The organism is Loktanella sp. SALINAS62, assembly GCF_018263905.1.
Taxonomy (GTDB): Bacteria; Pseudomonadota; Alphaproteobacteria; order Rhodobacterales; family Rhodobacteraceae; genus Loktanella.
Window position 1 is genome coordinate 57,672 of record NZ_JAAFZU010000001.1, and the last position, 54,485, is coordinate 112,156.

52 protein-coding genes and 1 tRNA gene (1 of these 53 only partly in view) are annotated in these 54,485 nt (G+C 61.2%); 26 read left to right on the forward strand and 27 right to left on the reverse strand.

From position 1 onward, the window contains the following. Both putA and GZH79_RS00265 read left to right on the forward strand, forming a co-directional pair. Positions 1–1,565 carry the 3' portion of a bifunctional proline dehydrogenase/L-glutamate gamma-semialdehyde dehydrogenase PutA gene (gene putA, locus GZH79_RS00260; RefSeq protein ID WP_211641149.1) on the forward strand. It extends 1,894 nt beyond the left edge of the window, so only the last 1,565 of its 3,459 coding nucleotides appear in the window; the start codon falls outside the window, past its left edge; it ends in the stop codon at positions 1,563–1,565. Between the two features lie 58 nt (positions 1,566–1,623). Next, positions 1,624–2,355, forward strand: a complete 732-nt coding sequence (locus tag GZH79_RS00265) for a rhomboid family intramembrane serine protease (protein ID WP_211641150.1) — start codon at positions 1,624–1,626, stop codon at positions 2,353–2,355. Here GZH79_RS00265 and GZH79_RS00270 read toward each other — a convergent pair. After that, positions 2,352–3,140 (reverse strand): inositol monophosphatase family protein, encoded by a 789-nt coding sequence (locus GZH79_RS00270; RefSeq protein ID WP_211641151.1) that lies wholly within the window; start codon positions 3,138–3,140, stop codon positions 2,352–2,354. The two genes, GZH79_RS00265 and GZH79_RS00270, sit on opposite strands and share 4 nt — an antisense overlap. A gap of 110 nt (positions 3,141–3,250) precedes the next feature. Continuing rightward, positions 3,251–4,153, reverse strand: a complete 903-nt coding sequence (locus tag GZH79_RS00275) for a LysR family transcriptional regulator (protein ID WP_211641152.1) — start codon at positions 4,151–4,153, stop codon at positions 3,251–3,253. Between the two features lie 97 nt (positions 4,154–4,250). Here GZH79_RS00275 and metF point away from each other — a divergent pair, with 97 nt between their 5' ends. Next, complete coding sequence (gene metF / locus GZH79_RS00280) at positions 4,251–5,117, forward strand: methylenetetrahydrofolate reductase [NAD(P)H] (protein WP_211641153.1); 867 nt, start codon at positions 4,251–4,253, stop codon at positions 5,115–5,117. Between the two features lie 42 nt (positions 5,118–5,159). Then, positions 5,160–5,633: a PaaI family thioesterase gene (locus GZH79_RS00285; RefSeq protein WP_211641154.1), complete on the forward strand. Its 474-nt coding sequence runs from the start codon at positions 5,160–5,162 to the stop codon at positions 5,631–5,633. Here GZH79_RS00285 and GZH79_RS00290 read toward each other — a convergent pair. Both GZH79_RS00290 and GZH79_RS00295 read right to left on the reverse strand, forming a co-directional pair. Then, positions 5,617–6,630 (reverse strand): DUF2235 domain-containing protein, encoded by a 1,014-nt coding sequence (locus GZH79_RS00290; RefSeq protein WP_211641155.1) that lies wholly within the window; start codon positions 6,628–6,630, stop codon positions 5,617–5,619. The genes GZH79_RS00285 and GZH79_RS00290 overlap by 17 nt on opposite strands. After that, positions 6,617–8,917: a xanthine dehydrogenase family protein molybdopterin-binding subunit gene (locus GZH79_RS00295; RefSeq protein WP_211641156.1), complete on the reverse strand. Its 2,301-nt coding sequence runs from the start codon at positions 8,915–8,917 to the stop codon at positions 6,617–6,619. Before GZH79_RS00295 ends, GZH79_RS00290 begins: the two co-directional genes overlap by 14 nt. A gap of 134 nt (positions 8,918–9,051) precedes the next feature. On the opposite strand from GZH79_RS00295, the gene GZH79_RS00300 reads away from it, so the two are divergent. Genes GZH79_RS00300 through GZH79_RS00310 form a run of 3 tightly spaced genes read left to right on the forward strand, consistent with a single transcriptional unit; the run spans position 9,052 to position 13,492 of the window. After that, positions 9,052–12,144, forward strand: coding sequence for a valine--tRNA ligase (locus GZH79_RS00300; RefSeq protein ID WP_211641157.1), 3,093 nt, complete (start codon positions 9,052–9,054; stop codon positions 12,142–12,144). 3 nt (positions 12,145–12,147) lie between these two features. Further along, positions 12,148–13,260, forward strand: a complete 1,113-nt coding sequence (locus GZH79_RS00305; RefSeq protein ID WP_211641158.1) for a pyridoxal phosphate-dependent aminotransferase — start codon at positions 12,148–12,150, stop codon at positions 13,258–13,260. Positions 13,261–13,306: 46 nt separating this feature from the next. Continuing rightward, on the forward strand, positions 13,307–13,492 hold the full coding sequence (locus tag GZH79_RS00310; RefSeq protein ID WP_211641159.1) for a hypothetical protein: 186 nt from the start codon (positions 13,307–13,309) through the stop codon (positions 13,490–13,492). 2 nt (positions 13,493–13,494) lie between these two features. Here GZH79_RS00310 and GZH79_RS00315 read toward each other — a convergent pair whose 3' ends face one another. Next, the gene (locus GZH79_RS00315) at positions 13,495–14,670 is read right to left on the reverse strand and encodes an aminotransferase class V-fold PLP-dependent enzyme (RefSeq protein WP_211641160.1); all 1,176 of its coding nucleotides are present in this window, start codon (positions 14,668–14,670) and stop codon (positions 13,495–13,497) included. 155 nt (positions 14,671–14,825) lie between these two features. On the opposite strand from GZH79_RS00315, the gene GZH79_RS00320 reads away from it, so the two are divergent. After that, positions 14,826–16,589 carry an ABC transporter ATP-binding protein gene (locus tag GZH79_RS00320; protein ID WP_249218896.1) on the forward strand — a complete coding sequence of 588 codons (1,764 nt, stop codon included), beginning with the start codon at positions 14,826–14,828 and terminating at the stop codon, positions 16,587–16,589. Then, positions 16,582–17,328, forward strand: coding sequence for a folate-binding protein YgfZ (locus GZH79_RS00325; protein WP_211641161.1), 747 nt, complete (start codon positions 16,582–16,584; stop codon positions 17,326–17,328). The genes GZH79_RS00320 and GZH79_RS00325 overlap by 8 nt, the downstream gene beginning before the upstream one ends. A 17-nt stretch (positions 17,329–17,345) precedes the next feature. Here GZH79_RS00325 and efp read toward each other — a convergent pair whose 3' ends face one another. Next, positions 17,346–17,909, reverse strand: coding sequence for an elongation factor P (gene efp, locus GZH79_RS00330; protein ID WP_211641162.1), 564 nt, complete (start codon positions 17,907–17,909; stop codon positions 17,346–17,348). Between the two features lie 230 nt (positions 17,910–18,139). On the opposite strand from efp, the gene GZH79_RS00335 reads away from it, so the two are divergent. Then, positions 18,140–18,463, forward strand: coding sequence for a DUF6280 family protein (locus tag GZH79_RS00335; protein ID WP_211641163.1), 324 nt, complete (start codon positions 18,140–18,142; stop codon positions 18,461–18,463). A gap of 168 nt (positions 18,464–18,631) precedes the next feature. Continuing rightward, entirely contained in the window at positions 18,632–20,092 is a 1,461-nt protein-coding gene (locus GZH79_RS00340) for a cobyric acid synthase (protein ID WP_211641164.1), read from the forward strand. Here GZH79_RS00340 and GZH79_RS00345 read toward each other — a convergent pair. The 3 genes from GZH79_RS00345 to GZH79_RS00355 form a co-directional block, all read right to left on the reverse strand. Then, the gene (locus GZH79_RS00345) at positions 20,089–20,928 is read right to left on the reverse strand and encodes a hypothetical protein (RefSeq protein ID WP_211641584.1); all 840 of its coding nucleotides are present in this window, start codon (positions 20,926–20,928) and stop codon (positions 20,089–20,091) included. The genes GZH79_RS00340 and GZH79_RS00345 overlap by 4 nt on opposite strands. Positions 20,929–20,994: 66 nt before the next feature. After that, a complete protein-coding gene (locus GZH79_RS00350) occupies positions 20,995–22,356 on the reverse strand; it encodes a TolC family outer membrane protein (protein WP_249218897.1) in 1,362 nt (453 codons plus the stop codon). Continuing rightward, positions 22,353–23,006, reverse strand: a complete 654-nt coding sequence (locus GZH79_RS00355; protein ID WP_211641165.1) for a protein-L-isoaspartate O-methyltransferase — start codon at positions 23,004–23,006, stop codon at positions 22,353–22,355. The genes GZH79_RS00350 and GZH79_RS00355 overlap by 4 nt, the downstream gene beginning before the upstream one ends. A gap of 159 nt (positions 23,007–23,165) precedes the next feature. On the opposite strand from GZH79_RS00355, the gene GZH79_RS00360 reads away from it, so the two are divergent. Both GZH79_RS00360 and GZH79_RS00365 read left to right on the forward strand, forming a co-directional pair. Beyond that, positions 23,166–23,239, forward strand: a tRNA-Cys gene (locus GZH79_RS00360). Between the two features lie 53 nt (positions 23,240–23,292). Then, positions 23,293–24,405 (forward strand): N-6 DNA methylase, encoded by a 1,113-nt coding sequence (locus tag GZH79_RS00365; RefSeq protein ID WP_211641166.1) that lies wholly within the window; start codon positions 23,293–23,295, stop codon positions 24,403–24,405. Here GZH79_RS00365 and GZH79_RS00370 read toward each other — a convergent pair. Genes GZH79_RS00370 through GZH79_RS00390 form a run of 5 tightly spaced genes read right to left on the reverse strand, consistent with a single transcriptional unit; the run spans position 24,374 to position 28,507 of the window. Then, positions 24,374–24,862 carry a gluconokinase gene (locus tag GZH79_RS00370; protein ID WP_349291142.1) on the reverse strand — a complete coding sequence of 163 codons (489 nt, stop codon included), beginning with the start codon at positions 24,860–24,862 and terminating at the stop codon, positions 24,374–24,376. The two genes, GZH79_RS00365 and GZH79_RS00370, sit on opposite strands and share 32 nt — an antisense overlap. After that, positions 24,859–25,917 (reverse strand): molybdenum ABC transporter ATP-binding protein, encoded by a 1,059-nt coding sequence (modC, locus tag GZH79_RS00375; protein WP_211641167.1) that lies wholly within the window; start codon positions 25,915–25,917, stop codon positions 24,859–24,861. The genes GZH79_RS00370 and modC overlap by 4 nt, the downstream gene beginning before the upstream one ends. Next, the gene (gene modB / locus GZH79_RS00380) at positions 25,914–26,588 is read right to left on the reverse strand and encodes a molybdate ABC transporter permease subunit (RefSeq protein ID WP_211641550.1); all 675 of its coding nucleotides are present in this window, start codon (positions 26,586–26,588) and stop codon (positions 25,914–25,916) included. The genes modC and modB overlap by 4 nt, the downstream gene beginning before the upstream one ends. A gap of 17 nt (positions 26,589–26,605) precedes the next feature. Continuing rightward, positions 26,606–27,343 carry a molybdate ABC transporter substrate-binding protein gene (modA, locus tag GZH79_RS00385; RefSeq protein WP_211641168.1) on the reverse strand — a complete coding sequence of 246 codons (738 nt, stop codon included), beginning with the start codon at positions 27,341–27,343 and terminating at the stop codon, positions 26,606–26,608. A gap of 42 nt (positions 27,344–27,385) precedes the next feature. Beyond that, positions 27,386–28,507: an acetoin utilization protein AcuC gene (locus tag GZH79_RS00390; protein ID WP_211641169.1), complete on the reverse strand. Its 1,122-nt coding sequence runs from the start codon at positions 28,505–28,507 to the stop codon at positions 27,386–27,388. Positions 28,508–28,612: 105 nt separating this feature from the next. On the opposite strand from GZH79_RS00390, the gene GZH79_RS00395 reads away from it, so the two are divergent. The 5 genes from GZH79_RS00395 (at position 28,613) to ptsP (ending at position 34,331) form a co-directional block, all read left to right on the forward strand. Beyond that, entirely contained in the window at positions 28,613–28,999 is a 387-nt protein-coding gene (locus GZH79_RS00395; protein ID WP_211641170.1) for a DUF1178 family protein, read from the forward strand. A gap of 26 nt (positions 29,000–29,025) precedes the next feature. Then, positions 29,026–29,673 (forward strand): SDR family oxidoreductase, encoded by a 648-nt coding sequence (locus GZH79_RS00400; RefSeq protein WP_211641171.1) that lies wholly within the window; start codon positions 29,026–29,028, stop codon positions 29,671–29,673. 77 nt (positions 29,674–29,750) lie between these two features. After that, positions 29,751–30,989, forward strand: a complete 1,239-nt coding sequence (locus GZH79_RS00405) for an aspartate kinase (protein WP_211641172.1) — start codon at positions 29,751–29,753, stop codon at positions 30,987–30,989. Between the two features lie 137 nt (positions 30,990–31,126). Then, on the forward strand, positions 31,127–31,951 hold the full coding sequence (locus tag GZH79_RS00410; protein ID WP_211641173.1) for a class I SAM-dependent methyltransferase: 825 nt from the start codon (positions 31,127–31,129) through the stop codon (positions 31,949–31,951). A gap of 136 nt (positions 31,952–32,087) precedes the next feature. Further along, on the forward strand, positions 32,088–34,331 hold the full coding sequence (gene ptsP / locus GZH79_RS00415; RefSeq protein WP_211641551.1) for a phosphoenolpyruvate--protein phosphotransferase: 2,244 nt from the start codon (positions 32,088–32,090) through the stop codon (positions 34,329–34,331). Here ptsP and GZH79_RS00420 read toward each other — a convergent pair. Then, positions 34,328–35,116, reverse strand: coding sequence for an EcsC family protein (locus GZH79_RS00420; RefSeq protein WP_211641174.1), 789 nt, complete (start codon positions 35,114–35,116; stop codon positions 34,328–34,330). The two genes, ptsP and GZH79_RS00420, sit on opposite strands and share 4 nt — an antisense overlap. Positions 35,117–35,157: 41 nt before the next feature. Continuing rightward, on the reverse strand, positions 35,158–35,655 hold the full coding sequence (locus tag GZH79_RS00425) for an N-acetyltransferase (RefSeq protein ID WP_211641175.1): 498 nt from the start codon (positions 35,653–35,655) through the stop codon (positions 35,158–35,160). Between the two features lie 75 nt (positions 35,656–35,730). Here GZH79_RS00425 and GZH79_RS00430 point away from each other — a divergent pair, with 75 nt between their 5' ends. From GZH79_RS00430 to GZH79_RS00440, 3 genes are all read left to right on the forward strand, one after another. Beyond that, a complete protein-coding gene (locus GZH79_RS00430) occupies positions 35,731–36,336 on the forward strand; it encodes a flavin reductase family protein (RefSeq protein ID WP_211641176.1) in 606 nt (201 codons plus the stop codon). Between the two features lie 135 nt (positions 36,337–36,471). Next, complete coding sequence (locus GZH79_RS00435; protein ID WP_211641177.1) at positions 36,472–37,350, forward strand: S-methyl-5'-thioadenosine phosphorylase; 879 nt, start codon at positions 36,472–36,474, stop codon at positions 37,348–37,350. Continuing rightward, positions 37,347–37,877 (forward strand): adenine phosphoribosyltransferase, encoded by a 531-nt coding sequence (locus GZH79_RS00440; protein WP_211641178.1) that lies wholly within the window; start codon positions 37,347–37,349, stop codon positions 37,875–37,877. The genes GZH79_RS00435 and GZH79_RS00440 overlap by 4 nt, the downstream gene beginning before the upstream one ends. A 144-nt stretch (positions 37,878–38,021) precedes the next feature. Here the strand turns inward: GZH79_RS00440 and GZH79_RS00445 are convergent, their stop codons facing one another. The 10 genes from GZH79_RS00445 to coxB form a co-directional block, all read right to left on the reverse strand. Then, on the reverse strand, positions 38,022–39,437 hold the full coding sequence (locus GZH79_RS00445) for an FAD-binding oxidoreductase (RefSeq protein ID WP_211641179.1): 1,416 nt from the start codon (positions 39,435–39,437) through the stop codon (positions 38,022–38,024). Between the two features lie 31 nt (positions 39,438–39,468). Then, positions 39,469–40,050 (reverse strand): GNAT family protein, encoded by a 582-nt coding sequence (locus GZH79_RS00450; RefSeq protein ID WP_211641180.1) that lies wholly within the window; start codon positions 40,048–40,050, stop codon positions 39,469–39,471. Positions 40,051–40,052: 2 nt separating this feature from the next. Further along, positions 40,053–41,315: a pitrilysin family protein gene (locus GZH79_RS00455; RefSeq protein WP_211641181.1), complete on the reverse strand. Its 1,263-nt coding sequence runs from the start codon at positions 41,313–41,315 to the stop codon at positions 40,053–40,055. Continuing rightward, a complete protein-coding gene (thrC, locus tag GZH79_RS00460; protein WP_211641182.1) occupies positions 41,312–42,697 on the reverse strand; it encodes a threonine synthase in 1,386 nt (461 codons plus the stop codon). Before thrC ends, GZH79_RS00455 begins: the two co-directional genes overlap by 4 nt. 1 nt (position 42,698) lies before the next feature. Further along, positions 42,699–43,370: an SURF1 family protein gene (locus GZH79_RS00465; RefSeq protein ID WP_249218899.1), complete on the reverse strand. Its 672-nt coding sequence runs from the start codon at positions 43,368–43,370 to the stop codon at positions 42,699–42,701. Positions 43,371–43,478: 108 nt separating this feature from the next. Then, on the reverse strand, positions 43,479–44,285 hold the full coding sequence (locus tag GZH79_RS00470; RefSeq protein WP_211641183.1) for a cytochrome c oxidase subunit 3: 807 nt from the start codon (positions 44,283–44,285) through the stop codon (positions 43,479–43,481). Between the two features lie 24 nt (positions 44,286–44,309). Then, entirely contained in the window at positions 44,310–44,921 is a 612-nt protein-coding gene (locus GZH79_RS00475; RefSeq protein WP_249218900.1) for a cytochrome c oxidase assembly protein, read from the reverse strand. Further along, on the reverse strand, positions 44,921–45,136 hold the full coding sequence (locus tag GZH79_RS00480) for a hypothetical protein (RefSeq protein WP_211641184.1): 216 nt from the start codon (positions 45,134–45,136) through the stop codon (positions 44,921–44,923). Before GZH79_RS00480 ends, GZH79_RS00475 begins: the two co-directional genes overlap by 1 nt. Continuing rightward, positions 45,136–46,071 (reverse strand): heme o synthase, encoded by a 936-nt coding sequence (gene cyoE / locus GZH79_RS00485; protein WP_211641185.1) that lies wholly within the window; start codon positions 46,069–46,071, stop codon positions 45,136–45,138. Before cyoE ends, GZH79_RS00480 begins: the two co-directional genes overlap by 1 nt. A gap of 102 nt (positions 46,072–46,173) precedes the next feature. Beyond that, positions 46,174–47,004: a cytochrome c oxidase subunit II gene (gene coxB / locus GZH79_RS00490; protein WP_211641186.1), complete on the reverse strand. Its 831-nt coding sequence runs from the start codon at positions 47,002–47,004 to the stop codon at positions 46,174–46,176. 168 nt (positions 47,005–47,172) lie between these two features. On the opposite strand from coxB, the gene tldD reads away from it, so the two are divergent. The 5 genes from tldD to GZH79_RS00515 all read left to right on the forward strand — a co-directional run bounded on the left by tldD (position 47,173) and on the right by GZH79_RS00515 (position 53,984). Next, positions 47,173–48,591 (forward strand): metalloprotease TldD, encoded by a 1,419-nt coding sequence (gene tldD / locus GZH79_RS00495; RefSeq protein ID WP_211641187.1) that lies wholly within the window; start codon positions 47,173–47,175, stop codon positions 48,589–48,591. 77 nt (positions 48,592–48,668) lie between these two features. Continuing rightward, positions 48,669–49,814 carry a DNA-processing protein DprA gene (dprA, locus tag GZH79_RS00500; protein WP_349291143.1) on the forward strand — a complete coding sequence of 382 codons (1,146 nt, stop codon included), beginning with the start codon at positions 48,669–48,671 and terminating at the stop codon, positions 49,812–49,814. Positions 49,815–49,939: 125 nt separating this feature from the next. Then, the gene (topA, locus tag GZH79_RS00505; RefSeq protein ID WP_211641188.1) at positions 49,940–52,573 is read left to right on the forward strand and encodes a type I DNA topoisomerase; all 2,634 of its coding nucleotides are present in this window, start codon (positions 49,940–49,942) and stop codon (positions 52,571–52,573) included. Between the two features lie 80 nt (positions 52,574–52,653). After that, positions 52,654–53,358: a CoA transferase subunit A gene (locus tag GZH79_RS00510; protein ID WP_211641189.1), complete on the forward strand. Its 705-nt coding sequence runs from the start codon at positions 52,654–52,656 to the stop codon at positions 53,356–53,358. Next, complete coding sequence (locus tag GZH79_RS00515; protein WP_211641190.1) at positions 53,358–53,984, forward strand: 3-oxoacid CoA-transferase subunit B; 627 nt, start codon at positions 53,358–53,360, stop codon at positions 53,982–53,984. The genes GZH79_RS00510 and GZH79_RS00515 overlap by 1 nt, the downstream gene beginning before the upstream one ends. Here GZH79_RS00515 and GZH79_RS18905 read toward each other — a convergent pair. Next, positions 53,981–54,485 (reverse strand): lytic transglycosylase domain-containing protein (locus GZH79_RS18905; protein ID WP_249218901.1); only part of this gene is annotated, 505 nt, incomplete at its 5' end. The genes GZH79_RS00515 and GZH79_RS18905 overlap by 4 nt on opposite strands.

Consider the following 54,485-nt stretch of genomic DNA (forward strand, 5'->3'; position numbering starts at 1 on the left):
ACGCTGTTGCCGAACTGCGCGAAGCGGTGGATTTCCTGCGCTACTACGCCGCGCAGGCAACGCATCATAGCGATTCCACACCGCGCGGTGTGTGGACATGCATCAGCCCCTGGAACTTTCCCTTGGCGATTTTCACGGGTCAGATCGCGGCTGCGCTGGCCGCAGGCAATGCTGTGATTGCAAAACCTGCAGAACAATCGCCGATCATTGCAAAACTGGCCGTTGATCTGATGCACAAGGCAGGCGTGCCCACAAGCGCCCTGCAATTGCTGCCCGGCGGTGGTGATATCGGTGCGGCGGTCACGTCTGACCGGCGGATCAAGGGCGTTGCCTTTACCGGATCCACCGCCACCGCCCGCAAGATCGCGGCGGCAATGGCCGAACATTGCCTGCCCGGAACACCGCTGATCGCCGAAACCGGCGGTCTGAACGCGATGATCGCCGATTCGACCGCCCTGCCCGAACATGCGGTGCGCGATATCATCAACGGCGCGTTCCGGTCCGCCGGGCAACGCTGCTCTGCCCTGCGCTGCCTGTACGTTCAGGAAGACGTGGCTGACAAGCTGATCGAAATGCTCAAGGGCGCGATGAATGCCCTCACGCTGGGCGATCCGTGGGCGCTGTCAACCGACATTGGCCCGGTGATTGACCGTGCGGCCAAGGATGGCATCGATGCACATATCGCCAAGGCTGCGGCCGAAGGCCGTGTCCTGCATCAGTTGGCAATACCCGCCCAAGGCCATTTCGTGGCCCCCACGATCATTGCGTTGAACAGCATCGACGAGCTGGAACGCGAGGTATTCGGCCCCGTGCTTCATGTAGTGCGGTTCAAGGCGCGTGATCTGTCAAAGGTTGCAGATGCCATCAATGCGACAGGTTACGGTCTGACCTTCGGTCTGCACACGCGCATCGACGACCGGGTCGAAATGATGGTGAACAGCATACATTGCGGCAACATTTATGTAAACCGCGACCAGATCGGTGCAATCGTCGGTAGCCAGCCATTCGGAGGTGAGGGTCTGTCCGGCACCGGGCCAAAGGCAGGCGGTCCGCTGTATCTGCCCCGGTTCTACGTGCCGACCCCGCGCGCCGAAACCAGTGGTGGCTGGACCACACACGACAACGCCAACCGGTTGAACAAGGCGATCGCAAACGCGCCGGCGGGCCAATCGTCTGAACCGCGCGATATGCCCGGACCGACAGGTGAATCGAACCGCTGGTCGACACACCCGCGTGGCCCGGTCCTGTGCATGGGCCCCGGCCCCGATACCGCAAAAGCACAGGCGCGGACCGTCACGGAATTTGGCGGCCAGCCAGTGCTGGCCGACGGAGAAATCTCGCCCGAAACGTTGACGCTGTTGTCAGATCTGGCCTGCGTGCTGTGGTGGGGCGACGAAGACACGGGCCGTGCCTACGCTGCGGCCCTGGCGCAGCGCGATGGCCCGATCGTGGGACTGGTCACAGCGATGCCGGACAAGGCGCATGTGACCCACGAACGCCACGTTTGCATCGACACCACCGCCGCAGGCGGCAATGCCGCCCTGCTGGCCGAAGTGGCGGGCTAATAGACGCGGTCCGCTGTCCCGCACTTGACGCGGGACAGCGGAGCGTCACGTTGGTCGGATGTTCCCGATCCGTGACCACAACCCGTCGACCCGCACGCCATTCGTGACCTACGCCCTGCTGGGCGCGAACGTCACGATATGGGTCTGGTCTGTGATCGCCGCACAGAACGATGTTGCGCTGTCCCAGCTATACTATGATTTTGCCTTGATCCCGGCCCGTGTCACCGGCGGCGAAGGCTGGGGCGGATTCGTCACGTCGATGTTCCTGCATGGTGGGATCCTGCATCTGGCAGGAAACATGCTTTTTTTGTTCATCTTTGGCGACAACATGGAAGATCGGATGGGCCACCTGCCCTATGCGCTGTTTTATCTGGCCTGCGGCATCGCCGCCGGGTTCGCACAGGTCGCGTCGGAACCGTTTTCAGCCGTGCCGACCATCGGCGCATCGGGCGCGATTGCGGGTGTGATGGGTGGCTACCTGCTACTGTTCCCCAAGGCACGGGTCGATGTTTTTCTGTTTTTCATCGTATTTTTCCGCATCATTCCAATTCCCGCATGGATCACGCTGGCCCTGTGGTTTCTGGTGCAGCTTTGGGGTGGGTTCGGCAGCAACGAAGGTGTGGCCTATTGGGCGCACAACGGCGGGTTTATCGCGGGCGTGCTGCTGACGGTACCGCTGTGGATCACATTGGGCGGCCCGCGTTTCTGGCAAAAGACTCACGGCCACCCCGACAATCCGCCGGCACACTACCGGACGTCAACAATCCCGAAAGTGTCGCGCAGACGCTAGGCGTTGCGGATGACCTTGGCAAAATTGGCAAAGATATCGCTGTTTGACACGATCATGTCACCGCTGGTCAGCGGATCGCCATCGGGACGAATGGCTTCGGTGATTGCCCCGGCTTCCTTGCAGATCAACGCACCGGCCGCGATGTCCCAGATGTGCAGACGGCGTTCCCAAAATCCATCGAACCGCCCCGCTGCCACATAGGCAAGATCAAGCGAGGCCGCACCGAACCGCCGCACACCCGCGCAGGCGGGCAGGATGCGGGCCAGATCCTGCAGCGTTTCCGGCAGGTCGCCGCGCCCTGACCACGGCAGGCCCGTTGCGAACAAGGCATCCGACATGCGGTGCCGCGCGGACACGCGGATGCGCGATTCGTTGACGAAAGCACCGAACCCTTTTTCGGCATAGAACATCTCGTCTTTGACCGGGTCATAGATGACGCCGGACACGATCTGCCCCTTGTGTTCCAATGCGATGGACACCGCCCAATGCGGCAAGCCGTGCAGATAGTTCGTGGTGCCGTCCAGCGGATCGACGATCCAGCGCCGGGTCGGGTCCTCGCCTGCCTGCTCGCCGCCTTCTTCGCCCAGAAAGCCATAGGACGGACGGGCGTGCATCAGATCTTCGCGGATGGTCTGTTCGGCCTGACGGTCGGCCCGGCTGACGAAATCGCCCGGCCCCTTGGTCGACACCTGAAGCTGTTCGACTTCGGTAAAGTCCTTCAACAGGCCGCGCCCTGCCTTGCGGGCGGTTTTCATCATCACGTTTAGGTTCGCGCTACCGGCCATGTCTTGTCTCCGTCTGAAGTCACCGGCGGCGTATAGGCGCACGCGCAACTGCGCACAAGGTCGGCCCGTGTCACCAGCCCGCTATTCCTGCGGCAGGCGACAGGAAGCCATTACCCTTGCCGTCGCACCACCTCTGTCCGGGCCAGACGAATAACGTGGGACATGAAAGGCAAGTCGCCGTCCACCTTCCGTGTGGCGGCATACAACCGTTTTGTCAGTCCATTGGCCGTCAGCGGTCGCGTGATGTAATCGGCGTTGTAGCGCACCTGCCGCACTACCCAATCGGGCAGCACCGACACCCCGCGCCCGGACGCCACCAGCAGCAGGATCATTGCGGTCAATTCGACCTGCCTCACCGCCATCGGTTCGACCTTGGCAGGGGTCAGCAGAGCGCTGAATACGTCGAGCCGATGCCTGTCGACAGGATAGGTGATCAGTGTCTGGTCCGCGAAATCCGCCGCCGTGACAAATTGCTTTTGCGACAGCGGATGGTCTGCGGCCGCGACAAAGATCGGTTCGTAATCAAAAATGGGCGTGAACATCACGCCGTCCAATTCCACGGGGTCGGACGACACGACCAGATCCACCTCTTCGCGTTGCAGCGCGGGCAGCGCGTCGAACGCCAGACCGGGGCGGATATCCACGTCCACGTCGGGCCATGCTTTGCGGAACTGGTCCAGCACCGGCATCAGCCATTCGAAACAGGCGTGACATTCGATGGCGATGTGAAGCCGACCCGCCTTGCCGCTGATCAAGCCTTCGAATTCGGCTTCCAGTGCTGCGACTTGCGGCAAGATGCGTTCTGCAGCCGCCAGCAGTTTCATCCCCGCCGCAGACAATCGCAGCGGTTTGGTGCGGCGCACGAACAGTTCGACCCCGGCCTGATCCTCTATCCCTTTGATCTGGTGGGACAATGCAGATTGCGTGATCCCCAAAAGATCCGCCGCGCGGCCCAGACCACCGGTATCGTGGATCGCCTTGATCGTGCGTAGATGCCGGAATTCGATATGCATATGCCGTCGACCTCATAATCATGGTGAGGTTTATGAATTTGCCTCATATGCCGTAGCCGATCATATATGACAAGAACCCAAGATCAGGATATGCGCCATGACCCGCCCCGCCATCAGCTTTGAATTTTTCCCGCCCAAAAATCTGGAAGGATCTTTCAGGCTGTGGGACTGCATCAATACGCTCGCCCCGCTGGCACCGGAATTCGTATCCGTGACCTATGGCGCGGGCGGCACCACACGTAAACTGACCCACGAAGCAGTGACCGCCATCGACCGCACCACCGGCCTGCGCGTTGCCGCCCATCTGACCTGCGTTGACGCCACCCGCGCCGAAACACTGGCCATCGCAGACGAATACGCCGCAGCCGGGATCACCGATATCGTCGCGCTGCGTGGCGACGCCCCAAAAGGGCAGGACAAGTTTACCGTGCATCCTGACGGATTTGGATCGTCGGTAGAATTGATCGGCGCACTCGCCGACACCGGGAAATTCACGCTGCGCGTCGGCGCCTATCCTGAAAAGCACCCCGAAGCTGCCGATCAGGCCGCCGATATCGCGTTCCTGAAACGCAAGATCGACGCAGGTGCCAGTGCCGCGATCACGCAATTCTTCTTTGAAGCGGACACATTTTTTCGGTTCCGCGATGCCTGTGCCGCCGCCGGGATCGACGCGCCGATCATCCCCGGCATTCTGCCAGTCGAAAACTGGGCCGGCGCAGCGCGGTTCGCCAAGGCGACTGGCACCAGCATCCCGCCCGTGATCGCGCAAGCCTTTGAAAATGCGACCCGCGACGGCAACGCGGACCTGCTGGCCACAGCACTGGCAACGGAATTGTGCGATGAACTGGTGCAGGGTGGCGTCGATCATCTGCATTTCTACACGCTGAACAAACCGCAACTGACGCAGGACGTCTGCCGGGCATTGGGCATTGCGCCGCAGACCCGCTTGCAAAACGTGGCATAGGCAGGTCACCTTAGGGCGGACCTCACAACAGGACCGTCCGTGATGCTTGCCACTTCCTTTAACGAACTGCCCAGCCGGGACACGCTGTTGTCGCTGTCCGGGCTGGATTTCATGCGCGGCATTCTGGATGGCAGCCTGTCGGGTCCACCCATCGCCGGAATCATGGGTTACGCGCTGGAAACCGTCGAGGCCGGGCGTGTCGTGTTCACCGGCACCCCCGGTTTCGCGCATACCAACCCGATGGGCGGCGTTCACGGGGGCTGGTACGGCACACTGCTGGATTCCGCGATGGCCTGTGCTGTGATGACGACTCTGCCGCAGGGGTCGATCTATACGACGCTGGAATACAAGATCAACATCACCCGCGCCATTCCGCCCGGCACTGCGATCCGCGCCGAAGGCCGCGTGGATCACGCAGGGCGGTCAACCGGCGTGGCAACAGGCCGGATCGTGGATGTCGACGGCAGGCTTTATGCGACCGGATCAACCACCTGTCTGATCATGAAGATCGCCTGACGCTATCGTGCAAACGTTCTGACGGGTCCTGCAGGGGCTTGCGCGGAACGCGCCAGAGGAAAAATCGCGCGAATCCGTACCATTGACCCAGCGAAGGCGCATCTGGATCGCACGGAAACCGGTCGCGCCAACCGTCGGGCAGCGCCATGCCCAGCGCAGATAACCTGTCCAACATCCAGACCAGCGGGATATTCGCCAATGGGCGTACCTGCGTCACACCCAGGGTATGCCCGCCGACGTCCGCATGGGTGCCGCGAAACCAGACCTGTTCAACCGTGGTCACAGCACCCTGCGAATTCCACATCACAGGGTCATAGGCCCGGCGCCGTTCGTCCAAAGCCACGGCGTGCAGGCCGTGCGACACATGCGCGCCCAGCCTGTGATCGTGGAAATCGTGGCGGTTTTCGGAAAAGCGCCAGATCAGCGGCAGCCCCAGCGCCCGCACTGTATCCCAGACCCCGATCGCCGCAATCGGCGTGTCATCGTAACAAAAACGGCGGCGGAATTTCGCAACAGCCTGCAAGCTGCTGTGACGTTGATAATGACGGAACGCCTGCCTGACACCACGGGTTGTCGCATATTCGCGCCGCAGCAAACCGACACCACCGATCAGCCCCGCCAGCGACCGCACCGCAAAGGCACCGCGCGAATAGCCGATCAGAAAAATGCGGTCACCCGGTTTATACCGCGATGCCAGCACGCCATAGGCGCGGGTGATCTGTTCGTCGATCCCGTGCCCCGCCAGCACGGCAGCGGTATCGCGCCAGCCGCGCCATTGAATCCCCGCCTCGTAATAAACGGTCAGGTTGGCATCGCGCCCGACCTCGCGCAGCAACTTGTACGTCAGGCCGGCATTCGTTTCGTAGCCCTGCGCCAGCGACGACAGTGTCCCGTCAAGGATCACCACATGCGTCGCGGGCCCCGGTGTGCGCGCCGCATTGCTTTTGCGGCGCGGCAGAAACCGGAAAAGGCCGAATAACCGTTTAAGCGGCGTCACGCGACGCAGCGTCCTTTAGCCAACCCCAGACGCGCTGCGGGGTAAACGGCATTTCCACGTGGCGGACACCCTGATCCCACACCGCATCCAGCACCGCATTCGTCACAGCAGCAAGCGCACCGACGGTTCCGGCTTCTCCACAGCCTTTCATCCCCATCGGATTGTAAAGCGATGGCGTGGGCCGTGTGCTGAACCCGATCTGCGGCATCGTTTCCGCGCGCGGCATTGCGTAATCCATGAATGTCGCCGTCAGCAATTGCCCATCTTCGTCAAAAACGGTCCGTTCCATCAGCGCCTGTCCCAGACCCTGCGCGATGCCGCCGTGAATCTGTCCTTCGACCAGCATCGGATTGATCAGATTGCCAAAGTCATCGACGACCGTATAGCGATCCACCCGCGTGTCACCGGTTTCAGGATCAATCTCGACCTCTGCGACATGACACCCATTCGGAAAGCTGCGGCTATCCAGCGTGATCCGTTGGCTGTGGCGCAGCAGTTCATCCCGACCATCGGCACGGGCCATGTCCGCGACATCCAGCAATGTGGGCGACAGGTTGCTGCTCGCGATCCGGTAGCGTTCATCGTCGAACGTGACGGCGGCGGCGTCGACACCTTCACGGTCGGCAAGGTAGGCGCCAAAGGCGGGGATCATCGCGTCGACCGTCGCCAGCGTGGCGGTGTTCTGCACCGTCACGGACCGCGATCCACCCGTGCCACCCCCCTGCGGGATCAGGTCGCTGTCACCCTGCACAACCGTGATCTTATCCGCAGGAATACCCGTCTGGTCCGACAGAAACTGCGCAAAAACCGTTTCGTGCCCCTGCCCGTTCGACTGTGTCCCGACAAGGATATCGACACCCCCATCGTCACGGAACACCACAGCCGTCGTTTCCGACGGATCGCCAAGGATGCTTTCGATGTAATAACAGATCCCCTGCCCCCGCAGTTTGCCGGCCTGCGCACTGGCGGCCTTGCGGGCAGCGAAACCGTCGGTGTCGGCGGTCGTCCGCGCCTGCGTAAGCAAGGCCGCGAATTCACCGACGTCATAGGTCACGCCGGTGACGCTGGTATAGGGAAACTGATCGGTCCGGATGAAATTCGTCCGCCGCAATTCCCACGGATCGATACCCAGTCTGCGCGCGGCTTCGTCCATCGCGCGTTCCAGCACGAAAATCGCCTCTGGCCGTCCGGCCCCGCGATAAGCATCGACGGGCGTGGTGTTGGTAAACACGCCACGCGTTCGCATGAATGCAGTCTGCACGTCATAGGTGCCCATCATCACCTTGCTGAACAAATCGGTCTGGATCGCCTGTGCAAACTGGCTGTTGTAGGCGCCCATGTTGGCAATCGAATCCAGACGGTAAGCCACGATGCGGTGGTCCGCATCGAACGCCAGCGTCGCGGTTGTCACCAGATCGCGGCCCGCGTTGTCGGTGAGCATCGCTTCGGTCCGTTCCGACATCCAGCGCACCGGACGGTTCAGCGCGCGTGCGGCAAAGGCACAGGCAAGCGGTTCGGGATACCGCATGCCTTTCATCCCGAAGCCGCCACCGGTGTCGGGATTGGTCACACGGACCTGATCATCGGTCAGATCGAAATGCTTCTTGAAATCAGCCTTGGGTCCCCAGACGCCCTGACCGTTGATCGCCACGTGCAGCTTGCCGTCGGTCCAGACGGCATAGGTGCCACGCGGTTCCATCGCATTCACGATCACGCGGTTATCGGGGACCTCCACAGTCACGACATGCGCCGCAGTTGCGATCGCTGCTTCGACAGCGTCCGCATCCCCCAGACCGTAATCAAACGCCAGATTGTCAGGGGCCGTATCGTGCAGTGCCGCACCGCCCGCTGCCAGCGCCATATGCGCGGGCAATTCATCAATATCGACGATCACCGCTTCTGCCGCGTCGCGTGCTTGGTTCAGCGTATCGGCCAGCACGATGGCAATGGGTTCACCCACATGCCGCACGCGGTCCATTGCAAGGATCGGGCGCCGCGTCACAGCGCCTTTGGTGCCATCGCGGTTTTTCACCTGCACCCCGGCCATATCCATCACGACGCCCGCCGCCTGCATGTCCGCACCTGTCAGCACAGCCGCCACACCGGGCATGTCCAGCGCATCGGCCGTATCAATCGCGGTGATTGCACCATGTCCGACCTGCGACCGGACAAAGACGGCATGCAACGCATCGGCGGGGGCGATATCGTCGACATAACGCCCCTGTCCGGTCAAGAAACGGACGTCTTCGACCCGTTTGACGGGCTGGCTTTTTCCGAACTTTTCCATGCAACCTCCTGCTTGCGCACTGCGCGCAGACAGTCCGCGAAACCAACCCCGGTGTCCAGCCTGCGGCATTGCCCCTTTTCGCCGCCCCGCGCTTTGGGGTATCGGGGGACCGACACCAGACAAGGACGCGCACCATGGCTCTTTCCAAAACCTTTGATTTCGCCACACGAGAGGCGGACATCTACGATGTATGGGAAAAATCGGGGTGTTTCACCGCAGGCGCTGGCAATCGCCGGGATGAGACGTTCACGATCATGCTGCCACCGCCCAACGTGACCGGCGTGCTGCACGTGGGCCATGCGTTCAATCACACGCTGATGGACATTTTGACGCGGTGGAAACGGATGCAGGGCTACGACACGCTGTGGCAACCTGGACTGGACCATGCGGGCATCGCCACACAGCTTGTCGTGGAAAAGGACATGGCCGCCAAAGGCGAGACCCGCAAGCGTGCCGACATGGACCGGGCTGAATTTCTGGCCAAGGTCTGGGAGTGGAAGAAAACATCCGGCGGCACGATCGAGGATCAGGCCCGTCGTCTGGGCGACAGCATGGACTGGTCACGCTCTGCCTTTACCATGTCGGGCGCGCCCAATGCGCCTGCGGGGGAAAAGGACGGCAATTTCCACGATGCCGTGCTCAAGGTCTTTGTCGAGATGTACAACAAGCGTCTGATTTATCGCGGCAAACGTCTGGTGAACTGGGACCCGCATTTCGAAACCGCGATCTCGGACCTAGAGGTCGAGAACGCCGAAGTCGACGGCCACATGTGGCATTTCAAATACCCGCTGGCGGGCGGTGAAACCTATACCTACGTGGAAAAGGACGAAGACGGGAATGTGCTGTTCGAAGAGGTGCGCGATTACATCTCTATCGCGACCACGCGGCCCGAAACCATGCTGGGCGACGGTGCGGTCGCGGTGCATACCGACGATGCGCGCTATGCTCCCATCGTCGGCAAGCTGTGCGAAATCCCGGTCGGGCCAAAGGAATCCCGCCGCCTGATCCCGATCATCACCGACACCTATCCGGACATGGCGTTCGGGTCCGGTGCGGTGAAAATCACCGGCGCGCATGATTTCAACGACTACGAGGTCGCCAAACGCGGCGGCATCCCGATGTATTCCCTGATGGACACCAAGGGCCGGATGCGCGCCGACGGCAAACCCTATGCCGAAGAAGCCGCGACGGCACAGGCGATTGCGAACGGCGAACAGGAGTTCGACGAAGCGATGATCGCCGCGATGAACCTTGTGCCCGAAGCCTATCGCGGGCTGGACCGGTTCGAGGCGCGCAACCGCGTGGTCGCGGACATCACCGCCGAAGGTCTGGCCGTCATGGTCCCCGCGACCGATCCGCGTCTAGGTGAAACAGCCCAACTGACCGCACCCGAAGAAGGCGGAGAGGTCCGTCTGGACCAGTTGGCCCCGCTGGTGGAACCCAAAAAGATCATGCAGCCCTTTGGTGACCGGTCCAAGGTCGTGATCGAACCGATGCTGACAGACCAGTGGTTCGTCGACACCGCCCAAATCGTCGGCCCCGCGCTGGACGCGGTCAAGGATGGACGGACCCAGATCATTCCCGATTCCGGTCGCAAGGTTTACGACCACTGGCTGGAGAATATCGAACCGTGGTGCATCTCTCGCCAGTTGTGGTGGGGTCACCAGATCCCGGTTTGGTATGGGCCTGAGATCGTAGAGAAAGAAAGAACTGCCGGCGGATACGGTTTCGAGGAAGGCAAAAAATTCTTCTGCGCTTCGACAGAAGCCGAAGTGATCAAATTAGCAAAAGCGCATTACGGCGAAGGCTGCGAGATCCAATTCTTGCAAAGAGCTAGCAGCAAGCCGCAACGGCTGGATCATTCTATCACCCGCAGGACCGAGGCGGGTGAAACTACCGTGACGGTTGATCGGGTGTCTCTCGTTCGCGACCCCGACGTCCTCGATACATGGTTCTCGTCCGGCCTCTGGCCCTTCGGCACCCTTGGCTGGCCAGAAGATACTGCGGAACTGGATCGCTATTTTCCCGGCGACGTGCTGATCACCGGGCAGGACATCCTGTTTTTCTGGGTGGCCCGCATGATGATGATGTCGCTTGCCGTCATGGAAGAGGTGCCGTTCCACACCGTCTACCTGCACCAGCTTGTCCGCGACGCCAAGGGCGAGAAGATGTCCAAGACCAAGGGCAACGTCATCGACCCGCTGACCATGGTGGACGCTTACGGTGCCGACGCGCTGCGGATGTCGAACGCGGCGATGGCCGCCATCGGCGGTGTCCTGAAAATCTCTGAAGACCGGATCGCGGGCTATTCCAAGTTCGTCAACAAGCTGTGGAACGCCGCAAAGCTGGCCGAAATGAATGGCGCCTTTGACGCGCCCGCCACCCGGCCCGCGCCGCAGCAGACCGTCAACCGCTGGATCATGGCCGAAATCGGCCAACTGCGCCGCGACGTGGACGCAGCACTGACCGATTACCGGTTCAATGACGCGGCGAATGCGCTTTACGCCTTTATCTGGGGCCGGTTCTGCGACTGGTATCTGGAATTTTCCAAACCGCTGTTGATGGACGGCTCTGACGCGGACAAGGCGGAAACACAGGCGACACTGGGCTGGGCGCTGGATCAATGCCTGATCCTGCTGCACCCCGTGATGCCCTTTGTCACCGAAGAGTTGTGGCAGCAAAGCCGCCCGCGTGACCAGATGCTGGCCCTGACCCCTTGGCCGGAATACGACGATCTGGCCGATGACGCCGCCAGCGCGGAAATGAACTGGGTGATTTCCCTGATCGAAGGCATCCGGTCCGCCCGCGCGCAACTGAACGTGCCCGCCGGTCTGAAAATTCCGGTTTTGCAAATCGAGGCGGACGATGCTGCACAGACCGCTCAGGCCAACAATCTGGCGATGATCCAGCGGATGGCACGGGTCGACAGCATCGCAACAGCAGCGGAACCGCCCAAGGGATCGCTGACCGTCGCAACCCGTGGCGCGACATTCGCCCTGCCACTGGCGGGCCTGATCGACGTGGCCGCCGAAAAGGCGCGTCTGGGCAAGGCGCTGGTCAAACTGGAAAAGGAAATCAAGGGCTTGGCCGGTCGGGCCAACAACCCGAAATTCGCGGAATCCGCCCCGCCAGAGGTCGTGGCCGAAACCCGCGCAAATCTGGCCGAACGCGAGGCAGAGGCCACCCAACTGACCACCGCGCTGTCGCGGCTTGCGGAACTGGACTGACCGATGACCGATCCTCGCCTGACCCCGCTGGCACAAAGCCTGCCCGCCTCTGTCCCGTTCGTTGGGCCGGAACGGCTGGAACGCGCACGCGGTGCGCCATTCGACGCGCGTTTGGGCGCGAATGAACTGGTGTTCGGTCCATCGCCGCAGGTGGCGCAGGCGATCCGTGACATGGCAGGCGATGTCTGGATGTATCCCGATCCCGACATGCACGATCTACGGCTGGACCTGTCCGCGCATCACGGCGTCGCCCCCGAAAACGTCGCCATCGGTGAAGGCATCGACGGGCTGCTGGGCAACCTTGTGCGGCTGCTGATCGCGCCGGGCGATGCGGTCGTCACATCTGCCGGGGCGTATCCGACGTTCAACTACCACGTCACGGGATTTGGCGGCACGCTGCATACCGTGCCCTATGCCGGCGATTACGAAGACCACGAACGCCTGATCGCCAAAGCGGTCGAAGTCGGTGCGAAACTGATCTATCTGGCGAACCCCGACAATCCGATGGGCAGCCGCCACGACGCCAGCCTGATGCGGCGGATGGTGACCAACGTCCCCGACGGCTGCCTGCTGGTGCTGGACGAAGCCTATATCGAATTGGCGCCCCACGGCACCGCGCTGGCCGTCGCCCCCGACGATGCCCGCGTGATCCGGATGCGGACGTTTTCCAAAGCCTACGGTCTGGCCGGATTGCGGGTCGGCTATGCGCTGGGGCACCCCGACCTGATCGCCGCGTTTGACCGGGTGCGGAACCATTTCGGCGTTGGACGATTGGCACAGGTCGCCGCGCGTGCTGCGTTGGCCGATCAGGACTGGCTGACCCATGTGCAACGGCTGGTCGCCAACAGCCGCGACCGTCTGGCCACGATCGCGCTGGAAAACGGCCTGGTCCCTGTGGTGTCCGCCACCAATTTCGTGGCGATGGACTGCGGCGGCGACGGTGCACTGGCCAAGGCGGTGCTGGACGGGCTGGCACGGCGCGGAATCTTTGCCCGGATGCCCGGCGTTGCCCCGCTGAACCGCTGCATCCGCGTCAGTTGCGGCCCTGACGACCAGATGGATGCACTCGCAAAAGCGTTACCGCACGCCTTGGCAGAGGCGCGCAACGGGACTTGACCGATCCGCGCCTGCGCTCGCAAACTGCGACGGCAGGGGGATCGCCATGCGCGAACACAAGGTCGGACGGGCCGAAAACTACACCGACGCCTTTTTGGCGACGCTGGGCCTGATCCTGTTCATGGCGTTCTGGTGCATCGCGACCGTGTTCGGGGTCGTCTGGGTCATGGTGATCGCAACCGCACTGGACTGGCTGCGGTCCCGCCTGATCCGCCGCGACACGACCCCCTGACGCTAGCCCGCCGCCATCACGGCCGCCGCCGCGTCCAATGCGCCCGCCCCGTGCGGCGTGCCGGTTGCGATCAGTCCAGCCTGCAGGGTGCCGACAACGCCCATCATCATCTGCGCGTTGATATGGCCCATGTGACCGACCCGGAAATATGCGCTTTCGGGTTGACGTCCCAGACCGATGCCCAGCGTCAGCCCCGCCGTGTGTTCGCACCACCGGCGCAGCGCGTCGCCCTGCCCTTCGGCAATCCGGACAGAGGTGACGGCGTGGCTGCGATGGGCCGGATCAGCGACGTTCAGGCAAAGCGGCCCCTGCGTCGCCCAGACATCGCATGCTGCCCATAGCGCGCGCGCCAGAACCGCGTGGCGGGCATGGACCTGATCCAGACCTTCATCCTTGATCATATCCAGCGCGACACGCAGGCCATACAGGTGGTGCGTCGGCGCCGTGCCTGCGAAGTACTGATAGAACTGTGCCGGGCTGGCGCGTGGGCGCCAGTTCCAATAGCCCGACACGCGGGCAGGCTGGCGTGCATCGGCCCTGTCGTTGAACCAGACGAAACTGACGCCGGCGGGTGTCATCAACCCCTTTTGGCAGGCCGCGACCATGACGTCGACGCCCCATTCGTCCATCGCAAAATCATCACAGCCCAGCGACGCGATACAATCCACCATCAACAAAGCATCGTGTCCTGCGGAATCGAGTGCAGTCCGAAGTTTCGGCACATCGGATTTCACCCCGGTCGACGTGTCCACGTGGCAGACCAGCACCGCCTTGATCCGGCCATCGGTGTCGTCGCGCAGACGCTGTTCCAGCTTGTCGGCATCAATCGGGTCCGTCTGGCCGAAATCCATGACCTCGACCGCCAACCCAAGCGCACGGGCCATTTCACCCCAACCGTGACCAAACCGCCCCGTGGCGCAGACCAGGACCAGATCGTCCGGTGCGCAAACGTTGGCAAGCGCCGCTTCCCACGCAGCATGGCCATTGCCGATATAGATTGCGACATGACCTGCCGTGCGCGCCACGGCTTTCAGGTCGGGAACGATGCTGGCGGTCACATCATGCAGTTCGCCTTCGTAGATGTTGGGCGACGCGCGGTGCATGGCCCGCAAAACAGCATCAGGCATCACCGAGGGGCCGGGAATCGCAAGGTAGGACCGACCAAAAGACAGCGACATGACGAGAACCTTTTTGGGAATGAACGGACGGACCCTACGACCATCGTCAGCCGCGTCAACACCCCGTCGCCGCTTGCCTGCCTTTGGCCGACCGACTAGGTGTCGGATATGTTGCACACACAGGCCCAATACCCCATCCCATCGCAGGCCGCCGCATGAGCGATGCGCCGGACATCCGGCCCATGTTCCGCTGGCTGTGGTCGACATATCTGCACCGGCACCGCTGGATCCTTGCCGCCGCCGTTCTGCTGATGGCGACGGAAGGCGCGATGCTGGGCCTGCTGTCCTATCTGATCAAGCCGATGTTCGACGATGTATTTATCGCCGGTGAAAGCAGTGCGCTTTGGGTCGTCGGTTTCGGAATCATGTTCATTTTCCTTGTCCGCGCGGTGACCGGTGCGGGGCAGAAAATCTTGCTGATGCGGGCCAGCCAGCGGGCGGCGGCGGCGATGCGGATCGACCTGCTGGATCACCTGATGACGCTGGACAGCGCCTATCACCAGATCAACCCACCGGGGCAGTTGATCGAACGGGTGCAGTCGGACGTTACGGTCGTCAACAACAGCTGGGCATCGATCCTTGTGTCGATCGGTCGCGATACGGTCACGGTGCTGGTACTGTTCGGTGTGGCGCTGTCTGTCGATTGGCAATGGACGCTGGTCACATTGGTTGGCGTGCCATTTCTTGTCCTGCCCGCCCTGATGGCGCAACGCTATGTTCGTAAACGGTCCGTATTGGCACGCGATCTGGCGGGCAGCATGGCGACCCGGCTGGACGAGGTGTTTCACGGCATCAACCCGATCAAGCTGAACGCGCTGGAACGCTATCAATCAACCCGCTACCGCAAACTGACCGACAACCGCGCCAGAGCAGAGATCAAGGCCACCACCGGGCAAGCCACCGTGCCCGCGCTGGTCGATGTCGTGACCGGATTTGGGTTTCTCGCCGTGATGATTTACGGCGGCGGTGAAATCATCGCCGGAACCAAGACGGTGGGCGAATTCATGTCATTTTTCACCGCCATCGCGCTGGTGTTTGATCCGCTGCGCCGCATCGCCAATACCGCTGGCAAATGGCAGATCGCGGCGGCCAGCATCGACCGCCTGCGAAGTGTGTTCAACGAACGCCCGACCCTGCTGTCGCCTGCACAGCCCCGTCCCGCGCCGTCTGGTGCACCCGAAATCGTGTTCCGGGATGTCGACATGCGCTATGGGGAATTGCCCGTGCTGCGCGGCGCAAGCTTTACCGCCAAGGCCGGGCAGACAACCGCGCTGGTGGGCGCATCGGGTGCGGGTAAAAGCACTGTGTTCAATGTGCTGACCCGGCTTGTCGAACCTACGGACGGGGCAGTCATGATAGACGGCACGCGGGTCGCTGACATGGATCTGGGCGCGCTGCGGGCGCTGTTTTCGGTCGTCACCCAAGACGCCGCCCTGTTTGACGAGACGCTGCGCGAAAACGTCCTGTTGGGGCGCACCGACGTATCGGACGCGACGCTGGCAAATGTGCTGGACGCGGCCCACGTCACGGACTTTCTGCCGCAACTGTCGCAGGGGTTGGACAGCCCCGCCGGGCCACGCGGGTCGAACCTGTCGGGCGGGCAGCGGCAGCGGGTCGCCATTGCCCGCGCGATCCTGCGCGACACACCGATCCTGCTGCTGGACGAAGCAACCAGCGCGCTCGACACCAAGTCAGAGGCCGTGGTGCAATCGGCGCTGGAACGGTTAAGCGTCGGGCGCACCACGTTGGTTATCGCGCACCGCTTGTCGACCGTGCGCAATGCCGACAGCATCGTGGTGATGGACCATGGCCGTGTCGTTGATCAGGGTACGCATGACGTGCTTCTTGAACGCGGCGGCATCTATGCCGACCTATACAGGATGCAATTCAAATCAAAGGCGGCTGAACCCGATGAATGAACGCACCGTGCTTTCACTGACCGGCAAGGATCGGGTGGAATTCCTGCAAGGTCTTGTGACCAATGATGTCAGCCGGGCCACAGGCGGCATCGTCTATACCGCGCTGCTGACGCCACAAGGCAAATATCTGGCGGATTTCTTTGTGCTGGGCGAACCGGACCGCCTGTTGATCGATGTGGCGTCCAGCCATGCAGCGGGTCTGGGCCAGCGTCTGAACATGTACCGCCTGCGCGCCGATGTGCAGATCGAAACCACTGATCTGGTCGTGTCACGCGGGACCGGCGACGCACCCGACGGTGCCCTGCCCGATCCGCGCCATGCCGCGCTGGGTTGGCGGCATTATGGCGATACGAATATTTCGGATGCGACCGACTGGGACGCTGTCCGGGTCGCGCATCTGGTGCCCGCATCCGGGATAGAGCTGACGCCCGAAACCTATATCCTTGAAGCCGGGTTCGAACGCCTGCACGGTGTCGATTTCCGCAAGGGCTGTTTCGTCGGTCAGGAAATCGTCGCGCGGATGAAGCACAAGACGACACTGCGCAAAGGTCTGGTGCAGGTGGCGGTCGACGGACCGGCGCAATCCGGCGACGAAATTGTCAACGATGGCCGTCCTGCAGGTGTCTTGCATACGGTCGCGGGTGACATGGCGATTGCCTATCTGCGCTTTGACCGGACGGACAACATGACAGCCGGCGATGCGACATTGACCTTGGTGGGCCAGCCCCAGTCAGGCTGACCGGGGCCGTCATCGCATCAGGCGCGTTCGACGTATTCCATCAGTTCGGTGTTCACGACGATATCTTCATCAGTGCCCACGAACGGTGGAATCATGACACGGACGCCATTGTCCAAAATAGCGGGCTTGAAACTGTTGGCCGCTGTCTGGCCCTTGACCACAGGTTCGGTCTCGACAACTTTGCAGGTGACGCGCAGCGGTAGCGTCACGTTCAGCGCTTCTTCGCCGTAGTATTCGATCTTGACGACCATACCGTCCTGCAGGAACGGGCGACGATCCCCCAGAATATCGGCAGGCAGCGCGATCTGATCATAGGTTTCGCTGTCCATAAAGGTCAGCATATCGTCGGCTTCGAACAGGAATTGCTGATCCTTTTGTTCCAGCCGGACCTGTTCCACCTTGTCGGCGGACCGAAACCGTTCGTTCAGCTTGCGACCGTCGCGCAGGTTTTTCAGTTCGACCTGCGCGAATGCCCCGCCTTTGCCGGGCTTGACATGGTCGACCTTGACGGCCGCCCACAGACCGTTTTCATGATCCAGCACGTGGCCGGGGCGAATTTCGTTACCGTTGATTTTTGGCATGGGTCACTTCGTGTCAAAATTGCGTCAAATACTTGATGATTTCTTAAGGCGGTCTATATCTGGCTGGTCACTGCGCCGCAAGGCGACTAGATCTGCTTGTTCGGACCAGATAGCCATGCGTTTTGCGCATGGCAGTCATTCCAAAACAGGCACCCTCCTATGCCTGTTTTGCGGGCATAAGGGGCGCTACCGCAAATCGCGAAGACCGAAATAGGCGAGAAGGACCAAACATGAGAGATTTCGTTGACGGGACTGCATTCAACAACGAGCAGGGCAACCGCGCGCGCAAGTTGTTTGCTGCCGTCGTACTGGCTGCCTTGGACGATGCGATCGCCGATGACAAGAAATATGGCAATGGCCCCGAACAGATTGCACGCTGGGCCCGCTCTCGTGATGGCCGCGAAGTGTTGTCTTGTGCAGGGATCGACCCAAACGAGCGTGTTGTTGCTGGCCTGATGGATTTCGTCGGCAAGGGCATCCGCACGTCTGTCGCACTGTCGCGCGAAGAAAGCGAACGCCGTCACGCTGCCGAACAGGACGCCCGCGCGGCCTGATCAAACCTGACCATGCGAACTAATCAAAACGCGGCGCTTCGGCGCCGTTTTTTGTTGTCCGGACGTCCTAAACCCTGCGTTCAGAAAATTGCCGACAATGCGCCGCGACGTTGCGGCGATGGCTTCCCCTGACCGGGCGGTTTACCTAAGACAACTGCAGGGGGCGCCATGACAAAAGCGATCATGATACAGGGGGCCGGGTCGAACGTCGGCAAATCGCTGCTTGTGGCGGGCATCGCGCGCGCGGCCGTGCGGCGCGGGTTGTCGGTGGCACCGTTCAAGCCACAGAACATGTCCAATAATGCCGCGGTTACGGTCGATGGTGGCGAGATTGGTCGTGCGCAGGCGTTGCAGGCGCAGGCCTGCCGCCGCGACCCGATCGTCGATATGAACCCGGTGCTGCTGAAACCCGAAACCGACGTCGGCGCACAGGTCGTGGTGCAGGGCCAACGTCTGACGACGGTCAAGGCCCGCGATTACGCCGCACTGAAGCCAACCCTGCTGCCACACGTGCTAGACAGTTTTCACGCACTTGCCGCTACCTGCGACCTGATCGTCGTCGAAGGCGCAGGCAGCCCGGCAGAGGTCAATCTGCGACACGGCGACATCGCCAATATGGGTTTTGCCGAAGCAGCGAACGTGCCGGTCATTCTGGTCGGTGACATCGACCGGGGCGGCGTAATCGCACAACTGGTCGGCACCCATGTTGTTCTGACGCATGGCGACGCCGACAGGATCGTGGGCTTTGCCGTCAACAAATTCCGGGGCGATGTATCGTTGTTCGACGATGGGATGACCACGATCGCGGACCGCACCGGTTGGGCGTCACTTGGCGTTGTGCCATGGTTCGCGGACGCGTGGAAACTGCCAGCAGAGGACGTCATGGACATTGCCAGCCGCAAGGGGGGACACTTGCGTGTGGTCGTGCCGCGTCTGAACCGGATCGCAAACTTTGACGATCTCGACCCGCTGTCCGCCACACCGGATGTCAGCGTCGATATCATTCCCGAAGGCCGCCCCCTGCCACTGGACGCTGATTTGATCATCCTGCCCGGATCGAAATCGACCATCGCGGATCTGGATCATTTCCGCGCCCAAGGCTGGGATATCGATCTGGCTGCCCATATCCGCCGTGGCGGTCACGTGCTGGGTATTTGTGGTGGCTACCAGATGCTGGGCAAACGGGTCAGCGACCCTGACGGGCTGGAAGGGCCGCCGCGCGATGTGGCGGGTCTGGGCCATCTGGACGTCGAAACCGTTCTGCATCCACGCAAGCGGCTGGCGCTATCCCATGCCACCTATCTTCCGACCGGCGATTCGGTATCGGGCTATGAAATCCATCTGGGGTCAACGACCGGGCCGGATACCGACAGGGCATGGCTGACGCTGGATGGCCGCCCCGAAGGTGCCGCCAACCCCACCGGACAGGTGCGCGGTTGCTATCTGCATGGTTTGTTTGCAGCAGATAAGTTTCGCGGCGCCTATCTGGACGTGCTTGGAAAACCGGTGACCGCAGGCAGCTATGCGTCCGTTGTCGAAGACACTCTGGACCGTCTGGCCGACCATGTAGAACAGCATCTGGATATGGATGCGCTGCTGGCCCTGGCTGCCCCCGTGACCGCGCGCTAGTCCATTTCTGCGTTCGACAGCACCCGCTGAATTTCGCGCCGGACCAGTTTACGGACGTTGCGCGTGATCCGTTCGCCCAGATTGCCCTGCAATTCTTCGCGGACAATGGCGCGCACCATGTCTTGCAATTCGGCATGGCCGATGGTGCTGCCGCCATCCAGAAACAGATGCAATGCCGCTTCTGCTTCGTGGTCGACCTCGTCGTCGGGCGCATCCATCAGGTCGTCGTTGTAATCATGATCCGGCTCGGGCGTTTCGACCGGACGTGCACGATGATGGCGAAACAAAACGTGGGCGCTGTTGTCCCCGTCGCTGTCATCTGCGTCCTCATCCGCGCCACCGTAGATCCGCGCTGCTTCTGACAGGGTGGCAGGCCAGCCGTTCAGATTGTTTGGAACGGTCGGCCCATCGGATTCGGGTTCGATTTCAATGGCGTCTTCGACAGCGACATCGCCCCGGAACCCGGCGCTGGACCAGCTTTTATCCAGATCCGTGCCGGTGCCGTCGTCTTCCCATTCTTCCGCCTGACCGCTGACCGCGGCTTCCAGTTCGGCAATCGTCGCCAAAAGCGATGTCGCATGCCCGCGTGGCCCGTTGTCGGACACCGCATGTGCTGCATGCAACACATAGGGTGCGGGTCGGTCATCCACCGGGTCACGTGTTGGGCTGGAATCGCCGTTGTCGGTATCCACCCGCAGCGCCGGGGTCAGCACGAGCTTTTCGATCTTAGCGGTTGGTTTCGGTGCAGGCGCAGCGCCCATGTCATCCTCTGCGACAAGGCGCCGGATGGACGAAAGCACGTCCTCGATCTTGGCGTTTGTCATCGGATCCGACATTTGGTGTCCCTGCGAGTTGCGAAAACCTTAGACCGAAGCCTTTCACCAGACAACCGAACTATGCCGTCACTGCCCGATTGCGCGCAGCACCCGGTCCAGCGCACGGCCCTGTTCCGACAGCGCAGGCGGCGCATCCTGAACAAGGTTATAGTAGGCCGATGGATCATACTGCTGAACCGGCAGTCGCAGGTGATCTGCGGTCAGCAACCCCATCGCCGCTAGCACGGCATAGGATGCGTTCACCTCTGCCCGTTGGGCGGTGATGACATTCGCGCGCGCATCGAGCAGATCTTGTTCTGCGTTCAGCACGTCCAACGTTGTGCGCGCACCCAGTGTCGCCTCTTCACGTACACCATCAAATGCAAGCCGCGCAGCGCGGACTTGTTCGGCAGTCGATGACAACTGCGACCGCGCCACCTGATAGACGGCATAGGCGTTGGCGACGTCCTGACGGATCTGCAATGTCGTGATATGCAGACCGGCCCGCGACTGATCGCGTTGCGCCATCGCCTGCCGCACTACAGACGCAAGGGCGCCACCCTGATAGATCGGCCCGCCAAAGTTCAGCCCAAGACTGCGACCGACATTCTGATCCTGATCCATGCCGACGCGGCCTTCTAGCGTGGCTTGCGGACCATAGGACGCCTCTGCCCGTGCAATGCCCAATTCTGCGGCGGCAACGGAATATTGCGCCTGTAGAATGCTGGGATGGGTCCGCACGGCGACAGCCATTGCCTCGGCTTCGGATTTCGATACCGGCGCAGGTTGCGCATTTTGCAGCGTGCCGGGCACCCTGCCAACAGCCGCTTCGAATTCCGCAACAGCCTGTTCCAGATCGCCCCGCGCCGATACCAGCAGGGTGCGCGCCTCTGCCAGACGCGCATCGGCCAGCGCCACGTCGGTGCGCGTCACTTCACCGACTTCGAAACGATCGGTCGCGGCGCGCAATTCCTGCGTCAGCAGGCGCTGGTTGTTTTCACGCAGCGAAATAAAGGATTTGCTTGCGACAACGGCCATATAGGCCTGCACCGCGCGCAACAGCACCTGCTGTTCGACAGCCCGCAAGGATTGCCGTGTGCCAAGTACCAATTCACGCTGTGCCGCAATCGCCAGCCGGTTTGCGCCACCGTCATACAAGGTCAATTGACCGGTCAGTGACAAATTCCCGGTAAACCGATCTGCGCCAACGGCGCGCGGGCTTTGCGTGTTGACCGTTGCGGCCCAGTTGATCACCGGCAGCAGCCGCGCTGTCGCCTGCGCCACGTCTTCGTCAGCGGCACGCAGGACCGCGCGGTTCTGCGCCAGCAAACCGCTGTTGGCATAGGCGTCGGTCAGCGCCTGGCTAAGCGTATCGGCAGCAGCGACCTGTCCCATCAGCGACAGCGACGCAACAGCAAGACAGTGGCGGAACGTGCGCAGGAACATCATAGTGCAAACGCCATCGGCTTGCGGAAACCATCCAACACCGGCGCCCCCGCATTGAATGCGAAACGCCAACTGACACGGCCATGGGCCTTTATCCCGATTCGAACGGTGCCCAACGCACCCTCGGCAAAGATGGCGGCGATCCGCCCACCGTCTTTTAACTGGTCAAGAATGGCATCAGGCACGACTTCGACAGCGCCGTGGATCATGACCAGATCATAGGGCGCCGATTTCGCAGCGCCATCCTGCAGTGGGTTGGTCAACACAGCGGCATTGTCGATGCCCTGTTCCGTCAGGTTTGTCTGTGCTTCGTCGGCCATATCGGCATCCGATTCGACCGCAACCACAAAATCAGCAAGACGGGCGGCGACTGCGGTCGAATAGCCCAGCCCGCAACCAAGATCGAGAAGCACCTCGGACGGTTGAATATCCAGCGCGTCCAGCATCTTGGACAGTGTCCGGGGTTCCAGCATGACACGCCCTGCCGACAGCATCAGGTTTTCACCAACATAGGCTGCTTCGCGCTTTGTGCTGGGCACAAATGCCTCTCTGGGAATGGAAAGCATCGCATCGATGATCGGAAACTTTGTCACATCAGAAGGACGCACCTGCGTGTCGACCATCATGGTGCGGCGGGAAGAGAAGTCAGCCACGGTCTGAATACATCCGTTAGGGTTGTTTGCATGAATGATGCCACAGGTCCGGGCTGCGGGCAACGCATCTCTGGCAAGGCACCCGGCATGCCCTGTGCGTTTCCCCCGCCATTTTCGCCCGTTGACCCCGGCAGCGTTACGTCCTATGCGGTCGCTGTTGGCGAGTGGGCAGGTAGGTTATGCAGCGGATTGCAAATCCGTGTAGACCGGTTCGATTCCGGTACTCGCCTCCACACCCTGATGATCCGCTCTTTGATCCTGCCGCGTTGCATTGTAGGGCACGGGTATGAACCGTGAAATGTTTGAAATCTTTCTCTCTGCCCCTCCGGGGTTGGAACATGCGGTGCGTGCAGAAGCGCGGGCGGCGGGCTTTGCCGACGCTGTAACAGTGCCGGGCGGTGTAACCTTTCAGGGTGACTGGTCCGATGTCTGGCGTGCGAACCTTGACTTGCGAGGCACGGGGCGGGTTTTGGTGCGGGTCGGGTCATTCCTGGCGTTCCATCTGGCACAACTGGACAAACGTGCGCGCAAATTTCCATGGTCCACCTACCTGCGTCCCGATGTGCCGATCCGGGTCGAGGTCACGACCGACAAGCGATCCAAGATCTATCATGGCCGGGCTGCAACACAGCGGATTGAAACCGCCATCAAAGAAGAACTGGGCGCAACCATCGCCGCAGACGCACCCGTCACGCTGAAAGTGCGGATCGCTGACAACACAGTGACGTTCAGTATCGATACCAGCGGCGAAAGCCTGCACAAGCGTGGCCACAAGCAGGCGGTCGGCAAGGCCCCGATGCGCGAAACGCTGGCCGCGCTTTTTCTGGCCGAATGCGGATATAGCGGGACAGAATCCGTCTTGGACCCGATGTGCGGGTCAGGGACATTTGTGATCGAAGCCGCCGAAATCGCCACGGGCCTGCAACCGGGACGGTCCCGTGACTTTGCCTTCATGCATCTTGCGACCTTTGATCCCGGTTTATTCGCTGCGTTGCGGCGCCCGGTGGCAGCACAGTCCGACCTGATGTTTTTTGGATCGGACCGCGACACAGGCGCTGTCAACATGGCGACCATGAACGCCGAACGGGCGGGGGTATCCGCGTCGACCAGGTTCGTCCATCATGCCGTCAGCGATCTGCAGCGCCCCGTCGGGGCACCCGGACTGGTCATGGTGAACCCGCCCTATGGTGCGCGGATCGGTAACAAGAATCTGCTGTATCCGCTGTATGGCGCGTTAGGCAAAACCCTGCTGGACAGGTTCAGCGGTTGGCGCGTGGGTATCGTTACAAGCGAGCCGTCGCTGGCCAAGGCGACCGGCCTTCCGTTTACCCCGACACGCATAACGGTGCCGCACGGGGGGCTGCGGATCACGTTGCATCGAACCGACCCGTTGCCATGATCGCATCCACGATGGCCTGTGGCGATGCGTCGATATCGACCGTTACGGCGTCTTCGTCCGGGCCCGGTGGTTCCAGTGCTGCGAACTGACTGTCCAGCAATGTCGCAGGCATGAAATGGCCCGGGCGGTGTGTCACCCGGTCCAGAAGAACGCTGCGGTCACCCGACAGATGGACAAAAACGGCATTGGCCGCCGCTGCGCGGATCCGGTCACGATAGGCGCGTTTCAGCGACGAACAGGCGATGACCTTGTCGCCATCGGACAGCGCCGCGCCCACTGCATCCAGCCAAGGCGCACGATCGCTGTCCGTCAGCGGCGTTCCGCCTGCCATCTTGTCGATATTCGTCCGCGGATGCAGCGCGTCACCATCGACGAACGGAAGCCCCAGACGATCCGCCAGCATTGAACCGATCAGGCTTTTACCGCATCCCGATACACCCATTACAACGATTTTCACGTTCTGTCCTTTCGTGTGCCAACGTCGGTTGCCGCAATTGCCGTTGCCTTTAAAATGGCGTGGATCGGCTGTCCGACGGTCAGGTTCATCTGGCGGGTAGACCGCCGCGTGACCCGTGCCAGCAGCTTGTCCCCGCCACAGCTAAGGGATACCGCGACACCGGGGCCGACCCCTTCGACCAGGCTGTCGATCCGACACGACAGAATGTTCAGTGCACTGATTTCCTGCGGCGGCTGCAATGCAAGAATGACCTCTTGCGCGGGAACACGCAATCGCACTTCCGCGCCGATTGGGCCCAGCCGTCCCGGCAGCGTCAGCGATGCAGCCGACAAGGCGACTTCTGTCAGATCGTCAGCCGCGTCAAAGGACCGGACAGTGCCCGTCAGCACGGCCCCCGCATCGCGCACGCCGACTTGTGGCACGGTCGCAGGGTCCGACAAAACGGTTTCGACCGGACCCGCGCGGACCACGCGCCCTGCGTCCATGATCACCAGGGTGTGCGACAGGCGGGCGACCTCTGACATGTCGTGCGTCACATACAGGACCGGAACGCGCGCCGTGTCGCACAGCCGTTCCAGATAGCCCAGCACCTCTGCCTTGCGGGGCGCATCGAGGGCCGCAAGCGGTTCGTCCATCAGCAACAGACGCGGGTTGCTGGTCAGCGCCCGCCCCAGCGCCACCCGCGAGGTTTCGCCACCCGACAGATTGGCCGGGCGGCGATTCAGCAGATGTTCCAAGCCCAGCAAATCGATCACCGCGTCGCGGTCGTGATCGCCACCGAATGCAAGGTTCTGCGCAACCGTCATATGCGGAAACAGCCGCGCATCCTGAAAAACGTAGCCAATCCGGCGCTTGTGCACGGGGGTCCGGGTCAGATCATCACCATTTAACCGAACGTGCCCCGCATCCGGGCGCAGCAACCCGGCGACACAGTTGATCAGGCTGGTTTTGCCCGATCCGGACCGGCCAAAGATGGCTGTCACGCCCTCTGGCGCGGTAAACGACACATCCAGCGCGAAATCACCCAACTGCTTTTGCACGGCAATGTCGATCATTCGCGGATCCTGCGCTGCATACGGCGCGAAAGCGTTTCTGCCAGCGCCAGCGTGCCCAATGCCAAAGCGATGGACACCGCCACCAGTACCGCAACCGCCCCATCGCTACCCGGCACCTGTAACAGCGCGTAGATTGCGGTCGGGATGGTCTGCGTCTGCCCCGGAATCGCCGCGACAAAGGTGATGGTTGCGCCAAATTCACCAAGCGCCTTTGCAAACCCAAGCACAGCCCCCGCCAACACGGATGGCCCGATCAGTGGCAGCGTAACCTTTACAAACACCCGCACGCGGCCTGCACCCAACGTCGCGGCGGCATTTTCCAGCCCCGGATCGACCGCTTCGAATCCCAGCCGGATGGCACGTACAACCAGTGGGAATGCCATGATGGCAGCCGCCAGCGCGGCCCCCGTCCAGCGAAATGCCAGCGTGATGCCGAATGTGTCACGCAAATAGCCGCCGACTGGCCCCTGGGTGCCAAATACCACCAAAAGCAGATAGCCCGTCACGACGGGCGGCAGCACCAGTGGCAAATGCACCAGACCGTTCAGCAACCCCCGTCCCCAGAACTGCTTGCGCGCCAAAAGCCACGCAACCGCGATGGCCACAGGCAGGCTGCAAACGGTGGCAACTGCTGCGATCCGCAGGGACAGGGCGATTGCCGCCCAGGCCATGTCGTCAAGGCCGAATGTCACTGACGCGGCGCCGGTTTGAATCCAGCCGCGGCAAACGTCGTCAGCGATTCTGACGTGGTCAGCGCATCCAGCACGGCCTGCGCCGCCACAACATTACCATCCTTGACCACGGCGGCCTGATACAGGATCGGCGCGTGGGACTCGACGGGAAACCGGGCAACGATTTTCAGCGTCGGTTCGACCCGCGCATCGGTGGCATAAACCAGCCCAATCGGCACTTCGCCCCGCGCGACAAGCGCCAGCGCGGCGCGCGCGCTGTCGGTTTCCACCAATCGGTCAGACACGCTGTTCCACAGTCCAAGGCTTTCAAGCGCCTGCCGCCCGTAAATACCCGCAGGAACAGAGCCGGTCAGCCCGATCGCCAACCGGCCATCGACACCCAGCGCACGCGTCAGCGCGACAGGATCAAGCGTGATGTCTGGGGTTTCCTGCGGCCCAACCAGAACAATCTCGTTCGACAAAAGATCGGTGATGCTGTCGCTGACAATCACGTCCGCGTCGTCCATCGCCGTCACCCAGTCGGGATGGGCCATGATCACCAGGTCAGCCGGTGCGCCGTTCATCACCTGACGAGCAAGGGTACCACTGCCGCTGTAGGACACGATCAGTCCCGGTTGCGTCACGGCAAAAGCATCCAGCGGTTCTTTCAGACTGGCGGCGGCAAAGATTGTCACGTCCTGCGCGGCGGCAAGCGTCGGCAAAAGCGATAACAAAAGGGCAAGAAGGATTTTCATAAGCGGACTATCCTGCCAGTCACCGTCCGGCGCAACCCGACATTAGTGCCAAGCGATCAACCGCGCGGCCAGATGCGCCGCCCCGGTGCGTGTCTGTGCATGCACCGGACCGGGGCGCGGCACATCACGCAGCGTCGTGATCCAGTGGGCAGGCGGCACCTTGACACGGCGCTGCCCATCCCAGCGCAGCGCCGACAGCACGTTCTGCGCGGCGCCGGGCAATTCATCAGGGATGGGATGGCCGTTCAGGATTGCCCAGTTGCCCGACCACAACCGACCCACCGACCACGGGTTATAGCCGCCACCGCCCAGCACCATCAGCCGGGGTGCAAGCGGCATGATCGCTTGCAGGATCACCCAATGGGCATTGTTGGACAGGCTCAGGCGGGATTGGGGGTCTTCTTCGACCGCGTCGGCCCCACATTGCAGGACGACAGCATCGGGGCGAAAGGCCGCCAGCGCGGGCAGTATTACAGTGTCGCGCACCAACGCCATGTCGTCGTCATGGGCGCCGCGCGGCAGTGGCAGGTTAAACACATTCCCTGCGCCCGTTTCGTCCAGATGACCGGTGCGCGGCCATCGCCCGTCTTCGTGCGTCGAAATCAGCAGCGTGTCAGGATCGGCATGAAACGCATGATCCACACCGTCGCAATGGTGCGCGTCGATATCCACATAGGCGATGCGCCGCGCCCCGTTCCGACGCAACGACTGGATCGCCAGCACCGGGTCATTCAGATAGCAAAACCCCCCGGCCCGGTCGGGGAAACCATGATGCGTGCCCCCGGCAGGTGTATAGACGATGCCGCCATTGCGCAGCAGTTCCCCCGCCAGCATCACGGCCCCGGCAGAGGTCACGGGCCTGCGCCACATTTCTGGAAAAATCGGGTTGTTCGAAGTGCCCAGCGCATGCCGCGCCCGGACCGCATCGCTGACCGCCTGATCGCGCTCTGCCTGTTCCAGTGCGGTAACGTATTCGGGCGTGTGGAACGACATCAGCGCCGCTGGTTTCGCGCGCGGTGCGGTACGATACTGGCCCGGCGCCAGCCACCCCATGGCGCGCACCAGATCCATCACTGTGGACACGCGTGGCACCCGCAACGGATGAAACGGCCCATAGGACGACGTGCGATAGATCTCTGACCCGATGAACAGCGGCGATTGCATGTCGCAATACCTAACCGATATGGAACCGATCACCAGAGCGTGGACGCCATTTGCATGCGCGGCGTAATGACTTACTTGTCAGGGGTTAGAAAAGGGACCAGCCCGGTGATCCGCTACAATCTGATCTGCAACAAAGACCACAGCTTTGACAGCTGGTTTGCCAGCGCTGCTGCCTATGAAAGTCTATCGCAGGCTGGTCATCTGTCCTGCACGATCTGTGGGTCGGGCGAAATCCGCAAGGCGCTGATGGCACCAAAGGTCAAATCCGCACCAGTTGAACCGCACCCATTGGAAAAGCTGCGCAAGCACGTCGAAGGGACAGCCACCTACGTTGGCGGCTCTTTTGCAAAACAGGCGCGCGCGCAACACGACGGCACCGCCCCCGACCGCCCGATTTACGGCGAGGCGACCCGCGCAGAAGTGCGCGACCTGCTGCGTGACGACATTCCGGTCCTGCCGCTGCCCTTTCGCCCGAAATCGCAAACAAATTGATCTGCCCCTCCCTGAAAGGACACCCAATGACCGCTTTGATTACCGGTGCAAACCGCGGGGTCGGTCGCGCCCTGTTCGACGCGTTGCAGGCGCGTGGCGACACTGTGATCGGCACCCATCGCGGCCTGACGGGGGGTGACTGGATCGCGCTGGACGTGGCAGACCCCGCCAGCGTGCGGGCGATGGCGGACACCGTGGGCGATCGGCCGATTGACCTGTTGGTCTGCAATGCCGGCGTATTCGAAGACCGCGACATGGCGCTGGACGATGGTTATCCGGCCGACATGTGGGCGCGTGAATTTGCGGTCAACACGACCGGGGTCTTTCTGACCGTCCAGGCGCTGTTGCCCAACCTGCGCGCCGCTCGCGGCAAGGTCGCGATTGTTTCGTCTCAGCTGGGATCACAGACCATCGCAAGCGGCGGGTCCTACATCTATCGCGCATCCAAGGCGGCGGCGGTCAACATCGGGCGCAATCTGGCGGTGGATTTGCGTGACGACGGGATCGCGGTCGGCATCTATCATCCCGGCTGGGTTCAAACGGACATGGGCGGGGCAACTGCCGCGATCACGCCAACGACGTCCGCAGCGGGCTTGATCGACCGCTTTGCATCCCTGACGCTGGACAACAGCGGCACATTCGAAACCTACGACGGCCAAACACACCCGTTATGACGCTTCCTTTCCGTCTGCGCATTGCCCTTGCACACGCAGTCGATTAAAGCGCCTTTCGGAACGTCAAGGGGACCGACATGCCCACACTCGTGATGAAATTCGGCGGTACATCCGTCGCCAACCTCGACCGGATCGCCCGCGCGTCCAAGCGCGTCGCACTTGAGGTCGCAAATGGCTACAACGTGATCGTCGTGGTGTCCGCCATGTCGGGCAAAACGAACGAGCTTGTGGGGTGGGTCAACGAGACGTCGGAACTGTATGACGCGCGTGAATACGACGCCGTCGTCAGCAGCGGCGAAAACGTCACCGCAGGCTTGATGGCATTGCGGCTACAGGAAATGGATATTCCTGCCCGCAGCTGGCAGGGCTGGCAGGTGCCGGTCCAGACCACCAGCGCCCACGCCAACGCCCGGATCGAAGCGATCCCCACCGACAATATCAACGCAAAATTCGCCGCCGGGATGCGCGTGGCGGTCGTCGCAGGCTTTCAGGGGATCAGCCCCGATGGCCGGATCACCACACTGGGCCGTGGCGGATCGGACACCACTGCCGTCGCTTTTGCAGCCGCATTCGATGCGGACCGCTGCGATATCTATACCGACGTTGACGGCGTTTACACGACCGACCCGCGCATCGCATCCAAAGCCCGCAAACTGGACCGGATCGCGTTCGAAGAAATGTTGGAACTGGCATCTCTTGGGGCCAAGGTGCTGCAAACCCGGTCGGTCGAACTGGCGATGCGCTACCGCGTGAAACTCCGCGTTCTGTCCAGTTTCGAAGAACCATCAGACACAGCAGGCACGTTGGTCTGCGCCGAGGAGGATATCATGGAAAGCAATGTCGTGGCCGGTGTGGCCTATTCCCGCGACGAGGCAAAGATGACGCTGATTTCGGTCGCGGACCGTCCCGGCATCGCCGCCGCGATCTTTGGTCCCTTGGCGGACGCCGGGGTCAACGTCGACATGATCGTGCAGAACATCAGCGAAGAGGGGCGGACGGACATGACGTTCTCTTGTCCTGTCGATCAGGTGAAACGCGCGCAGGATGCGATGGAAAAGGCCAAGGCCGCTGGCACCATCAACTTTCACGATCTGGTCGCAGATGAAGGTGTCGCCAAGATCAGCATCGTCGGCATCGGGATGCGTTCCCATGCGGGTGTCGCCGCCAAGATGTTCGCCACGCTGCGCGACGAAGGCGTCAACATCAAGGTCATCACAACCTCCGAAATTAAGGTCAGCGTATTGATCGACCGCAAGTACATGGAACTGGCCGTGCAAGCCCTGCATGACGCGTTTGAGCTGGAAAAGGCGTCCTGAGCCAAACCTGTATGGGTCTGAAAACGCGCCGTGATCTGATGGTCACGGCGCGTTTTTCTTTGTCAGACGCGGCGATATCGGAAACCCTGCGACTGCAGGCGGGCCGTTGGGACAGGCGCATAAAGGGATGAAGTAACGTGGAAAATGATCAAACAGGAACGCCAAGCGCGCTGGCCGAGGCGGTCACGCGCGACGTGCTTGCGATACTGGACGGTCCGGCAGACAACCAACGGCTGGAACAAGCCCTGCGCCACCTGTCGAAATGGCGCGCAAGGCTGATTGAAAACACATTAACCGCGCGCGAGGGGCGCAAGGTGCTGTCGGGTCCGTTCAAGGGTCTGAACTATGACACGCGCGCGACCGAAGGGGCCGGTGCAGCACGGCTGATCGGCTGCTACGAAGCCTCGCTTGCGCCGGTATTCGAAACGATCGTCGCACGGGCCTATCCTGTTGTCATGGATGTCGGATGTGCCGAAGGTTATTACGCCGTGGGCCTTGCACGGCGTATGCCGGACACGCGGGTGGTCGCCTACGATACGGACCCCGCGGCACGGGCCGCCTGTGCGGATCTCGCCAAACGCAACGACGTCGCAGCACGGGTAGACGTCCACGGCACGGTGGCGCACGCCGATTTCGCCCGCTGCGCAGACGAAAAGACCCTGATCCTGTGCGATATCGAAGGGGCGGAAGCGGCGTTGTTGGACCCTGTCAGCGCGCCCGCGCTGGCACACGCCGACATTCTGGTCGAGGTGCATGACTGTTTTGCCCCCGGCCTGTCAGCGCAGATTGGGGCGCGGTTCGCCGCGACGCATGACGTGCAAAGCATCGGGCGCGCCATCGATATGTCCGGCCTGCCCGATTGGATGGAAAACCTGTCGGACCTTGACCGTTTGCTGACCGTCTGGGAATGGCGCATGGGTCCAACGCCATGGCTGTGGATGCAATCGCGTGACGTCAGATGAGCGGACTGCACAATCTTTGCCCGACGTCTGTGGCATTTGCCCAAACCACCGGTACAGGCCGGATGCGGCAGACCTTTGACCTTCCCCCGGGCCCATTCCATCGCCTATAGGTGGTAGGAATTTGTTTGGGGACGAAATGCCGGACCGGGTTGAATCAGAAAGCCGCAAGTTGCTTGAACGGCTCCGTCTTGCGCTCGCCGAAGGTGGCGAGGGGCAGGAACGGTTGGACAATATCGTCGAACTGATCGCGACATCCATGCAGACCGAAGTCTGCTCTATCTACCTGTTCCGCGATAATGAAACGCTGGAATTGTGCGCCACGCAGGGTCTGGCGATGGAATCCGTTCACAAGACACGGTTGCGACTGGGCGAAGGTCTGGTTGGCCGGGTCGCGCGCACCCGCCGCGTCATTAACGCCGCCGACGCGCCCAGCGCACGCGGTTTCCGTTACATGCCGGAAACAGGCGAAGAGCGTTATTCGTCTTTCTGCGGCGTACCGATCCAACGACTGGGCGACGCACTGGGGGTTCTGGTCGTCCAGTCCAAAGATGCACGCGAATTCACTGCAGACGAAGTTTACGCGCTGGAAGTCGTCGCCATGGTGCTGGCTGAAATGACGGAACTGGGCGCCTTCGTCGGTGAAGGTGCCGCATTATCCGCCCGGCACCAGAATCCCGTGCTGTTTCGTGGCACCGTGGCACAGGAAGGCGCCGCCGAAGGCAACGTATTCCTGCACGAAGCCCGTGTGGTCGTAACCAACCCGATTTCCGACGATCCCGATCTTGAATTGGTGCGCCTGCGCGACGCGGTCGAAGAATTGCGGTCGTCGGTCGACGCGCTGTTGTCGGGCAGCCGGCAGATGACGACGGACCAACTGGAAATATTCGAAGCCTACCGTATGTTTGCCAATTCGCGCAGTTGGATGCGCCGGATGGAAGCGGACATCGTCAACGGTCTGACCGCCGAAGCTGCGGTCGAAAAAGAACAATCCTTGGCCCGCACCCGGCTTAATCAGGCGGGCGACGCCTATATGCGCGAACGGCTGAACGATCTTGATGATCTGTCCAACCGACTGCTGCGCATCCTGACAGGTCAGGGCAAGGATACCGGCGTCGATATGCCGGACAATCCGATCCTGATTGCTCGTAACATCGGCCCCGGCGAATTGCTGGACTACGGCAAAAAACTGCGCGGTATCGTGCTGGAAGAAGGGTCCGTCGGCAGTCATGCGACCGTCGTGGCCCGTGCATGGGCCATCCCGCTGATCATCAACGCCAAGGGCATCACCACAGAGGCATTGAACGGTGACCCCATCCTTGTCGATGGCGATCATGGCATCGCGCATCTGCGCCCGGACGAAGCGGTGCACAGTGCGTTCCGCGACAAGCTTGCGATGCAGACACGGGCGCAGGAACGCTATGCCTCGATCCGGGATGAACCGGCGTTGACGAAATGTGGCACCGAACTCAGCCTATTTATGAACGCGGGGCTTCTGGCCGATTTGCCGTCGCTCGAAGGGTCGGGCGCAAAAGGTGTCGGGCTATTCCGGACCGAGTTGCAATTTCTGATCCGCACCCAAATGCCGAAACGACAGGAACTTTCGGCGCTTTATGCGCGTGTGATCAATGCGGCAGGCGGCAAGCCGGTGGCATTTCGCACGCTGGATATCGGGTCGGACAAGGTCCTGCCCTATATGAAGCCGAACGACGAACCAAACCCGGCGATGGGCTGGCGCGCGATCCGCGTCGGGCTGGACAAGCCGGGCATCCTGCGGATGCAACTGCAGGCATTGGTGCGGGCCGCAAACGGCGGGCCGCTGACGGTCATGTTCCCGTTCGTGACGCTGTTGTCCGAATATCGGGATGCCAAGGCCGAACTGGACAAGGTGCTGGCACGCGAAAAACGGCTGGGCAATCCACTGCCCACGCCACTGCACGTGGGCGCGATGCTGGAAACACCATCACTCGCGTTCGCCCCCGATGCCTTTTTCAAAGAGGTCGATTTCATTTCCGTCGGTGGCAACGATCTGAAGCAATTTTTCTACGCAGCAGATCGCGAAAACGAACGCGTCCGTAAACGGTATGACACGCTAAGCCACAGTTTCCTGACGTTCCTCAAGATGGTGATCAAACGCTGTGACGACGCAGGCACGCATCTGTCGTTCTGCGGAGAGGATGCTGGCCGTCCATTGGAAGCGGTCTGTTTTGCAGCCTGCGGATTCCGGTCCCTGTCGATGCGCCCGGCGTCCGTCGGTCCGGTCAAGCACCTGCTGCGCAAGGTTGACCTGAACGACGTCCGGGCCGTGATGGACGCCGCATGGGAACGCGGTGATCTGTCGGTGCGCGACGCGGTCAGCACCTATCTAAAATCCTGCGTCTAGGCGGTGCGGGCCGGAGGCCGCGCACCGCTCAGCGTAGCGTGAAACAGGTTCAGTACCGCGTCTTCGCCATTCTGCCGCGCCATCTGGCGCAGACCGAAATGCACATGCGCCATTTCCACGAAATACTGTGTAAACGCATAGTTGGTCCCTGCCCCAGCCGCTGCCCCGATAATCGGGACCGCCTGCATCGCCAGTTTTTGGGTCAGCACGGTCGCGAATCGTGGGGCAACCCGCGATAACAGGCTATGCACGGCCGCCCCCGTGATCCCAAGCCGTGCGCCGATGAATGCGGTATCGATGCTTTCGCCATCGGTACTGCCTGCGCCGAACACGGCTAGACAGTCCTTGCGGGTTTGCAGGCTGGTGGGGTCTTCGCCGTATTGGACAGCGACGCCCTGTACCGCACGAAAGATCATCGTTGTGGCGACGGGCAATTCTGCAAGCGCTGTCGGCAAGCCACCAAAGCCACCGATGGCGCCTGACACTGTCGCCATCGCCTTGTGCGCGGCATCCGATTGGATCGCCTGACCGGCGACCCCTTCACGGGACCGGGCTGCCAGATCGAAACTACGCTCCAGCGCTGCACGCACCGCCATGTCGATCTGACCCCGCGCACCCTTTGGCAGTAGTTTGAGCGTGTCATCGACCTGAGAGCCCACAAAATTGATTGCCCGCATCAGCAATCCGTTCGCGCGTTTCTGCCGCAGGGCCAGCGCGCGGATGCGGTCCTCTGCCTCTGTTGTCAGGGGTGCGATGTCGTCTTTGGGCGGTTGTGTTGCGGTCATGTCAGCCTCCGGCGGTCAGGGCAAAGATATGTCGCGCGTTGCTATTTGCAATCGGTGGCGGGGGTCACATCACCGGTGACGTCATCCCACCCCCCCTTACGTAGTGCGATGCCCAGCACGCGGTCGGGATTGGTTGGCGGCGGCATCACGACATCGGACAGGGGCTGAAAACCAAAGCGGCTGTAATACGGCGCGTCACCCACCAGCAACATGCGCGGATGTCCCGCCTTGGCCGCGATTTCCAGACACCGCCAGATCAGAAGCGCCGCAATTCCTTCGCCCTGGTGGGTCGGGTGGACCGCGACAGGACCAAGCAATAGCGCAGGCTGTGCCCCGACGCAGACCGGCCAGTTGCGGATCGCACCCGCCACCTGGCCGTATGCATCGCGCGCAACAAGGCACAGCCGCTGCACGGGATCGACACCCTCGCGCAGCCGATAGGATGACAGCGCCGTGCGACCGGGGGCGAAGCACAGATCATAAAGCGCCTCGACTTCCCAATAGTCGTCGGGCCGCTCATGTGCGGTGGTGATATCCATGCTGTTCGTCTTCTGCTCTGGCCATGCCTTGGGCATAGGGTAAACTTCCCCCGTCCCAGATGAAAGAGACCCACGATGTTCTATCGCCCGAAAGACGGTCACGACCTGCCGCACAATCCATTCAACGCCCTGATCACACCGCGCCCCATCGGCTGGATTTCGACACGCGGGTTGGACGGCCGGGATAATCTGGCGCCCTATTCATTTTTCAACGCGGTCGCCTATACGCCGCCGCAGGTGATGTTTGCGTCGATCGGGGCCAAACCCGACCGTGACGGCACCAAGGATTCGCTGGCCAATATCCGCGACACCGGCGTTTTCGCCTGCAACGTCGTGTCGTTTGCCCTGAAAGATCAGATGAACCACAGCTCCGGTGGATGGCGCGCTGATGTGGATGAATTCGAACTGACGGGCCTGGAAAAGGCGCAGTGCCGGACCATCGATTGCCCCTATGTCGCCGCAGCCCCGGCTGTGATGGAATGCGAATTGCGCCAGATCATCAAACTGGAAGGCCCGGCCAATTACGCCGTATTCGGAGAGGTGACGGGGATTCATATGGATGATGCCTGCATCCGGAACGGACAATTCGATGTCACGACATTTCAGCCCGTCAGCCGCCTTGGCTACCGTGATTTCTCAGTCGTGAAAGAGGTGTTCGAAATGGGCCGCCCCGGCGAATGATCCAGACGCGTGTAGCGCGCTGCAAATGTGCGCTGCACGCGACACGGGACGATCAATGTTGCCGCGACCCGGCTAAATGGTTGCACGCCACGGGCGCACTGTTCACAACGGGATCGGTATGACGCAGGGGATCGGATGCGTGGCAGGCTTGGCATTATCGGCGGATCGGGGCTTTACGATATTCCCGGTCTGACGGACGCGACATGGCAGGACGTCGCCAGCCCTTTTGGCGCGCCGTCTGATGCTGTTCTGACCGGTACGCTGAATGGTCAGCCGCTGGCGTTCCTGCCCCGTCACGGGCGCGGTCATGTGCATACGCCGACATCTGTGCCCTACCGCGCCAACATTGACGCGCTGAAACGGCTGGGCTGCACCCATGTCGTCAGCCTGTCGGCCTGCGGATCGTTTCGTGATGACATGCCGCCCGGTGATTTCGTGGTGGTGGATCAGTTCATCGACCGGACATTTGCGCGGGATAAATCATTTTTCGGCCCCGGCTGCGTTGCCCATGTCAGTGTCGCGCATCCGACCTGCGATGCATTGTCCGCCGCATGTGTGGCCGCCGCACAATCACTGGGCATCAGCGTGCACGACGGCGGCACCTATCTGGCCATGGAAGGCCCGCAGTTTTCGACCCGCGCCGAAAGCATCATGTATCGCGATGTCTGGGGCGCCGACGTCATTGGCATGACCAACATGCCAGAAGCGAAATTGGCCCGTGAAGCGGAACTGCATTATGCCTCTGTTGCGATGATCACCGATTTCGACAGCTGGCACCCCGATCATGGCGCGGTGGATGTGTCAGATGTCATCGCCACGTTGCAAGGCAACGGAACCAAGGCCCGCGATCTGGTGGTGGCGCTTGCCGCTGCGTTACCATCCGGTTGCGGCACTGGCTGCGACACCGCCCTGACCCACGCCATTATGACAGCCAAAGACAAGCGCGACCCTGATCTCGTCAAGAAACTCGATGCGGTCGCTGGCCGCGTGCTGACCCCAAAGGACCACCCATGAAAACCGTCGAAGATTACATCCGCACGATCCCCGATTTCCCGCACGCGGGGATCATGTTCCGCGACGTGACAACGCTGTTTGCCGATCCGCGCGGATTCCGCATCGCAATTGACCAATTGCTGCATCCCTACGCAGGCATGGGGATCGACAAGGTGGTTGGCCTTGAAGCGCGCGGTTTTATTCTGGGCGGCGCCATCGCGCACCAACTGTCAAAAGGATTCGTGCCGATCCGCAAAAAGGGCAAGCTGCCGGCGCGGACAATCGAACAGGCATATACGCTGGAATACGGCGAGGCGGTCGTCGAAATTCACGACGACGCGTTGCAGCCGGGTGAACGCGTATTGATCGTCGATGACCTGCTGGCAACGGGCGGCACGGCAGAAGCTGGGATCAAGCTGTGCGAAAAACTGGGGGCAGAGGTTGTCGGCTGCGCGTTCATCATCGACCTGCCCGACCTTGGTGGACGCAAAAAGCTGGAATCGTTGAACATGGACGTTCATGCGCTGTGTGCCTACGCCGGGGCCTAAGGCAAAGATAACAGGTCGCCCACCCCCGCTGCGCTGACTTTGCCAGATCGGCCCGTTCGAGGCCCGCAGCGGGGTGGTTGCACCCACACGTGCAGCGGTTTTTACCGCTGGTTCATATATCGCGCGATTCGGATTAACGCCCGGTTAACGGCCACGCAGCACAGCACCCGGGTTCATGATGCCCTTTGGATCAAGCGCATCCTTGATCGCACGCATCATCGTCAGTTTCACGGGGTCGCCATAGAATTCCAGATCGTCGACCTTTAACCGCCCGATCCCGTGTTCCGCACTGACGGACCCGCCATGTGCATGGGCCAGATCATGGACTGCCTTCTTCACCGCCGGGCGTTCTGCCTCGTAATCGGCGCGGTTGCGACCTGCGGTTGGAAACACGTTGTAATGCAAATTGCCGTCACCCAGATGGCCAAAACAGTTGATCCGGAAATGGCCGATTTCGGCCAAAATCGGCCCACCCTGCGCGATAAAGTCCGGCACCGCACTGAGAGGTACGGAAATATCGTGCGAACTGACCGACCCGATCCGACGGTTGGCTTCGGGGATGGATTCGCGGATGTGCCAGAATGCATCCCTGTCAGCCAGCGATTGCGCGATGATCCCATCGGTCACCAGCCCAAGACCATTCGCTTCGGCAAAAACGTCTTCCAACGCATCCTCTGGTGACAGCCCAGCAGGCAAACCGACATCAATCAGCACCATCCAGTCGGGTATGTCCTGAAACGGCTGTTTGAACTCCGGTCCGACCTCTGACAGAAAATCCAGGCCCTGACGGTGAATGATTTCGAACGCTGATATGCCGTCGCCCAGACGGTCCTGCGTCAATGACAACAGATCTAGCGCAGCCTGCGGCGATTGCACGGCCAGCATTGCGGCCCCGATCCGCGCCGGTCGCGGGACCAGCCGCAGGGCGGCGGCGGTGATGATACCCAATGTGCCCTCTGCCCCGATGAACAGATCACGCAGGTCATATCCGGTATTGTCTTTGCGCAGGCGCGTCAGACCGTGCCAGATCGTCCCGTCGGGGCGGACCACCTCCAGACCCAGACATTGCGCGCGGGCGTTACCATAACGCAGCACGTTCACGCCGCCCGCGTTTGTGGACAACAGGCCACCAATCCGCGCCGACCCTTCGGATGCCAGCGACAGCGGGAACGACCGATCCATATCCAGCGCCGCCGCCTGCACATCGGCCAGAATGGCGCCGGCTTCGACGATCAACACGTTTTCAGACGGGAACCGGTCGCGGATCGCTGTCATCCGTTCCAGCGAAAGAACCAAGGGCGCGGCACCGTCGGTTCCCATCAGCTGGCCACCGACTAGCCCGGTACCGCCGCCATACGGCACCACGGCGATATTATGGGCATGACAATGGGCCAGAATGCGCGACACCTGTTCGGTCGTGGACGGGGCGACCACCACACCCGCACCCTGCCAACGGCCACGCGGCTCAGTCAGATAGCGGACGGTATCATCCCTGAACGTGCCGTCCGGTAGCGCCGCGCGCAGTTCTGCAAGCGTGTCGTCGTTGGCCGGTGTAAACATTCAAGTGTCCCTTTGCCTGATGACGCCAGCTTTATCCGGCGTCCGTTCTGCCACGGCGATCATGGCGCAGGTTGGCGTAAAGCACATGATTGCGCCACCGCCCGTCAATTTGCAGATAGCTTTGCGCCACCCCTTCGTATTTGTAGCCCGTCTGTTCCAAAAGACGACGCGACGCAGTGTTCTCTGGCAGGCAGCCCGCCTCTATCCGGCTGAGATCAAGCTTTGTGAATGCGTAGTGGACGACGGCCTGTATCGCTTCGCGCATATAGCCTTGGCGGGCAAAGGGTGCACCGATCCAGTAGCCCGTTGTGCCCGCCTGTGCAGGCCCACGGCGGATATTGTCCAGCGTGATCGCCCCCAGCAGCGCGCTGTCGTCGCGGCGCACCAGAAACAACGGCAGCGCCGTGCCTTGGGTAATTGAACGCTGCGACCAATAGACCCGGTTGGTAAAACTTTTCCGGCTAAAGTGATCTGACGCCCAGGTTGGTTCCCACTTTTGCAGGAAATCGGCACTGTCACGCCGCAGTGCCGCCCAAGCCCTGAAATCGGCATGAATCGGTGCGCGTAATGTCAGGCGATCAGTATCCAGCCGAACCTTACGCGCCCGCAACATCGTCAAGCCGCGATTTGCGCACGCAGCGCATCAAGACCCGGTGCCTTGTCTGCGGGACCATATAATGTCAGCGCGGTTCCAGCCCGCAACGTCCGTTCCGCAAATTTACGAACGTCGCCCGTCGTCACAGCATCGATCCGTTCGATGGTTTCCGACAGCGGCGGGATGCGGTCCCAGATCGCCAGCAAGCGGGCCAGACGTTCGGTGCGGTTCGACGGGCTTTCCAGTCCCATCAACAGCCCGGCTTTCATCTGCGCGCGCGCACGGGCGATTTCGGCGGCTGACATATCATCGACAGCGCGCTTCATTTCGTCGATCGTGACGGTTGCAAGCTGGCCAATTTCAGCGGCACTGGTGCCTGCATAGATCGTGGTCATGCCGGTGTCTTCGTATGCGCCCGCTTGCGCAAAGATCGTATAGCAAAGGCCACGCTTTTCGCGGATTTCCTGAAACAACCGTGATGACATGCCACCACCCATCGCCGTGGCATAAATCTGCGCGGTATAGATATCGGGGTCGCGATAATCCGGACCTTCGAACGCCAGTGCGAAATGGACCTGTTCCAGCGCCTTGTTTTCACGACGCTCGCCGCTGGCAAAGCGGGCCGGTTCGATCAGGCCCGCACGCGGCGCCGACGGCAGATGCCCGAAGAGGCGTTCTGCCTCTGCGACCAGCGCATCGTGATCCACAGCCCCTGCCGCAGCAAGGATCATCTGGTTCGGGCCATAATGCTGGCCGACAAATCCGGTCAGATCATCGCGGGTAAAACTGGCAACGCGTTCCTCTGGGCCAAGGATCGTGCGCCCCAGTGCCTGCCCGGGATAAGCCGTTTCCTGCAACCAGTCAAAAATGATGTCATCGGGTGTATCCAATGCCTGCCCGATTTCCTGCAGGATCACACCGCGTTCAACCTCGATTTCGCGGTCTTCGAACAGCGGGTTCAGCAGGATGTCGGAAATCACGTCCAGCCCCAGCCCGACGTCCGCTTCCAGCACGCGGGCGTAATAGGCCGTCGCTTCGCGGCTGGTATAGGCATTGATATAGCCACCAACGTCTTCGATGGATTCCGCGATTTCCAGACTTGTCCGACGCTTGGTGCCTTTGAACGCCATATGTTCCAAAAAGTGCGCGATGCCGTTCTGGGACGCCGTTTCATGCCGCCCGCCCGCATTCACCCAGATCCCGACAGACGCAGAGGCCAGCCCCGGCATGTGTTCGGTCACAATGCGAAAACCGTTGGACAGCGTGTGCAGTTCGATGGTCAAGAGGCGATCCGATCTTTGATGATTTGCTGGATCGCGGACAGGTCGTTTGCTGCCCGTGTGATCCGTTCGTCGCGGTCATACAGGTCCGCCATGCGGGGGGGCAAGGGGGGGTGGATACCTGTCGCCCGTTCCACCGCTGCGGGGAATTTTGCCGGGTGCGCCGTGGCCAATGTCACCATCGGCGTAGTCCCCAGATGGTGCTGTGCAACATGCACGCCGACCGCGGAATGGGGGCACAGCAATTCGCCGTGTTCTTGGACATAGGTGGTAATCGCATCTGACGTGTCCTGTTCAGACGCCCGGCCCGACAGATAGCTATCGCGCAGCGCGTCAATGGCGCCTTGGCTGACGGTGAACCCACCCTGTTTCAGATCGGCCATCTGATCTGCGACCGCAGCCCCGTCCTGTCCATAAGCGTAAAACAGCGCCCGTTCGAAATTCGAAGATACCTGAATATCCATCGACGGGCTGATGGTCGGGGTCACTGTGCCCTTAGTATAGGCGCCGGTTTCCAGCGTGCGATGCAGGATGTCATTGGTATTCGTGGCGACCACCAGATCACGGATCGGCAGGCCCATCCGCTTGGCGATATAGCCTGCAAAAATGTCGCCAAAATTGCCGGTCGGCACGGTAAAGCTGACCTCGCGCTGCGGCGCGCCCAGCGACACGGCGGCGGTAAAGTAATAAACCACCTGCGCCAGCACGCGGCCCCAATTGATGCTATTCACGCCCGCCAGCCGCACGTCTTCGCGGAACTGGAAATCGTTGAACATATCCTTGACCATCGCCTGACAATCATCGAAATCGCCGTCCACCGCGATGGCGTGAACGTTGGATTCGGTCGGCGTGGTCATCTGTCGCCGCTGCACTTCGGATACGCGCCCATGGGGATACAGGATGATGACATCGACAGCATCAAGCCCGCGAAACGCCTCGATCGCGGCGGACCCGGTATCGCCGGACGTGGCGCCAACGATGGTGACGCGGTCGCCGGACCGGCCAAGTGCAGCTTCGAACATCTGGCCGATCAACTGCATGGCGAAATCCTTGAACGCCAGCGTCGGTCCGTGGAACAGTTCCAGCAGGAAATGGTTCGGGGCCAGTTGCACCAGCGGCGCCCGCGCCGCATGGCCGAACCCGGCATAGGCATTGGCGATCAGCTCACGGAACTGGTTGTCGGAAAAGGTATCGCCGATAAAGGGCCGCATCACAGCATAGGCCACATCTTCGTAACTTTGCCCTGCGAACCCCGCGATGGTGTCGTGGTCCAGCGTCGGGATTGTTTCGGGCACATATAGCCCCCCATCGCGGGCCAGTCCTGTCAACATCGCCTGTTCGAACGTCAGGACAGGGGCCGTGCCCCGGGTCGAGATATATCGCATGTCAGTTTCCCTTGGGTCGTAGCGTGCGGACAATGAACAGGCCCGACATGGCCAGCCATCCAGCGGCCAACAAGAACCATGTGACCGCATAAGACAAATGGTCGTTTGGGATGCCGGTGATCCCGACGGGCATCGGAACGGTGTCGCCCGGAATTTCCCGCGCGACCAGAAATACCGGTTCAGTGTCCAGGGTCTGCGACATGGCGACCGCATCACGCGCGAACCAAAGCCCGTTGTCGGGTTCAGGCGTGAAACCGTCGACCTCGTCCGGCCACAACAGGTTTCCGGTGACCGTGATCTCGCCAGTGGGCAAAGGTGTCGCGCGATCATCCAGCCCGGCGAAACCCGCATCCACCAGAATGGTGCGTTCCCCGGTGTTGAATGCGCTGATCGTCCGATAACCCGCACCGTTTTCTTCGGTGCTGACCAGAACGTGCAGCACGTCACCGGTCAATTCTCCGCTGGCGGTGACTGGCAGGTATTCGTGTTCCGCTTCGGCCAGAACAGCCGGGATCGACACAGGCGGTGCGGCGATGCTGGTTTCGATGTCTGCCAGAATGTCTGATTTCCATTGCATGCGCTGAATCTGCCAAACACCCAGCGCAATCAGCACGCCAGCGCCTGCAACAGCCAACAGAACGGGAAAGATCAGTTTTCGCAATTGGATACCCAAGCGTTACGGTCGTGCAGGCTTAGCGCGTTTGAACAGGGGGGTGAAGGGTCCGACGTAAAAGGGCGGCCCCGCGGGCCGCCCTTTGATCGTGCGCGTCAATGAAGCGTGTCAAGCGCCCCAGACATAGATCGAAGCAAACAGGAAAAGCCAAACCACATCAACAAAGTGCCAGTACCAGGCTGCGGCCTCAAAACCGACATGCTTTTCAGCGGTAAAGTGGCCCGCATAGACACGGAACAGGCAAACCAGCAGGAAGATCGTCCCGATGATCACGTGAAACCCGTGAAAACCCGTCGCCATAAAGAAGTTGGCACCGTAGATGTTACCCGACAGGCCGAATGCCGCGTGGGTATATTCATAAGCCTGAAAGACGGTGAAGATCGCGCCAAGTGCCACGGCCAGCATCAAGCCGTATTTCACATCCTGACGGTTGTCTTCGTGCACCAGCGCGTGGTGTGCCCACGTTGCAGCAGCACCCGAACACAGCAGGATCAGTGTGTTGATCAGCGGCAGGTGCCAAGGATCGAACGTTTCGATTCCCACCGGCGGCCAGACCCCATCGACGGACGGGCTGTCAGGGCCCATCGGATACATGGCGTGTTTGAAGAACGACCAGAACCACGCCGCAAAGAACATGACTTCGGACATGATGAACATGATGAAACCGTAGCGCAGTCCAATGCGGACGACGGGGGTGTGATCACCGACTTGGCTTTCTGAAATCACGTCGGCCCACCATGCGTACATCACATACAGCACCAGCGCGAGACCGACGAGGAACATCCAGGGGCCGCCGCCTTGCTTTGGCATCCACAGCACGCTGCCAAACAACATGATAAAGGCACCCAGCGCGGCGAGGAACGGCCAGACGGACGGTGGAAGAATATGATAGTCGTGGTTCTTTTCGTGGGCCATTGAAGTCGTTCCCTGCGGCTGTCGTTAGTCGTTGTCTATGGCGGTGACGGGCGATGCGGTCAAGCTTTCAGGATCAAGCGACGCGTTATCCACGGCCGCATAATCCTCAATCTCGTAGAAGGTATAGCCCAATGTGATCGTATGGACGAATTTCGCATCACGATGATCGACGATGGCCGGGTCAACGTAAAAGCTGACTGGCATCAAAACCGTTTCGCCGGGTTGCAGAAGCTGTTCGGTAAAACAGAAGCATTCGATCTTGTCGAAAAACCTGCCCGCTTCGTAAGGCGTCACGTTATATGCGGCCTGACCTGCAACCGGTTGGTCGGTCGGGTTGTGTGCTTCGTAAAAGGCCAAACCGGTTTCACCGATCCGCAACGTCATCGAACGTTCAACCGGCGTGAACGTCCAGGGCATATCCCGGTCAAGACTGGCATCGAAACGTACGGTGATCTCTTGATCCAGAATGGTGTCGGATCCCTGTTCCGCCACGTCGGTTGCGCCACCGAATCCCGTCACCCGGCAAAACCAGTCGTAAAACGGGACCGACGCCCACGCCAGCCCGCCCATGACCACGACCACACTCACCAATTGGACCGCCGTGCGGCGCGTGCCTTGAATTCCTGCAAACATCATCAGTCCGCCCCTCCTGTTTGTGCCTCATCTTGAGGGATGATCTGGGGGCGCGCCACGTGGTCAAATGTCTCAAACTGGCGGGCATCACCCAGTTGCAGGACCTTGACCACCGTCAGACCAAAGACGATGGCCAGAAATCCCAAAAGCAGCAGCCCGACACCGGTGTTCCGGCCCTTGCGGCGCTGGTGCAGTTCATGTTCGACGCGTAATGCCATTACAGGCCTCCTGACCGCAGCGCGGACTCTATCAACAGCGCACCGAAATGCGCGAAAAGGTAGTACAGCGACACCTTGAAGGTCTTGATTTCGACCTTGTATTTATCTGCTTCTGCCTGATCCTCGTTGCGGCGCCAGATGTCGTAACAGCCTTTCAGGAACCAAGCGTTGAACACCGCAGCAACGCTGAGATAGACCCAGCCACCAATCGACGTAAACCCAAGCGCCACTGCGACGGCTACAAGGGGAACGCAGTAGGCCAGCACATGGTTGCGCGTGCTGCGCCGTCCGTGCGTTTCGGTCAGCATCGGCACGCCCGCATCGCCATAGTCCGTTTTCACGAACAGGGCCAAGGCCCAGAAATGCGGCGGCGTCCACATAAAGATCAGACCGAACATCAGCACCGATTCGATGCTGACACCGCCGGTTGCGACGGCCCAGCCGATCATCGGGGGAAACGAACCCGCCGCACCACCGATGACGATGTTCTGTGGCGTCGCGCGTTTCAGCCACATCGAATAGACGACAGCGTAAAAGAAGATCGTGAACGCCAGCAGTCCGGCGGCGACAAAGTTCGTCGCCAGCGCCAGCAACACGACCGAAAAGCCTGACAGGGCAAGCCCCAGACCCAACGCTTCGCCCGGTTTGACGCGGCCATCGGGAATGGGCCGCTTTGCCGTGCGTCGCATGCGCGCATCAATATCGGCATCCCACCACATGTTCAGCGAACCCGATGCGCCCGCACCTACCGCAATGCACAGGATTGCCACAAAACCGATAAACGGATGCACCCCGACAGGTGCGACGATCAGGCCAACCAGTGCCGTGAACACCACCAGCGACATGACACGGGGCTTCATCAGGGCAAAATAATCGCCCATCTGCGCCTCATATGTGCTTTCTGCGACTGTCTCGTGCAGGCTCATGTCGGACATGGTCTTGCTTTCGGGTTAGTTCATTGAAGATCGGCCCTGCCGTTGGGGCAAGGCCGGTCAAAACACGCAGGTCATGACGCAGCTTTTGCTGCGGCCCAGCCGTCAGGCCGCGTTCTGCACCTTGGCTTCTTCCAGCCACGCGTCGTATTCTTCCTGGCTCACAACCTTGACCGTGATCGGCATGTAGGCGTGATCTTTGCCGCACAATTCGGAACACTGGCCAAAATAGACGCCTTCGCGGTCGGCAGTGAACCAAAGCTGTGCCAGACGACCCGGAACGCTGTCCTGCTTTACACCGAACGCAGGCACGGTCCAGGAATGGATCACGTCGGCACCGGTCAGTTGCATCACGATGGTTGCACCGACAGGAATGACGACAGGTTGGTCTGTCGCCAGCAGGTAATGACTGTCTTCGTAACCGAAATCTGCCAATTCGTCGCGTGCAAGCATAAAGGATTCGAACGCCACCTCGTCATCGACGTATTCGTAACCCCAATACCACTGATAGCCAGTCACCTTGATGGTGATGTCGCCTTCGGGAATTTCCTGCTGGTTGAACAGGACGGGCAGCGAAAACGCACCGATAAACACCAGAATAACGATCGGGACGACGGTCCACGCGATTTCGAGCGGGCTGTTATGGGTGAACCGCGCAGGTGTCGGGTTGGATTTTGAATTGTATTTGATGATGACCCACGCGATCAGGCCGGTCACAAACAGGGTGATCGCCGTGATGATCACCAACAACAGGTTGTCCAGCCAGTGAACGTCGCGCGCAATCGAAGTCGCAGCCTCTTGAAAGCCTATGCCGCCGGGTATTGGCGCACCGATGACCGGCAGGTCGCTTCTGACGTCCTGCGCCGCGGCTGCGCCACCCGCCATCATCAAACCCAAAGTGGCCCATCCGGTTTTGGCGAAGTTGCTCAAACCCATTTTCGCTTCCCTTCGTAAGTCCGCGCCCAGCGCGATATGGATCCGCGGCTTTACGGAATCCCGTTGTAACTTTGTGACCGTGTCCCATATCCTGACGGACAACTCAAGAACCCAGCTTGCGGCAATCGGACGCTTATCGTGCCCTGCCCCACCCCAGCGGAGAGCCCGATGTCAGACGCCCCATTTCGTCCATTCGATACCCACCTTGATCGGGATACGGCCCTGCTGCACCTGCAAGAGGCCACACGCGGCGCCGATGATGGCGAGCTTTTCATCGAACGCAAACGTTCTGAGGCATTGGTGCTGGACGATGGCCACTTGAAAAACGCTAGTTTCGACGCCGCCGAAGGATTCGGATTGCGTGCCGTGCGTGGCGAAACGGCGGGCTATTCCCATTCCACCACGATCGATGAATACGCCCTAAAGCGCGCCGTCGCAACCGCGCGGCTGGCCGTTGGCGACGGCGGCGGCACACTGGCCGCCGGTCCGCAGGGCACGAACGAAAAGCTGTACAGCGATATCGACCCCGTGACCGAAGCCACGTTCCCGGCAAAGGTGGATCTGCTGCGCGAAATCGACGCCTTTTGCCGCGATCTCGACGCTCGCGTCGTGCAGGTCACCGCGTCCGTCGCCGCATCGTTGCAAGAGGTGGCGATCCTGCGGCCCGATGGCGCGCTGGTGACCGATACCCGCCCGATGAGCCGGATCAACATCAGCGTGATCGTCGAACAGGACGGCCGCCGCGAAAGCGGATCGATGGGCGGTGGCGGCCGCGCATCGTTGCTTGGCCTGATTGACCGCGACCACTGGCAAGGCGTTGCCCGCGAAGCGTTGCGGATCGCCCTGATCAACCTTCAGGCCGAACCAGCACCGGCTGGCGTGCTGGACGTGGTATTGGGACCGGGCTGGCCCGGTATCTTGCTGCACGAGGCGATTGGCCACGGGCTGGAGGGCGATTTCAACCGCAAGGGCAGTTCCGCATTCGCAGGCCTGATGGGCCAGCAGATCGCGGCCAAGGGCGTGACCGTGCTTGACGATGGCACGATCCCCGATAGGCGCGGGTCGATCACCGTCGATGACGAAGGCACCCCCGGCGCAAAGAACACACTGATCGAGGACGGCGTGCTGGTCGGCTATATGCAGGATCGACAAAATGCCCGCCTGATGGGTGTCGCCCCGACTGGAAATGGTCGTCGTGAAAGCTTTGCCCACGCACCGATGCCGCGCATGACAAACACCTATATGTTGTCGGGCGATGCTGACCCGCAGGATATGGTCCGTGACCTGAAGGACGGCATTTATGCCGTCGGGTTCGGCGGCGGTCAGGTCGACATCACCAACGGTAAATTCGTGTTTTCCTGCACCGAAGCCTACCGCGTCCGCGACGGACGCATCGGCGCACCGGTCAAGGGCGCGACCCTGATCGGCGACGGCGCCACCGCGCTGAAACAGATCCGTGCCATCGGCAACGATCTGGCGCTGGACCCCGGCATCGGCAATTGTGGCAAGGCGGGCCAGTGGGTGCCCGTCGGTGTGGGCCAGCCCAGCCTGATGATCGGCGGGCTGACCGTGGGCGGATCGGGATGATCCTGCTGTCGTTCATGCACTGTTAAGGGTTTGATTCTAACGTCAGAGGTGCAGCAGACGAAGCAAGGACGCTTACAGTGGCCGACTCTCCGCAGACACCTTGCATCCCCCCAACGGATGGCCCCCTTTTCGACCAGCTTCGGCTGCTGCGCTCTCGCCGGGTCGGGCCGACGACATTTCATCGACTGATGGCTGAACACGGATCGGCCCGCGCTGCACTGGATGCATTGCCGGATGTGGCCCGCGCGGCGGGCGTGGCCGATTACACGGTCTGTCCACAGGCCGTCGTTGCGGCTGAAATCCGCGCGGCGCGCGCGGCGGGGGTCATGCTGATCGCCGCAAGCGATGCGAATTATCCCGCAGCCCTTTCGGACATGACGGACGCACCGCCGTTGTTGTGGGCATTGGGCGATCTGTCTTTGTTGGCACGTCCGATGATCGCCATGGTCGGTGCACGCAACGCGTCGTCATTGGGCACACGCATGGCGCGCAAACTGGCCGCTGACCTGACCGACGCCGGTTTCGTCGTGGTGTCGGGCTTGGCCCGCGGGATCGATGCAGCCGCCCATCTGGCCGCTCTTGATGGTGGCACCATCGCCGTTCAGGCCGGTGGTGTCGATGTGATCTATCCGTCCGAAAACGCCGAATTGGCCCATGCCATCACGGATCGCGGCCTGCGGATATCGGAAATGCCGATGGGTCTGCAACCGCAGGCCCGTCATTTCCCCGCGCGCAACCGGATCATCGCAGGGCTGTCGCGCGCTGTCGTTGTCGTGGAAGCCGCGGCAAAATCCGGCAGCCTGATCACGGCACGCAATGCGCTGGACCAGCACCGCGACGTTTTGGCCGTGCCTGGCCACCCTTTTGACGCCCGCGCTGCAGGCTGCAACCTGCTGATCAGGGACGGCGCGACATTGGTCCGCAACGCCGCAGACATCATCGACGCGCTAGGACCACAGGTCACCGCGAACGTGGTCCGGACACCGATTGAACAAACCTTGCCACCGGAAACACCGCCACCGCCGCCGTCCCGCGATTTGTCCACGGCATCCCGCCTGCACGACCTGATCCTGGACCGTCTTAGCCCGTCCCCCATTGCCGAAGACCAGCTGATCCGCGACCTGTCGGTTAAAGCGTTCCAGATGGCGCCAGCGCTGGTTGATCTTGAACTGGATGGCAAGATCGTGCGCCAGCCCGGCGGAATGTTGGCCCGGGTTGTGTAATCTTGTTCAACAAGCCACGCGTGTAGCTGCCTCATAACGTTCAGGACAAGGCGCATTGACATCCTTTGGTCAACCGCCACATGTTGCGCGGCCATAGCCACCCTGTCTGAACGTTAAGGATTCCCATGCCAGTTGTCGTTGTCGAATCCCCGGCGAAAGCCAAGACAATCAACAAATATCTGGGCAGTGATTACACCGTCCTTGCGTCCTACGGACACATCCGCGACCTGCCCGCCAAGAACGGATCAGTCGATCCGGACGATGATTTCCACATGATCTGGGAAGTCGCCAGCGATTCCAAAAAACACATCAAGGCCATCGTCGATGCGCTGAAGATTGACCCCAACCTGATCCTTGCGACCGACCCCGACCGCGAGGGAGAAGCGATCAGCTGGCATCTGGAACAGGAGCTGAACAACAAGCGCGGCCTGAAAATCCAGTCCGCCGAACGCGTGGTTTTCAACGCAATCACGAAATCCGCCGTCACCGAAGCGATGAAAAATCCTCGCAAGGTCGACGCCCCGCTGGTCGAAGCCTACCTTGCCCGCCGCGCGCTGGATTACCTTGTCGGGTTCAACCTGTCGCCGGTCCTGTGGCGCAAGCTGCCGGGTGCGAAATCGGCAGGTCGCGTGCAATCCGTTTGCCTGCGGCTGATCGTCGAACGCGAAATGGAAATCGAAGCGTTCCGTCCGCAAGAATTCTGGACCGTCAAGGCGATCCTGAAGAACGCGCGTGGCCAGACCTATGAGGCACGGCTGATGACACTGGGTGGCGACAAGATCGAAAAGTTCACCATCAACGACGCGACCAAGGCCGAAATGGCCGTCGCCGCCGTGACCAGCCGCGACCTGACCGTCAGTTCTGTCGAAGCGAAACCCGCGACCCGCAACCCCAGCCCGCCCTTCATGACATCGACCCTGCAGCAAGAGGCGAGCCGCAAGTTTGGCATGGGCGCCAAGCATTGCATGAGCGTCGCACAGCGCCTGTATGAAGCCGGGTTGATCACCTACATGCGGACCGATGGTATCGATATGGCGCCGGAAGCCGTGACCGGCGCGCGCGATGCGATTGCCGCCAAGTTCGGCCAGGACTACGTCCCTTCCGAACCCCGCATCTACAAGAACAAGGCCAAAAACGCACAAGAAGCGCATGAATGCGTGCGCCCGACCGATATGATGGTCAGCGTCGAGGATGCCAAAATCGCGGACGCGGACCAGCGCAAGCTTTATGATCTGATCTGGAAACGCACGCTGGCCAGCCAGATGGCCGCCGCGCGGCTGGAACGCACCACGGTCGATGTGGCCAGTGCCGACAAGCAGGTTGGCCTACGCGCAACAGGTCAGGTGATGATGTTCGATGGCTTTCTGCGGGTCTACGAAGAAGGCCGCGACGATACCCCCGACGAAGACGACAAGCGCCTGCCCCAGATCGAACAGGGCGAAAAGGCTCTGAAAGACAGCGTCGACAGCGACCAGCATTTCACCCAACCGCCGCCCCGCTATACCGAAGCGACCTTGGTCAAGCGGATGGAAGAATTGGGGATCGGTCGCCCGTCGACCTATGCCAGCATCGTGACCACGATTCAGGATCGCGGCTACGTTGAAAAGGACAGAAACCGCCTGATCCCGCAGGACAAGGGGCGGCTGGTGACAGCCTTTTTGTCGAACTATTTCCATCGCTACATCGAATATGACTTTACCGCCGATCTGGAAAACCAGCTGGACGCGGTCAGCGCTGGCGACGCCGATTATAAAAAGGTGCTGGAACGCTTCTGGCGCGATTTTTCCGCCGCCATCGCTGAAACCGCCGACCTGCGGATCGGTGAGGTGCTGGATAAAATCAACGAAGTGCTGGAACCGCACCTGTTCCCACCGACCGAAGACGGCACCGATCCGCGCCTTTGCCCGAACTGCGGTGCCGGGCGGTTGTCGATGCGTACGGCCCGTTCGGGTGGCGCATTCATCGGCTGTTCCAACTATCCCGAATGCCGCTATACCCGCCCCTTCGGTCCGCCTGATCCCGAAGCAGAGGCCAGCGCGATTCCACCCGACGGCAAACTGCTGGGCGAAGATCAAGGCGACGAAATCCGCATCTTCAAGGGACGGTTTGGCCCCTATGCACAACGCGGCCCGATCACCGAAGACAACAACAAGCCACCGCGCCAGTCTATCCCGGCGGCGTGGGAACCCGAATCCGTCACGTTGGAACAGGCCGTCCGCCTGTTGGCCCTGCCCCGGCTGATTGGCGAACACCCAGAAGACAAGGTGAACGTCTGGGCCAACATCGGCCGTTACGGACCCTACATCAAACACGCAGAAACCACGTCCCACAAAGGCGGCACCAACGCCAACCTTGAAGAAATAGAGGACGTCTGGACCGTCGGCATGAACCGCGCCGTGCAATTGCTCGCCGAGAAAGTCGCCAGCCGTGGCGGAAGAGGCAAGGCCGCAACCCCGATCCGGGAATTGGGCGACCACCCCGAAGCGGGCGGCGCGATCAACATCTATGACGGAAAATACGGCGCCTATGTGAAGTGGGAAAAAATCAACGCCACGATCCCCGACACCGTAGATCCCGCTGACCTGACCGTTGCGCAGGCAGTGGATCTGATCGACGAGCGCGCGGCGAAGGCCGGCAAGAAAAAGCCATCCGCCAAAAAGGCTGCGCCGAAAAAGAAAGCCCCCGCCAAGAAGACTGCCGCAAAAAAAGCGCCCGCCAAGAAAGCGACAAAAACAGACGATGGCGACGTGATAGAGTGAGCGCGGTGCCGGTGGCAGGTTCATTGACTTCAACCTGATGCGCGGTCAATTTTGCCGCGACCAATCTAAAAAGGTGCTTGATGAAGAAAGTCTATGAAACCGCGTCCGACGCTTTAGACGGCCTCTTGCGCGACGAAATGCTGATCGCTGCGGGCGGGTTCGGCCTGTGTGGTATTCCTGAACTGCTGTTGCAGGCGATCAAGGACGCGGGCGTGCGGGACCTGACGTTCGCATCGAACAATGCGGGCGTTGATGATTTCGGCATCGGCATCCTGTTGGCCAGCAAGCAGGTGAAAAAGATGATGTCATCCTATGTCGGCGAAAACGCTGAATTCATGCGCCAGTATCTTGAAGGAGAGCTGGAAGTGGAATTCAACCCGCAGGGCACGTTGGCCGAACGGATGCGCGCGGGCGGTTCCGGCATCCCCGGTTTCTATACGAAAACCGGCGTCGGCACGCAGATTGCCGAAGGCAAGGATCACAAGGACTTTGACGGCGAAACCTATATCATGGAACGCGGGATCGTGGCCGATCTGGCCATCGTGAAAGCATGGAAAGCCGATGACACCGGCAATCTGGTGTTCCGCAAGACCGCGCGCAATTTCAATGTGCCAGCCGCGATGTGTGGCAAAGTATGCGTGGCAGAGGTCGAAGAAATCGTCCCGCGCGGGTCGCTAGACCCCGACATGATCCACCTGCCCGGCGTTTATGTGCACCGGATTGTGCAGGGCACCCATGAAAAACGCATCGAACAGCGCACGACCCGCAAGAAGGAATCGGTATAATGCCTTGGGATCGCAACCAGATGGCCGCGCGTGCGGCACAGGAACTGGAAGACGGGATGTACGTCAACCTTGGCATAGGGATTCCGACGCTTGTGGCGAACTATGTCGGGGACAAGGATATCACCCTGCAGTCCGAAAACGGGATGCTGGGCATGGGGCCGTTCCCGGTCGAGGGTGAAGAAGACGCAGACGTGATCAATGCGGGCAAGCAGACCATCACCGAACTGCCACGCACTGCCTATTTCGACAGCGCCACATCTTTCGGCATGATCCGGGGTGGCAAGATCGCATGCGCGATCCTTGGTGCGATGGAAGTTGCCGAAAACGGTGATCTGGCCAACTGGATGATCCCCGGCAAGCTGGTCAAGGGCATGGGCGGCGCGATGGATCTGGTCGCCGGCGTCAAACGCGTGGTCGTCGTGATGGATCATCAGAACAAAAAGGGTGAATCCAAACTGCTGAAATCCTGCACCCTGCCACTGACAGGCGCAGCCGTGGTTGACCGTGTCATCACAAACCTTGGGGTTCTGGATGTGGTCGAAGGCGGTTTGCGGATCGTGGAATGTGCTGACGGCGTCACCGAAGCCGAATTGCGGGCCGCGACCGAAGCCACGATCGTCGCCTAACCCGAGGTATTTACCGCGAACACGCAGCCGTCGCTTACCAGTTCTGGCGGTGTCAGGCACAGGTTGCGGGCGACGTTGAACGCGGCCAACACCTTTGGCACATAGCCGCGCGTTTCGGGAAAAGGCGGGACGCCATTGGCGTCCCGTACAGATCCTTCGCCCGCGTTGTAGCCCGCCAGCACAAGGATCGGGTCACTGTCGAAATGGCCCATCAGCCAGTCCAGATAGGCGACGCCGCCCCGGATGTTGTCCGACGGCGACATGCTGTCGGATACGTTGAACCGTGACGCAGTGTCCGGCATCAATTGCATCAGCCCTTTTGCACCTGCTCCGCTGACAGCGTCGGCGCGTCCACCGCTTTCCACTGCGATCAGTGCCAGCACCAATGCGGGCGATACCTTTGTGCCGACTGTCGACCGGATGATGTCGATGCCGTGGATACGCGCGATATCGTTCAGGGTCTGCAGGCGGGGTTCCGGCACCGCCATACCCTCTGGCGGG

What these genes read in the sequence shown, in the direction of transcription:
- GZH79_RS00450 (WP_211641180.1), bottom strand. Translation starts at nt 40,050, where the DNA reads ATGTTGCGGGCGCGTAAGGTTCGGCTGGATACTGATCGCCTGACATTA.
- GZH79_RS00315 (WP_211641160.1), bottom strand. Translation starts at nt 14,670, where the DNA reads ATGTCGCTGTCTTTTGGTCGGTCCTACCTTGCGATTCCCGGCCCCTCG.
- GZH79_RS00475 (WP_249218900.1), bottom strand. Translation starts at nt 44,921, where the DNA reads ATGATGTTTGCAGGAATTCAAGGCACGCGCCGCACGGCGGTCCAATTG.
- efp (WP_211641162.1), bottom strand. Translation starts at nt 17,909, where the DNA reads ATGCCAAAAATCAACGGTAACGAAATTCGCCCCGGCCACGTGCTGGAT.
- thrC (WP_211641182.1), bottom strand. Translation starts at nt 42,697, where the DNA reads ATGCGATATATCTCGACCCGGGGCACGGCCCCTGTCCTGACGTTCGAA.
- GZH79_RS00335 (WP_211641163.1), top strand. Translation starts at nt 18,140, where the DNA reads ATGAGAGATTTCGTTGACGGGACTGCATTCAACAACGAGCAGGGCAAC.
- GZH79_RS00275 (WP_211641152.1), bottom strand. Translation starts at nt 4,153, where the DNA reads ATGCATATCGAATTCCGGCATCTACGCACGATCAAGGCGATCCACGAT.
- metF (WP_211641153.1), top strand. Translation starts at nt 4,251, where the DNA reads ATGACCCGCCCCGCCATCAGCTTTGAATTTTTCCCGCCCAAAAATCTG.
- GZH79_RS00420 (WP_211641174.1), bottom strand. Translation starts at nt 35,116, where the DNA reads ATGACCGCAACACAACCGCCCAAAGACGACATCGCACCCCTGACAACA.
- cyoE (WP_211641185.1), bottom strand. Translation starts at nt 46,071, where the DNA reads ATGTCCGACATGAGCCTGCACGAGACAGTCGCAGAAAGCACATATGAG.
- GZH79_RS00510 (WP_211641189.1), top strand. Translation starts at nt 52,654, where the DNA reads ATGAAGAAAGTCTATGAAACCGCGTCCGACGCTTTAGACGGCCTCTTG.
- GZH79_RS00300 (WP_211641157.1), top strand. Translation starts at nt 9,052, where the DNA reads ATGGCTCTTTCCAAAACCTTTGATTTCGCCACACGAGAGGCGGACATC.
- modC (WP_211641167.1), bottom strand. Translation starts at nt 25,917, where the DNA reads ATGATCGACATTGCCGTGCAAAAGCAGTTGGGTGATTTCGCGCTGGAT.
- GZH79_RS00435 (WP_211641177.1), top strand. Translation starts at nt 36,472, where the DNA reads ATGCGTGGCAGGCTTGGCATTATCGGCGGATCGGGGCTTTACGATATT.
- GZH79_RS00365 (WP_211641166.1), top strand. Translation starts at nt 23,293, where the DNA reads ATGAACCGTGAAATGTTTGAAATCTTTCTCTCTGCCCCTCCGGGGTTG.
- modB (WP_211641550.1), bottom strand. Translation starts at nt 26,588, where the DNA reads ATGGCCTGGGCGGCAATCGCCCTGTCCCTGCGGATCGCAGCAGTTGCC.
- GZH79_RS00295 (WP_211641156.1), bottom strand. Translation starts at nt 8,917, where the DNA reads ATGGAAAAGTTCGGAAAAAGCCAGCCCGTCAAACGGGTCGAAGACGTC.
- GZH79_RS00285 (WP_211641154.1), top strand. Translation starts at nt 5,160, where the DNA reads ATGCTTGCCACTTCCTTTAACGAACTGCCCAGCCGGGACACGCTGTTG.
- GZH79_RS00320 (WP_249218896.1), top strand. Translation starts at nt 14,826, where the DNA reads ATGAGCGATGCGCCGGACATCCGGCCCATGTTCCGCTGGCTGTGGTCG.
- GZH79_RS00325 (WP_211641161.1), top strand. Translation starts at nt 16,582, where the DNA reads ATGAATGAACGCACCGTGCTTTCACTGACCGGCAAGGATCGGGTGGAA.
- GZH79_RS00515 (WP_211641190.1), top strand. Translation starts at nt 53,358, where the DNA reads ATGCCTTGGGATCGCAACCAGATGGCCGCGCGTGCGGCACAGGAACTG.
- tldD (WP_211641187.1), top strand. Translation starts at nt 47,173, where the DNA reads ATGTCAGACGCCCCATTTCGTCCATTCGATACCCACCTTGATCGGGAT.
- GZH79_RS00350 (WP_249218897.1), bottom strand. Translation starts at nt 22,356, where the DNA reads ATGATGTTCCTGCGCACGTTCCGCCACTGTCTTGCTGTTGCGTCGCTG.
- GZH79_RS00405 (WP_211641172.1), top strand. Translation starts at nt 29,751, where the DNA reads ATGCCCACACTCGTGATGAAATTCGGCGGTACATCCGTCGCCAACCTC.
- GZH79_RS00400 (WP_211641171.1), top strand. Translation starts at nt 29,026, where the DNA reads ATGACCGCTTTGATTACCGGTGCAAACCGCGGGGTCGGTCGCGCCCTG.
- GZH79_RS00310 (WP_211641159.1), top strand. Translation starts at nt 13,307, where the DNA reads ATGCGCGAACACAAGGTCGGACGGGCCGAAAACTACACCGACGCCTTT.
- GZH79_RS00345 (WP_211641584.1), bottom strand. Translation starts at nt 20,928, where the DNA reads ATGTCGGATCCGATGACAAACGCCAAGATCGAGGACGTGCTTTCGTCC.
- GZH79_RS00340 (WP_211641164.1), top strand. Translation starts at nt 18,632, where the DNA reads ATGACAAAAGCGATCATGATACAGGGGGCCGGGTCGAACGTCGGCAAA.
- GZH79_RS00270 (WP_211641151.1), bottom strand. Translation starts at nt 3,140, where the DNA reads ATGGCCGGTAGCGCGAACCTAAACGTGATGATGAAAACCGCCCGCAAG.
- GZH79_RS00480 (WP_211641184.1), bottom strand. Translation starts at nt 45,136, where the DNA reads ATGGCATTACGCGTCGAACATGAACTGCACCAGCGCCGCAAGGGCCGG.
- GZH79_RS00445 (WP_211641179.1), bottom strand. Translation starts at nt 39,437, where the DNA reads ATGTTTACACCGGCCAACGACGACACGCTTGCAGAACTGCGCGCGGCG.
- GZH79_RS00430 (WP_211641176.1), top strand. Translation starts at nt 35,731, where the DNA reads ATGTTCTATCGCCCGAAAGACGGTCACGACCTGCCGCACAATCCATTC.
- GZH79_RS00440 (WP_211641178.1), top strand. Translation starts at nt 37,347, where the DNA reads ATGAAAACCGTCGAAGATTACATCCGCACGATCCCCGATTTCCCGCAC.
- GZH79_RS00425 (WP_211641175.1), bottom strand. Translation starts at nt 35,655, where the DNA reads ATGGATATCACCACCGCACATGAGCGGCCCGACGACTATTGGGAAGTC.
- GZH79_RS00265 (WP_211641150.1), top strand. Translation starts at nt 1,624, where the DNA reads ATGTTCCCGATCCGTGACCACAACCCGTCGACCCGCACGCCATTCGTG.
- topA (WP_211641188.1), top strand. Translation starts at nt 49,940, where the DNA reads ATGCCAGTTGTCGTTGTCGAATCCCCGGCGAAAGCCAAGACAATCAAC.
- ptsP (WP_211641551.1), top strand. Translation starts at nt 32,088, where the DNA reads ATGCCGGACCGGGTTGAATCAGAAAGCCGCAAGTTGCTTGAACGGCTC.
- GZH79_RS00390 (WP_211641169.1), bottom strand. Translation starts at nt 28,507, where the DNA reads ATGCAATCGCCGCTGTTCATCGGGTCAGAGATCTATCGCACGTCGTCC.
- GZH79_RS00305 (WP_211641158.1), top strand. Translation starts at nt 12,148, where the DNA reads ATGACCGATCCTCGCCTGACCCCGCTGGCACAAAGCCTGCCCGCCTCT.
- modA (WP_211641168.1), bottom strand. Translation starts at nt 27,343, where the DNA reads ATGAAAATCCTTCTTGCCCTTTTGTTATCGCTTTTGCCGACGCTTGCC.
- GZH79_RS00470 (WP_211641183.1), bottom strand. Translation starts at nt 44,285, where the DNA reads ATGGCCCACGAAAAGAACCACGACTATCATATTCTTCCACCGTCCGTC.
- coxB (WP_211641186.1), bottom strand. Translation starts at nt 47,004, where the DNA reads ATGGGTTTGAGCAACTTCGCCAAAACCGGATGGGCCACTTTGGGTTTG.